51 protein-coding genes (1 of these 51 only partly in view) are annotated in these 48,914 nt (G+C 72.9%); 30 read left to right on the forward strand and 21 right to left on the reverse strand.

Annotated features, from left to right (window positions below; translation table 11 throughout):
* On the forward strand, positions 1-383 hold the final stretch of the coding sequence (locus tag ASG88_RS03330; protein WP_157559526.1) for a GNAT family N-acetyltransferase. 586 nt of this gene lie to the left of the window's left edge; 383 of the gene's 969 nt are visible here — the last part of the coding sequence; its start codon lies beyond the left edge, outside the window; it ends in the stop codon at positions 381-383.
* Here the strand turns inward: ASG88_RS03330 and ASG88_RS03335 are convergent.
* Positions 380-1,345, reverse strand: a complete 966-nt coding sequence (locus ASG88_RS03335) for a DUF389 domain-containing protein (protein WP_056885932.1) — start codon at positions 1,343-1,345, stop codon at positions 380-382. The genes ASG88_RS03330 and ASG88_RS03335 overlap by 4 nt on opposite strands.
* A gap of 241 nt (positions 1,346-1,586) precedes the next feature.
* On the opposite strand from ASG88_RS03335, the gene aspS reads away from it, so the two are divergent.
* Both aspS and ASG88_RS03345 read left to right on the forward strand, forming a co-directional pair.
* The gene (gene aspS, locus ASG88_RS03340) at positions 1,587-2,858 is read left to right on the forward strand and encodes an aspartate--tRNA(Asn) ligase (RefSeq protein ID WP_056885933.1); all 1,272 of its coding nucleotides are present in this window, start codon (positions 1,587-1,589) and stop codon (positions 2,856-2,858) included.
* Positions 2,859-2,889: 31 nt separating this feature from the next.
* Positions 2,890-3,672, forward strand: coding sequence for a hypothetical protein (locus tag ASG88_RS03345; protein ID WP_056885934.1), 783 nt, complete (start codon positions 2,890-2,892; stop codon positions 3,670-3,672).
* A 22-nt stretch (positions 3,673-3,694) separates the two neighbouring features.
* Here ASG88_RS03345 and ASG88_RS03350 read toward each other — a convergent pair whose 3' ends face one another.
* Genes ASG88_RS03350 through ASG88_RS03375 form a run of 6 tightly spaced genes read right to left on the reverse strand, consistent with a single transcriptional unit; the run spans position 3,695 to position 8,391 of the window.
* Positions 3,695-5,455 (reverse strand): VanW family protein, encoded by a 1,761-nt coding sequence (locus tag ASG88_RS03350; protein WP_157559527.1) that lies wholly within the window; start codon positions 5,453-5,455, stop codon positions 3,695-3,697.
* Between the two features lie 10 nt (positions 5,456-5,465).
* Positions 5,466-5,831: a hypothetical protein gene (locus tag ASG88_RS03355; RefSeq protein WP_056885936.1), complete on the reverse strand. Its 366-nt coding sequence runs from the start codon at positions 5,829-5,831 to the stop codon at positions 5,466-5,468.
* A gap of 4 nt (positions 5,832-5,835) precedes the next feature.
* Positions 5,836-6,741: an N-acetyl-1-D-myo-inositol-2-amino-2-deoxy-alpha-D-glucopyranoside deacetylase gene (gene mshB, locus ASG88_RS03360; RefSeq protein WP_056885937.1), complete on the reverse strand. Its 906-nt coding sequence runs from the start codon at positions 6,739-6,741 to the stop codon at positions 5,836-5,838.
* 9 nt (positions 6,742-6,750) lie between these two features.
* The gene (locus tag ASG88_RS03365) at positions 6,751-7,713 is read right to left on the reverse strand and encodes a DMT family transporter (protein ID WP_056885938.1); all 963 of its coding nucleotides are present in this window, start codon (positions 7,711-7,713) and stop codon (positions 6,751-6,753) included.
* Positions 7,706-7,996, reverse strand: a complete 291-nt coding sequence (locus ASG88_RS03370) for a hypothetical protein (RefSeq protein WP_056885939.1) — start codon at positions 7,994-7,996, stop codon at positions 7,706-7,708. Before ASG88_RS03370 ends, ASG88_RS03365 begins: the two co-directional genes overlap by 8 nt.
* Positions 7,993-8,391 carry a (deoxy)nucleoside triphosphate pyrophosphohydrolase gene (locus ASG88_RS03375; RefSeq protein ID WP_056885940.1) on the reverse strand — a complete coding sequence of 133 codons (399 nt, stop codon included), beginning with the start codon at positions 8,389-8,391 and terminating at the stop codon, positions 7,993-7,995. The genes ASG88_RS03370 and ASG88_RS03375 overlap by 4 nt, the downstream gene beginning before the upstream one ends.
* An 89-nt stretch (positions 8,392-8,480) precedes the next feature.
* Between ASG88_RS03375 and ASG88_RS03380 the strand changes: the two genes are divergently transcribed.
* On the forward strand, positions 8,481-9,623 hold the full coding sequence (locus ASG88_RS03380) for a hypothetical protein (RefSeq protein ID WP_056885941.1): 1,143 nt from the start codon (positions 8,481-8,483) through the stop codon (positions 9,621-9,623).
* Positions 9,611-10,057, forward strand: a complete 447-nt coding sequence (locus ASG88_RS03385; RefSeq protein WP_157559528.1) for a CBS domain-containing protein — start codon at positions 9,611-9,613, stop codon at positions 10,055-10,057. The genes ASG88_RS03380 and ASG88_RS03385 overlap by 13 nt, the downstream gene beginning before the upstream one ends.
* 71 nt (positions 10,058-10,128) lie before the next feature.
* Here ASG88_RS03385 and ASG88_RS03390 read toward each other — a convergent pair whose 3' ends face one another.
* The 3 genes from ASG88_RS03390 to ASG88_RS03400 form a co-directional block, all read right to left on the reverse strand.
* A complete protein-coding gene (locus tag ASG88_RS03390) occupies positions 10,129-10,935 on the reverse strand; it encodes a thioesterase family protein (protein WP_056885943.1) in 807 nt (268 codons plus the stop codon).
* Between the two features lie 88 nt (positions 10,936-11,023).
* Positions 11,024-11,293, reverse strand: coding sequence for a hypothetical protein (locus ASG88_RS03395; RefSeq protein ID WP_056885944.1), 270 nt, complete (start codon positions 11,291-11,293; stop codon positions 11,024-11,026).
* Positions 11,294-11,393: 100 nt separating this feature from the next.
* Positions 11,394-12,263: a LysR family transcriptional regulator gene (locus ASG88_RS03400; RefSeq protein ID WP_056886062.1), complete on the reverse strand. Its 870-nt coding sequence runs from the start codon at positions 12,261-12,263 to the stop codon at positions 11,394-11,396.
* Positions 12,264-12,347: 84 nt separating this feature from the next.
* On the opposite strand from ASG88_RS03400, the gene ASG88_RS03405 reads away from it, so the two are divergent.
* Entirely contained in the window at positions 12,348-13,586 is a 1,239-nt protein-coding gene (locus ASG88_RS03405) for an MFS transporter (RefSeq protein ID WP_056885945.1), read from the forward strand.
* 2 nt (positions 13,587-13,588) lie between these two features.
* Here ASG88_RS03405 and ASG88_RS03410 read toward each other — a convergent pair whose 3' ends face one another.
* Positions 13,589-13,879 (reverse strand): glutaredoxin domain-containing protein, encoded by a 291-nt coding sequence (locus ASG88_RS03410; RefSeq protein ID WP_056885946.1) that lies wholly within the window; start codon positions 13,877-13,879, stop codon positions 13,589-13,591.
* A 93-nt stretch (positions 13,880-13,972) separates the two neighbouring features.
* Here ASG88_RS03410 and ASG88_RS03415 point away from each other — a divergent pair, with 93 nt between their 5' ends.
* The gene (locus ASG88_RS03415) at positions 13,973-14,155 is read left to right on the forward strand and encodes a hypothetical protein (RefSeq protein WP_056885947.1); all 183 of its coding nucleotides are present in this window, start codon (positions 13,973-13,975) and stop codon (positions 14,153-14,155) included.
* A gap of 55 nt (positions 14,156-14,210) precedes the next feature.
* Entirely contained in the window at positions 14,211-14,633 is a 423-nt protein-coding gene (locus tag ASG88_RS03420) for an HNH endonuclease (protein ID WP_235534705.1), read from the forward strand.
* Between the two features lie 46 nt (positions 14,634-14,679).
* On the opposite strand, the gene ASG88_RS03425 is transcribed toward ASG88_RS03420, so the two are convergent.
* Positions 14,680-16,047 (reverse strand): wax ester/triacylglycerol synthase family O-acyltransferase, encoded by a 1,368-nt coding sequence (locus ASG88_RS03425; protein WP_056885948.1) that lies wholly within the window; start codon positions 16,045-16,047, stop codon positions 14,680-14,682.
* Positions 16,048-16,108: 61 nt separating this feature from the next.
* Positions 16,109-17,185 (reverse strand): redox-regulated ATPase YchF, encoded by a 1,077-nt coding sequence (gene ychF / locus ASG88_RS03430; protein WP_056885949.1) that lies wholly within the window; start codon positions 17,183-17,185, stop codon positions 16,109-16,111.
* A gap of 117 nt (positions 17,186-17,302) precedes the next feature.
* Here ychF and ASG88_RS03435 point away from each other — a divergent pair, with 117 nt between their 5' ends.
* From ASG88_RS03435 to ASG88_RS03445, 3 genes are all read left to right on the forward strand, one after another.
* Positions 17,303-18,904 (forward strand): FG-GAP-like repeat-containing protein, encoded by a 1,602-nt coding sequence (locus tag ASG88_RS03435; protein WP_056885950.1) that lies wholly within the window; start codon positions 17,303-17,305, stop codon positions 18,902-18,904.
* Positions 18,905-18,977: 73 nt separating this feature from the next.
* Positions 18,978-19,517, forward strand: coding sequence for a PH domain-containing protein (locus tag ASG88_RS03440; RefSeq protein ID WP_056885951.1), 540 nt, complete (start codon positions 18,978-18,980; stop codon positions 19,515-19,517).
* Positions 19,514-21,076 carry a PH domain-containing protein gene (locus ASG88_RS03445; RefSeq protein ID WP_056885952.1) on the forward strand — a complete coding sequence of 521 codons (1,563 nt, stop codon included), beginning with the start codon at positions 19,514-19,516 and terminating at the stop codon, positions 21,074-21,076. The genes ASG88_RS03440 and ASG88_RS03445 overlap by 4 nt, the downstream gene beginning before the upstream one ends.
* Before the next feature lie 70 nt (positions 21,077-21,146).
* Here the strand turns inward: ASG88_RS03445 and ASG88_RS03450 are convergent, their stop codons facing one another.
* The gene (locus tag ASG88_RS03450) at positions 21,147-21,962 is read right to left on the reverse strand and encodes a M57 family metalloprotease (RefSeq protein ID WP_157559529.1); all 816 of its coding nucleotides are present in this window, start codon (positions 21,960-21,962) and stop codon (positions 21,147-21,149) included.
* Positions 21,963-22,146: 184 nt separating this feature from the next.
* Between ASG88_RS03450 and ASG88_RS03455 the strand changes: the two genes are divergently transcribed.
* Positions 22,147-22,926 (forward strand): exodeoxyribonuclease III, encoded by a 780-nt coding sequence (locus ASG88_RS03455; RefSeq protein WP_056885954.1) that lies wholly within the window; start codon positions 22,147-22,149, stop codon positions 22,924-22,926.
* Between the two features lie 78 nt (positions 22,927-23,004).
* Positions 23,005-24,195, forward strand: a complete 1,191-nt coding sequence (locus ASG88_RS03460) for a DNA recombination protein RmuC (protein WP_082599813.1) — start codon at positions 23,005-23,007, stop codon at positions 24,193-24,195.
* Positions 24,196-24,205: 10 nt separating this feature from the next.
* Here the strand turns inward: ASG88_RS03460 and ASG88_RS03465 are convergent, their stop codons facing one another.
* Positions 24,206-24,883 (reverse strand): hypothetical protein, encoded by a 678-nt coding sequence (locus tag ASG88_RS03465; RefSeq protein WP_056885955.1) that lies wholly within the window; start codon positions 24,881-24,883, stop codon positions 24,206-24,208.
* A 75-nt stretch (positions 24,884-24,958) separates the two neighbouring features.
* Here ASG88_RS03465 and ASG88_RS03470 point away from each other — a divergent pair, with 75 nt between their 5' ends.
* The 3 genes from ASG88_RS03470 (at position 24,959) to ASG88_RS03480 (ending at position 27,630) form a co-directional block, all read left to right on the forward strand.
* Entirely contained in the window at positions 24,959-25,141 is a 183-nt protein-coding gene (locus ASG88_RS03470; RefSeq protein WP_056885956.1) for a hypothetical protein, read from the forward strand.
* 106 nt (positions 25,142-25,247) lie between these two features.
* Complete coding sequence (locus tag ASG88_RS03475) at positions 25,248-25,676, forward strand: DUF6542 domain-containing protein (protein WP_056885957.1); 429 nt, start codon at positions 25,248-25,250, stop codon at positions 25,674-25,676.
* A 37-nt stretch (positions 25,677-25,713) separates the two neighbouring features.
* Positions 25,714-27,630, forward strand: coding sequence for a penicillin-binding transpeptidase domain-containing protein (locus ASG88_RS03480; RefSeq protein WP_056886063.1), 1,917 nt, complete (start codon positions 25,714-25,716; stop codon positions 27,628-27,630).
* Between the two features lie 223 nt (positions 27,631-27,853).
* On the opposite strand, the gene ASG88_RS03485 is transcribed toward ASG88_RS03480, so the two are convergent.
* Both ASG88_RS03485 and ASG88_RS03490 read right to left on the reverse strand, forming a co-directional pair.
* Positions 27,854-28,477, reverse strand: a complete 624-nt coding sequence (locus tag ASG88_RS03485; protein ID WP_056885958.1) for an L-threonylcarbamoyladenylate synthase — start codon at positions 28,475-28,477, stop codon at positions 27,854-27,856.
* A gap of 19 nt (positions 28,478-28,496) precedes the next feature.
* Entirely contained in the window at positions 28,497-29,498 is a 1,002-nt protein-coding gene (locus ASG88_RS03490; protein ID WP_056885959.1) for a 4-hydroxy-3-methylbut-2-enyl diphosphate reductase, read from the reverse strand.
* A 63-nt stretch (positions 29,499-29,561) separates the two neighbouring features.
* Between ASG88_RS03490 and xseA the strand changes: the two genes are divergently transcribed.
* Together xseA and ASG88_RS03500 are read left to right on the forward strand one after the other, a co-directional pair.
* Positions 29,562-30,875, forward strand: a complete 1,314-nt coding sequence (gene xseA, locus ASG88_RS03495; RefSeq protein ID WP_082599814.1) for an exodeoxyribonuclease VII large subunit — start codon at positions 29,562-29,564, stop codon at positions 30,873-30,875.
* Positions 30,872-31,093, forward strand: a complete 222-nt coding sequence (locus tag ASG88_RS03500; protein WP_056885960.1) for an exodeoxyribonuclease VII small subunit — start codon at positions 30,872-30,874, stop codon at positions 31,091-31,093. Before xseA ends, ASG88_RS03500 begins: the two co-directional genes overlap by 4 nt.
* Before the next feature lie 5 nt (positions 31,094-31,098).
* Here the strand turns inward: ASG88_RS03500 and ASG88_RS03505 are convergent, their stop codons facing one another.
* On the reverse strand, positions 31,099-31,734 hold the full coding sequence (locus tag ASG88_RS03505; protein ID WP_157559530.1) for a DUF4245 domain-containing protein: 636 nt from the start codon (positions 31,732-31,734) through the stop codon (positions 31,099-31,101).
* Between the two features lie 87 nt (positions 31,735-31,821).
* Between ASG88_RS03505 and ASG88_RS03510 the strand changes: the two genes are divergently transcribed.
* From ASG88_RS03510 to glpX, 6 genes are read left to right on the forward strand one after another with little or no spacing between them, the layout of a single operon-like run.
* Positions 31,822-32,223, forward strand: coding sequence for a TOBE domain-containing protein (locus ASG88_RS03510; protein ID WP_056885962.1), 402 nt, complete (start codon positions 31,822-31,824; stop codon positions 32,221-32,223).
* Positions 32,220-33,032: a molybdate ABC transporter substrate-binding protein gene (locus ASG88_RS03515; protein WP_082599815.1), complete on the forward strand. Its 813-nt coding sequence runs from the start codon at positions 32,220-32,222 to the stop codon at positions 33,030-33,032. The genes ASG88_RS03510 and ASG88_RS03515 overlap by 4 nt, the downstream gene beginning before the upstream one ends.
* A gap of 32 nt (positions 33,033-33,064) precedes the next feature.
* Positions 33,065-33,832 (forward strand): molybdate ABC transporter substrate-binding protein, encoded by a 768-nt coding sequence (modA, locus tag ASG88_RS03520; RefSeq protein ID WP_056885964.1) that lies wholly within the window; start codon positions 33,065-33,067, stop codon positions 33,830-33,832.
* The gene (locus tag ASG88_RS03525; RefSeq protein WP_056885965.1) at positions 33,829-34,650 is read left to right on the forward strand and encodes an ABC transporter permease; all 822 of its coding nucleotides are present in this window, start codon (positions 33,829-33,831) and stop codon (positions 34,648-34,650) included. Before modA ends, ASG88_RS03525 begins: the two co-directional genes overlap by 4 nt.
* 32 nt (positions 34,651-34,682) lie before the next feature.
* The gene (locus tag ASG88_RS03530) at positions 34,683-35,666 is read left to right on the forward strand and encodes a sulfate/molybdate ABC transporter ATP-binding protein (protein WP_056886064.1); all 984 of its coding nucleotides are present in this window, start codon (positions 34,683-34,685) and stop codon (positions 35,664-35,666) included.
* A 9-nt stretch (positions 35,667-35,675) separates the two neighbouring features.
* On the forward strand, positions 35,676-36,689 hold the full coding sequence (gene glpX / locus ASG88_RS03535) for a class II fructose-bisphosphatase (RefSeq protein WP_056885966.1): 1,014 nt from the start codon (positions 35,676-35,678) through the stop codon (positions 36,687-36,689).
* Here glpX and ASG88_RS03540 read toward each other — a convergent pair.
* Positions 36,654-37,481 (reverse strand): alpha/beta fold hydrolase, encoded by an 828-nt coding sequence (locus tag ASG88_RS03540; RefSeq protein WP_056885967.1) that lies wholly within the window; start codon positions 37,479-37,481, stop codon positions 36,654-36,656. The two genes, glpX and ASG88_RS03540, sit on opposite strands and share 36 nt — an antisense overlap.
* 112 nt (positions 37,482-37,593) lie before the next feature.
* On the opposite strand from ASG88_RS03540, the gene ASG88_RS03545 reads away from it, so the two are divergent.
* The 5 genes from ASG88_RS03545 to ASG88_RS03565 all read left to right on the forward strand — a co-directional run bounded on the left by ASG88_RS03545 (position 37,594) and on the right by ASG88_RS03565 (position 43,033).
* Positions 37,594-38,562 (forward strand): alpha/beta fold hydrolase, encoded by a 969-nt coding sequence (locus ASG88_RS03545; RefSeq protein WP_082599816.1) that lies wholly within the window; start codon positions 37,594-37,596, stop codon positions 38,560-38,562.
* A 156-nt stretch (positions 38,563-38,718) separates the two neighbouring features.
* Entirely contained in the window at positions 38,719-39,957 is a 1,239-nt protein-coding gene (locus ASG88_RS03550; RefSeq protein ID WP_056885968.1) for an extracellular solute-binding protein, read from the forward strand.
* On the forward strand, positions 39,954-40,901 hold the full coding sequence (locus tag ASG88_RS03555; protein WP_056885969.1) for a carbohydrate ABC transporter permease: 948 nt from the start codon (positions 39,954-39,956) through the stop codon (positions 40,899-40,901). Before ASG88_RS03550 ends, ASG88_RS03555 begins: the two co-directional genes overlap by 4 nt.
* Positions 40,901-41,767 carry a carbohydrate ABC transporter permease gene (locus ASG88_RS03560; RefSeq protein ID WP_056885970.1) on the forward strand — a complete coding sequence of 289 codons (867 nt, stop codon included), beginning with the start codon at positions 40,901-40,903 and terminating at the stop codon, positions 41,765-41,767. The genes ASG88_RS03555 and ASG88_RS03560 overlap by 1 nt, the downstream gene beginning before the upstream one ends.
* Positions 41,768-41,773: 6 nt before the next feature.
* The gene (locus tag ASG88_RS03565) at positions 41,774-43,033 is read left to right on the forward strand and encodes an ABC transporter ATP-binding protein (protein ID WP_056885971.1); all 1,260 of its coding nucleotides are present in this window, start codon (positions 41,774-41,776) and stop codon (positions 43,031-43,033) included.
* 69 nt (positions 43,034-43,102) lie between these two features.
* Here the strand turns inward: ASG88_RS03565 and ASG88_RS03570 are convergent, their stop codons facing one another.
* Both ASG88_RS03570 and ASG88_RS03575 read right to left on the reverse strand, forming a co-directional pair.
* On the reverse strand, positions 43,103-43,750 hold the full coding sequence (locus ASG88_RS03570; protein WP_056885972.1) for a DUF1707 domain-containing protein: 648 nt from the start codon (positions 43,748-43,750) through the stop codon (positions 43,103-43,105).
* 9 nt (positions 43,751-43,759) lie between these two features.
* Positions 43,760-45,460: a CapA family protein gene (locus ASG88_RS03575; RefSeq protein ID WP_056885973.1), complete on the reverse strand. Its 1,701-nt coding sequence runs from the start codon at positions 45,458-45,460 to the stop codon at positions 43,760-43,762.
* 692 nt (positions 45,461-46,152) lie between these two features.
* Here ASG88_RS03575 and ASG88_RS24170 point away from each other — a divergent pair.
* A complete protein-coding gene (locus tag ASG88_RS24170) occupies positions 46,153-48,780 on the forward strand; it encodes an ATP-binding protein (RefSeq protein WP_414858626.1) in 2,628 nt (875 codons plus the stop codon).
* Positions 48,781-48,914 lie beyond the last annotated feature (134 nt).

Genomic DNA, 48,914 nt, shown 5'->3' on the forward strand with positions numbered 1-48,914 from the left:
AGGCGCTGCGGACGAGTAACGCGGTGTTGGTCGGACGGGACACGGCGTCGATGCCTCGTTCCGACCGTTCAACACCGCGTTACTTGTCCGGTGTCGGTTCGGCGGCGGGGCATTTCGTGGTCGAGCTCGGGGACGGCACGGCGACCGGTCGCGCCACCCTCGACGACGACTGGGTGGTCCTCGACGCGATCTCGGTGGCACCCGACCACCGTCGGCAGGGGCTGGCCACCCGGGTGGTGGCGGAGCTCCTCGACTGGGCCGCCTCGCAGGGCGCGCGGACCGCGATGCTGCAGGTGGAGACCGACAACCCGGGGGCCGGCCGGCTCTACGAACGGCTGGGCTTCGTCACCCACCACACCTACCGCTACCTGGTGACGCGCTAGAGACTCGGGTCGCGCCGGGCGAAGAGCCGCTGCGAGGCCGTCACGACGCGGTTCCACAGCGCGCGTTGCAGCACCAGGACCAGCACGCCGGCCACCACCATCCCCACGAGGTTGACCCCCAGCTGGGCGATCGACCCCCGCATCTCCGAAGGGGTCCACGTGCCGATGGCGAGTGCCAGGTTGCCCGCCGCCGGGACGGTGGTGACCGAGATGAAGACGCCGACCATGGCGTTGGCCTTGGCCGTCGAGAGGGCCAGCACGCCGGCCGCGCCCGCGATCAGGGCCACGATGAACGACCACCGGTCGGGGTGCCAGATGAAGCCGGTCTGGGGGCGTGGCCGGCTGACCATCTCGGAGGTGACCAGCCCGGTCAGGGACGCCAGCACCGCGAGCACCGTCACCACCGCGATCGCGAACGTGAAGCTCAGCACCAACAGGCGCAGCGCCCGCAGCGTGAGCCCCCTGCGGGCGAAGACCATCCCGGTCGCGATCGCCGCGACCGTGCCGAACTCCGGGCCCACCACCATCGCGCCGATCACCAGGACCGACGAGTCGGTGATCACCGCGATGGCGGCGAGCAGCGTGGCGAGCACGAGGAAGACGTGGTACGAGACGGTCGGCCTGCTCGCGGCGTAGGCCTGCTCGATGACCGCCTCCCAGATGACCGCGTCGTCGGGGTCGCCGGGTGCCGCTCGCTCCAGGCGGCGGGCGCCGGCGAACGGCGTGGCGGTCGGCGTGGTCACCACGATGCCGCCGTCCTCGTCGAGCCCGAGCGCCGTGAGCCGGGTGAGGATCTCGCCGACCAGCTCGCGCGCCACGTCGCACTCGACGAGGTCACCGACGGGCGAGCGGGAGGCGCCGGCCAGCACCGTGAGGTTGGCCGAGCGCTCATGGCTCTCGAGCAGCTCGACGACCTCGTCGCTCAGCTCGGTGGGGACGGTGAGACGCAGGTGCATGAGCATGGGGGTGAGTGTGCCGCAGCGGGCGCGCGATCAACCGATGTGCGCCGGGGGCCGCCTCGCGCCTAGCATTCGGCTCGACGACCACGGGACCTGACACCTCCCCTGCACCCCGGCAGCGCAGTGGCCGTCCGCGCGTCCGGCGTCACCGACGAGAGGCCGGGGTCGACCCGGCAAAGGTGTGGTGGCACCGCGACCTAGCCCCCGCCCACACCTCCAGGGCCCAGTCCACCTGGAGGTCGTCATGAGATCGCTCTGCACATCACTGCCCACCCTCGCGCCCGGTTCCCCGGTGACGCTCGAGGGGTGGGTCCACCGCCGTCGCGAGCTGGCCAGGGTCACGTTCCTGGTCGTCCGCGACCGCAGCGGCCTGGCCCAGGTCGTGCTGCCCGCCGGGACCGTCGTACCGCCCGAGGAGACGACCGTCCGGGTGACCGGCACGGCGACCGCCAACGCCCAGGCGCCCGGCGGCGTCGAGGTGACCGACGCGGTCGTCGAGGCCCTCACAGAGCCGGCCGAGACTCCCCCGGCCGAGCTGTGGCGCCCGCAGCTCGACGTCCAGCTCCCCACGCTGCTCGACCACGCGCCGGTGCTGTGGCGCCACCCCGCCCAGCGCGCGCGCTGGGAGCTGGCGGCGGCGTCGCTGCGCGGCTTCCGGGCCAGCCTGGACGGGCTCGGCTTCACCGAGGTGACCACGCCGAAGTTCGTGGAGTCCGCGACCGAGTCGGGGGCCAACGTCTTCGCGGTGGACTACTTCGGCCGCCCGGCCTACCTCGCCCAGAGCCCGCAGTTCTACAAGCAGCAGCTGGTGGGCGTCTTCGAGCGCGTCTACGAGGTCGGCCCGGTCTTCCGCGCCGAGCCGCACGACACGGTGCGCCACCTCGCGGAGTACCGCTCGCTCGACGTCGAGCTCGGCTTCGTCCGCGACCACCGCGACGTGCTCGCGATGCTCCGCGAGGTGCTGGCCGGCATGGTGTCGGGGATCGAGTCGTACGCCGCCACGGCGGTCGGGCGCACCGGGGCCCGGGTGCCCGAGGTGCCGGCCGAGATCCCGGTGATCCACTTCGCCGAGGCGCTCGCGCTCGTCGGTGCACCCGAGGACGAGCCGGACCTCGCGCCCGAGCACGAACGCGCGCTCGGCCAGTGGGCGCTGGAGGAGCACGGGTCCGACTTCCTCGCGGTCGAGGGCTACCCGATGGCCAAGCGGCCGTTCTACACGCACCCGCAGCCGGGCGACCCACGCTGGTCCAACAGCTTCGACCTGCTCTTCCGCGGGCTCGAGCTGGTGACCGGTGGTCAGCGGCTGCACCGGCCGAGCGACTACGACGCGGCCATCCGGGCGCGCGGCGAGGACCCGGCCGACTACGCGGCGTACCTCCAGGCCTTCCGGCACGGGATGCCGCCGCACGGCGGGTTCGCGATCGGCCTGGAGCGCTGGGTGAGCCGGCTGGTGGAGGCGACCAACGTCCGCGAGGTCACGCTCTTCCCGCGCGACCTGCACCGCCTCACGCCCTGACGGCTGGCGCTTCCCCTGTTGAATGGGGCGCATGAGCACAGCCACCACCACCGACCGGGCCCGCCAGGTCGTCGTCACGCTCGCAGAGGTCTTCTGCATCGTGGGGACCCTGGTGGGCACCGGCGTCATCGGCACCCGCGTCGCCGAGTCGTCGGGCGGCGCGCTCGCGGCCGACGCCACCCTGCTGGCGCCGCTCGGGCCGGCGTTCTCGATCTGGTCGGTCGTGTACGCCGGCCTCGCGGCGTACACGATCTGGCAGTGGCTGCCCTCGGTCGCCGCCTCCCCCCGCGCCCGCGCGACGGGGTGGCTGGCGGCGGCCTCGATGGCCCTCAACGCCGCCTGGCTACTGGTCACCCAGCAGGGCTGGCTGTGGGCGAGCGTGGCCGTGATCGTCGCCCTGGTGCTCGTGCTCGGGGTGCTGGTGCAGCGCCTCACCGACCTCGGCGCCCCCTCGACGCTCGCGGACCGGGTGGTCGTGGACGGGACCTTCGGGCTCTACCTCGGCTGGGTGGCCGTGGCGGTCTGCGCCAACGTCACCGCGACCCTCGTCGAGCAGGGCGTCACCCCGTCCTCGCCGGTGGCCGACGCCATCGCCGTCGCGGTGCTCGTGGTCGTGGTCGGGGTCGCCGCCGTGGTGCTCGCCCGCACCGGTCGCCGGTGGACCTTCGCCGCCGCGGCGGCGTGGGGACTCTCCTGGATCGCCGTCGGCCGGCTCACCGACAGCCCGGAGTCGGTCGTCGTCGGGGCGGTCGCGGTCGTCGCGGCCCTCGCCGTGCTGGCGCTGGCCGCGCGGGCGCACCCGGTGCGCGCCTGACCGCGGTCCCGCCCGTGGGTGCCTACTCGTCGACGGCGTCGGGGTTGGTGCAGATGACCGTGTCGCTGGGCGTGTAGGTCGTCGAGAAGACCTCGGGCTCCCGCGTCTCGGTGTTGGCCCCGACCGGCTCGAAGAAGCGGGTCACGTCGATGTCGAAGCCGCCGTAGCCCTCGTTGGGGTGGCAGCGCAGCGTGTTGATGCGGCGCACCTCGGCCTGCGTGATGTTGTGCCGCTCGCCGGTCGAGCTGGTGATGTCCCAGTGCTTCGTGGACCACATCGACACCGTCACGACACCCGAGGTCGACGGGGTCGACGGGGTCACGTTGGTGTCGATGAGGACGCCGTACGGCGTGTCGTTGCGGAAGCGCAGGTCCACCGCGCCCCACGCGACGGTGGCCTCGCGGCCGACCGGGTAGCGGTCGATGTAGAAGGAGTGCGGCTTGTGCTCGACGTCCTCGAGGCCCGCGAAGAACATCCCGTTGAAGAGCGTCGTGGCCATCTGCGAGACGCCGCCGCCGAGGTCCTGGACGAGGATGCCGTCGGAGATCACGTAACCCTCGGTGAAGCCGTTGGCCACGGTGCGCTCGCCGACGGTGTCGTTGAGCGAGAACGTCTCGCCGGGCTCGAGGACGTAGCCGTCGATGATCTCGGCGGCCCGGCCGATGTTGACGTTGCGGTACTCGGCGTACGGGTAGTAGGTCGTGAAGGTCGACACCTGCTCGCGGATCTGCAGGGCCCGGGCGTCCTGGGTGGTGAAGTCCGGTCGCGCGACCTTGGCGTCGACGGCCAGGGTGCGCTGGTCGCCGGACGCGGCCACCAGCTCGAGGAAGCCGTCGGTGATCTGCTGCTCGTCGTAGGTCACGCCGGGCTTGGCGGGCACGACCTGCGGACGGCCGCCGACCAGCGCGACGGTCGCGTCGACGGGGGCACCGTCGATGGCCACCTTGCCCTCGAGCATCGCGGCCAGCGCCTTGTCGTCGAGCCGGGGCTCGAGCGCGCCGTCGACCGGCTCCATGCTGAGCGCCGGGGTGTAGTCGGCGGGCTGGAGGCGGACGCTGGACTGCTCGAAGGACAGCGTGACGGGTCCGGAGACCGCGGCGTTGGCGAAGGACTGGCGGGCCCGGGCCAGGTCGCCCGCGTCGATCTCGGGCTGGTCCTCGACGAGGTCGAGCTCGGCGGTGGCGCCCTCCAGCCAGGCGGCGGCGAGGGCGTCGCCCGTGGCGGTCGGGTCCAGCGAGCGCCCCGTGCGCGGCTTGGTCTCGGTGATGCGGGCGCCCTCGAAGGCCAGCGCCCCCTCGCGCGGGGTGCGGCCGTGCTCGGCGTCGAGGCGGGTGACGAGCTGACCGAGGGCGGCCTCGTCGACGACCACCTCGGCCTCGAGCTCGTCACCGCCGGTGAAGTAGTTCCAGAGCCGGACGGGGTCCCAGCTCTCCTCGCCGCCGGCCTCGGCGACGGACGCCTCGTAGTCGACCTCGAGCCCCGCCTCGACCGCCTCGACGGTGACGGGGGTGCCGTCGACGGAGGCCTCGACCGGGGCGCTGACCTGCTCGGCCAGCCCGGCCCGGAGGCGGTCGGCCGCCTCGGCCTGCGGGTGGCCGCCGATGCTCACGCCGCTGACGGTCGTGCCCCGCGGGACCTTGTCGCCGGCGGCGTAGTGCGCCGCGACGTAGAGCCCCCCGAAGACGAGGAGGAGGCCGAGCAGCAGCCAGAGCACGACTCGGCCGCCGGCCTTGTCCTGAGTCTCAGGGCCGGCGTCGACATCGGAGGCGGGGAGAAGCGACACGCCCCGCATCCTAGGTCGGGGTCGGTGAATCCCCGGGATCGTCGCGCGACCCGCGAGCAGGTCCGCTGGTGGCCAGCGCGACCAGCAGGACGACGAACGACCCGACCAGCACGGCGTACCCCGACGCGTTGGCGGGGATCAGGTAGTCCCCCTCGGACCTGGGCATCATCGCCCACACGACAGCGCCCATCCAGCCGAGCATGAAGGCCACCCGCGACCACCAGCCCCGAGGCAGGGCGAGGGTCGTGGCGGCCGCGGCGGCCAGCCCCAGGGCCAGCCCCCAGCCGCGCTGGTGGAGCAGGACGGTGGCCAGTCCCGCGGCGGCACCGACCGCCAGGAGCACGACGGCGCACCCGCCCCGGAGGACGAGGCCCACCGGCTCAGAGCCCGGCGAAGAGGTCGGCCTCGAAGCCGTCCTCGCCCACCGGACCGCGCTCGCCCTTGGCGAGCACGTAGTACTCGTCGCCCCAGAACGCGTGACCGGACTCGGCGCCGGCGAAGAACGGGCCGTCGGGATCGACCTGGGTGCGGTGCAGCTTGAGCGCGTCCATCTTCTGCGCGGCGTACGCCTGGCCGTCGACGCGGGCCGAGATCAGGTCGTCGGCCGTCACGAACGGGCCGAGGTCGCCGTCGGGGTCCATCCCCTCGAAGCTGGTGGTGTCGCCCGACTCCCGCATCTGGCGCAGGCTGTCGCGCATGCGGTTCTCGCTCATCGCGCACCAGTAGACCTTGGCGACGTCGTGGGGCTCGCCGAGGTCGCGCTTGTACGCCGCGACGGCGGCCAGGGCGGTGGCGTACGTCGCGACGCGGTGCGCCTGGATGTGGTCGGGGTGGCCGTAGCCGCCGAACTCGTCGTAGGTCACGAGCACCTGCGGCCGGACGTCGCGGATGACCCGCACCAGCTCGTCGGCCGCCTCCAGGAGGTCGGCGTGCCAGAAGCCGTTGTCGGGCACGAAGTCGCCGGCGACGGCGTGGCCGTCGGCGTGCCAGGCCATCCCGGAGTCGTGGAAGCGACCGAAGCCGCCGAGCCAGCGGTGGTCCGTGACGCCGAGGGCGGCCATTGCCTCGGCGATCTCGCCCTTGCGTCGCTCACCGAGGCCGCCGTCGCGGTCGTAGGCCAGGTGCTCGAGGTCGGGGACGAGCACCTCGCCCATCTCGCCGGCGGTGCAGGTCACCACGGTGACCCCGCGCCCCTCGGCGACGTAGCGGGCCATGGTGGCGCCGTTGTTGATGGTCTCGTCGTCGGGGTGGGCGTGCACCAGGAGCAGGCGCTGGTCGGACGTCATGGATCCAGCCTAGGGCCGGGACCCGCGCCACCTCGTCGGGAGGCTGCCCGTCCCGAGGGCCACACCGACCACGGCGACGACGAGACCGACCAGCTCCAGCGGCCCGAGGGTCTCTCCCAGCACCAGCCACGCCATCACCGCGGTCACCGGCGGGGCCATGAAGAACAGGCTCGCTCCGGCCCCCGCTCCTCCGGCACGCACGAGCTTGCCCAGCAGCAGCAGGCCGATGATCGAGTTGACGATGGCGAGGAAGACCACGGTCAGGCCGCCGCGCAGCGGGTCGCTCACCGCGTCGGTGCCCTCCAGGGCCAGGGCGAGCACGGCCAGGGGCGGCACCGAGACGCTGAACTGGATGGCGGCCGACCACCACGGGTCGGGGGCGTGACCGATCCAGCGCTGCCCGAGGGTGCCCAGGCTCAGGGTGATCGCACCGAAGACGCCGAGCGCCACGGCCACCGGCCCGCCGGCCTTCTCGATGTCGGGACCGAGCACGATCACCACGCCGACCACGCCGATGACGAGCCCGGCGACCTGCCGCGCGGAGAGCCGCTCGCCGAGCAGGGCCGCGGCCAGCACGGCGGTGAGCACCGGGGTCAGCGCGTGGAGGAGGGAGGCGAGGGTCGCGCCGAGCCCGGCGTCGAAGGCGAGGTACATCGCGCCGAACTGGACGGCGTTCATCGCCAGCCCGGTCAGCGCGATCCGCCCCAGGTCGGCGCGGTCGACGTGCAGCGGGCCGCGGAAGACGCGCGCCACCGCGAGGGCGATCACGGCAGCAAGGGCGAAGCGGAGGGCCAGCAGCGTGAACGGCTCGACGTGCTGCACCCCGTAGGGGCCCGAGATGTAGCCCGACGACCACACCAGCACGAACGCCACCGCGGGCACGAGGGGCAAGGTCCCCACCGGGCTGCGCACGGCACCGGTGCGCTCCGCGGCCGCCGGGCCGGCCACGGGACCGGTCGCCGGGTCAGTCACCGCTCGGTCGCTTGATCCGCTTCGGGGCGGCGGGCAGGTCCAGGGGCGGCAGCGGGGACGGGGGCTGCGACGCGTCGTCCGCGGCGTCCAGCCACCCGTCGTACTCGTCGACGAGCAGCTCGACCATGAAGTCCGGCGCGTCCGACAGCACGGCCCAGGGATGGCCCTCGTCGTCGTCCTCGCCGGCCAGCCGCTCGCGGGCCACGCTCGCCTCGAAGCCGTCGGCGAGCAGTCGCGCCGCCACGGCGCGCGCGTCGTCCTCCTCGAAGAAGATGGCCCTCACCGCGGCATCATCCCAGCCAGCGGTGCGAGGAACGGCCGGTCGGGCTCGAGCCAGTCGACGTCGTCGAGGGTGTCCGCGCCGAGCCAGCGCAGCAGGTCGTGCTCGGTCGGCTCGGGCTCCCCCGCGACCAGCACGGCGGTGGCGACCCGGAGCTCGTGGGTGTCGCCGATGGCCGCCGCACCCGGCAGCCAGGCGGTCACCGCGATGGTGCAGCCCAGCTCCTCGGCGACCTCGCGGACCAACGCGGCGTCGGGGGTCTCGCCGGGCTCGACCTTGCCGCCCGGGAACTCCCAGCGGCCCGCGGCCGAGGCGGGCGTCGTACGACGGGCCGCCAGGACGAGTCCGTCACGGACGATCGCTGCCCCCACGACGGGGACGCGTGGCTGGTCGGTCACGCCGTCGACCCTAGCCAGCGCACGGGTGCTCTCCGGTCGTGGGGACCGGTCGACGACCGGCGCCGGAGGCTCGCGATTACGGTGGGGGCATGCGCGAAGCCGGTGAGTCCTCTCCCCCGCCCGGACACGAGGAGACCCGCCCCCACGTCGAGGGCGTGCACCTGCAGCGCACCGACGACAACGTCCGCGAGATCGCGGCCCTGGCCGCCGTGCTCGGTGAGCCGGCGGGACTGGACGGCCTGCTGTCCGACCTGAAGTACCGCCTCCGGCCCGCGCGGGTGCTGCCGCGGCTCCTCGGCCGCGCGGTCCGCCGGGCCTGGGCGTGGGACGCGTACGACGAGCGCGACGAGAACTGGTACCCGCAGGGCATCTCCACGAGCGCGGACTCCTCCGACACCGAGGTCGTCGGACCCGACGGTCGACGGGTGCTCGTCACCACCTGGTACTCCACGGGCAAGGACGGCATCAAGCGCGGCTCGCGGGTCACGTTCATCGACCTCGACACACTCGAGTACCGCCACGTCCTGCTGGTGGTCCCCGTCTTCGACAAGGCCGGGGTCCTGCAGCTGCGCCCGATGAACATCCACGCCGGCGGGATCGTGTGGGCGGGGCCGTGGCTGCACATCGCGGCCACCAGCCGTGGGTTCGTCACGGCGCGGGTCGACGACATCATGCGGGTCGCCGGGGACGACGACCACCCGGACGAGATCGGCGTCTCGGGCACCCGGGTGGCGTCCTTCGGGCACCGCTACGTGCTGCCGGTGCGGGCGACGTACCAGGCCTTCACCGACGAGGGCCACGACAAGCTGCGCTACTCCTTCCTGTCGCTCGACCGGCGCTCCGACCCGCCCGCGCTGGTGGCGGGCGAGTACGCGCTCGACCCCGACGCGAGCACCCGGCTGGCGCGCTACCCGCTCGACCCGGCCACCTGGCAGCTCGAGACCGGCGAGGACGGCATCTCCCGCCCGCTCGCCATCGACGAGGGCGGCGTGCGGCAGATGCAGGGCGCGGTCCTGGCGGGCGGTCGCTACCACGTGACTGTCTCGCGCGGGCGCTGGATGCCGGGGACGGTGGCGGCCGGGCAGCCCGGCTCGATGCGGGTCCGGCGCTGGGCAGTGCCGATGGGACCCGAGGACCTGTCCTACTGGCCCTCCACCGACCGCATCTGGACGGTCACCGAGCACCCGCGCCGGCGCTGGATCATCTCGATGGACCGCCGGTGGTTCGATTGACGCGCGACCCGCGGACCGTCGCGGCCGCGATGGTGACCGCGCCGTGGACGCACGGCTGCGACCTGACCGTCGCAGGCGCGCGCGAGGCGTTCACCGACGCGCACGTCCACATGCTCCTGCTCACCGACGGCGGCGTGCTGCGGGGGACGCTGCTGCGCGACGACCTGGCGGGGGCGACGGACCCGGGGGGTCCGGCCCTCGACCTGGCGCCGCTCGCCGGCCGGACGGTCTCCCCCGACAGCCCGGTCGAGGAGGCCCTCGCGCTCATGCGTGAGCAGGGGACGCGACGGCTGGCCGTCGTCGACGCCGGCGGCCACCTGCGCGGTCTGCTGTGCCTCAAGCGGACCCTCGACGGGTTCTGCAGCGACGCCGACGTCCGGGCCCGGGCCCTCGAGCACGGCGGGCTGCACCAGATCGGGCAGACCGGCGGCTGAAGTCCGTCCGGCGGACCGTCCGTCCGGCGGGCCGACCGTCCGGCGGGACGGCCGTCCGCGGGCCGGCCCGGTCAGGCCGGACGCGGGAAGCGTGCGAGCTGGCGGCTCTGGGCGACGAGGCGGCCCGCGGAGTCCCAGACCTCGCAGTCCTCCTCGAACATCCCGCCGGCGACGTTGCGGGTGCGGTGCGACACCTTCAGCCAGCCCGGCGCGGGGACGGCGCGCACGTGGGCCGTCAGCTCGACGGTGGGCGCCCACCCCATGTGGCCGAGGTCGAAGGTCACCGGGGGCAGCGCGTCGAGGACCATCAGCAGCTGGAGCGGATCGGGGTCGCGGCCGTCGGCCAGCCGGAACCACGCCTGCAGCAGGCCGCGTCCGCTCGGCCGGCCGAGCGCCCAGCCGACGCACGCCGGGTCGAAGCGCATGTCGAAGCGCTCCATCAGCGGCGGGGTCCGCGACGATCCCGCCGGGGCGTCGGAGGTCGCGAAGCACTCCTCGAGGGGCGGCAGGTCGGGCTCGACCGCCGTGGTGCGCACGTCGTCCGGCAGCCGGGACAGGTCGCCGTACGTCGCGAGCGCGGTGATGCGGGTGTCCTCGCCCTGGCTGAGCTCGGCGGCCACCGTCGCGGTGCTGCCGCCGTCACGGACGACGCGGGTGCGGACCGTGGCCGACCCGGGCCGCGAGGCGGAGACGTAGTAGGCGCTCACCGCGAACGGGTCCGGCTTGTCGGGGACGGTCTCGGCGATCGCGCGACCGATCACGCCCAGCAGGTAGCCACCGTTGACCGCCCCGCCGACCACCCAGCCCGGGTCGAGCCCGGCCGACCAGCCGTCGGGCGTGGCCTCGACGGCGGTGTGTGCGTCCCACTCGTGTCCCATGGGCGGCAGTCTTCCAGCCGCCCGGTGGTCGCCCGGGGCGCCGTCCCGAGGAGGCGCGCCCGAGCCGTCCCGCCGGGTCGGGACCCGGTCAGGCGGCGCGCAGCGTGGTGACGCGCCGGACGAGGCGGCGCAGCGGGGTGTCGCGCTCGACGGACACGCGTCCGCCGGTGGCGTCGAGGCCGAAGAGCGGCAGCAGGTCCTGGCGGCCCTCGCGCTCGGCCATGATCATGATGGCGTCGCGGTCGTAGTCACCGGCCAGCTCGGCGGCGGTGGTCAGGTCGTCGTTCGAGACGGCGGTGTTGACGGCGTCGACGTACGACGCGTGCAGGGCGTTGAGCTCGTCGATCAGGCGGGTCATCGGGATCCTCTTCTCGTGGTCGTACCTCCAGTGTGCGGACTGGATTGGAACGATCCAAGTCCCGGGCCGTGTGACCTTGGACGCCTCCCGCGAGGTCGGCTCAGGCCGCTCCGCCCGTGATGGAGGAGCGCAGCCGCTCGGCGGCCGGGGGCAGCCGGCGGTCCAGGCGCCAGGTCAGCCCGATGGTCCGGTGGGCGCCGGGCGCCCCGGTGATCTGGACGCCCGCCGTCCCCGACACCCCGGCCAGCGCCTCCGGCACGATCGCCACCCCCAGGCCGGCCGCGACCAGCCCCTCGATGGTGCCGAGGTCCTGGCTCTCGAAGGACACCGGCATCGTCACCGACGCCTCGCGCAGCAGGTCGTCCACGAGCGAGCGGGACCCGAAGCCGGGAGGCGTCGTCACCAGCTCCTCGCCGTCGAGCTCGTCGAGGGTCAGCCGGGACCGCCCCGCGAGCCGGTGGGTCGGCGGGACCACGACGACCATGCGCTCCTGCTGCAGCACGTGCCAGCCGCCGCCGGGTGCCGGGTGCGAGGTGACGGCCAGGTCGACGGCCCCGCGAGCCAGGTCGACCTCCATCTCGTGGGCGGGCTCCTGGCTGAGCAGCACCCGGACGGCCGGGGCGGCGGCATGGAAGTCGCGCAGCAGACGCGGCACGAGGGACGTGGCCATCGAGTCGAGGAAGGCGAGCCGGGCCACCCCCGACTCCGGGTCGAGCTCGCCGGCCACGTCGGCGAGCAGCTGGTCGTAGCGCGCGAGCACCTCGCGCGCCCCGTCCACGACCGTGGCCCCGACCGGCGTGGCTCGCACGCCGTCAGACGTCCGGGCGAAGAGCTGGGCGCCGAGCTCGCGCTCCATCCGGGCCAGAGCGCGCGACAGGGTCGGCTGGCTGACGCCGAGGGCCGCGGCAGTGCCGGTGACGTGCTCGTGGTCGGCCACGGCGAGGAGCCACTCGAGGTCCCGGATCTGCATGACGGCATCATACGGCTCGCGCATGAAGTCTCGTCGGAAGCGACATTGGACGTATCACTCCCGTTCGCGCAGACTCGCGGGGTCATGTCCTCCCCCACCACTCCCTCGCCGCCGCCCCTCGTGGACGACGGCCACCTCCCGGGCTCGGCCGGCTACTGGCGGGTGGTGGTGGCGCTCTTCGCGGCGGGGGTGCTGACCTTCGAGCTGCTCTACAGCACCCAGGCGATCCTGCCGGCGCTCGCGACCCGCTTCGAGGTGTCCACGACCGAGGCGACGCTCACCGTCTCGCTGACCACGCTGTCGCTCGGCCTCGCGATGCTGGTCGTGGGCCCACTCTCCGACGTGGTCGGGCGGACCCGTCTCATCCACCTGTCGATGCTGCTCTCCACGCTGTGCGCGATCGGGTGCGCACTGGCGCCGTCGTGGACGGCGTTGCTCGTGCTGCGGTGCCTGATGGGGGTGGCGCTGGCCGGCCTGCCGGCGGCCGCGACGGCGTACCTCCGCGAGGAGCTGCACTCCTCCACCCAGGCCCGCGCCGCCGGGCTCTACATCGGCGGCACTGCCCTGGGTGGGATGACGGGCCGCCTGCTGACGGGGTACGCCGCGGAGCTCGGCGACTGGCGCTGGGCGCTGGCGGCGGCCGCGACGCTCGCGGCCGCCTGCGCCCTCGTCGTACGACGCCTGCTGCCCGACTCGCGGCACTTCGTCGCTGCCCCGACCGGCGTGCGCCCGATGCTGTCCATGGCCCGCCGGGCGGTGAGCGACCCGGCCCTGCTCGGCCTCTACGTCATCGGCGGCTGCGCCTTCGGAGCCATGGTGGCGATGCTCAACGTCATCACCTTCCGCCTCGAGGGGCCGCCCTTCGACCTCGGGCTCGGCGCCGCGAGCCTCGTCTTCCTCGTCTATCCCCTCGGCGCGATCAGCGCGGCCGGGTTCGGTCGGCTGGCTGACCGCTTCGGCCGGCGCGGCGTGCTCCCGGTCGGAGCCGGCGTGGCGGTGTCCGGCGCGCTGCTCACGCTCTCGCCGTCGCTCGTCGTGCTGGTCGCCGGGCTCTCGCTGCTGGCGATCGGCTTCTTCGGCCTGCACGGGGTGGCCAGCGGCTGGGTCCCGGCGCGGGCGCACGCGGGCGGGGTGAGCGCCGGGCAGGCGGCGTCGCTCTACACGTTCACCTACTACCTCGGCGCCGCCGTCTTCGGGAGCCTCGGCGCCCAGGCGTGGACCGGCTTCGGCTGGACCGGGGTGGTCGCCGTGACCGTCACCCTGCTCGTGGTCACCGGCGCGCTCGCGATGCTGCTGCGCACCACCCGCTCACTGGTCGCCTGACGCTAGGGCAGCGCCGCGACCACCGTGCGCGGTGAGGGGTTGGTGTGCGCGATCCCGTCGATGACCACCGTCGGCACGGTCTCGTTGCCGTCGTTGACGCTCCGGACGTACGCCGCCCCGGCCGGGTCGGCCCAGATGTCGACCCACACGGCGTCCGAGCCGCGCCGGCCGAGCACCAGGCGGAGTCGTCGGGTGAAGGGGCAGCCCTTGCGCCAGTAGATGACGACCTTGCCCTCGGCCGCGGCACGAGCGCCCTCGGCGGCCGGGACGGAGACGGGCTTGTGACCGATCATGGCCTCGAGTATCGCGCCTCGCACGCCCCACCCGGCAGGGCCATGGACCGGGCCCCGCGACGGTCCTACCGTGGAGACGAAGGGAGGTCTCCCATGAAGCGCACCTTCGCGTGCCGGATCGGTCTCCACACGTGGCGCGTACGACGCGACCCCGGCGTCGCGCCGTACGTGGCCTGCCGTCGCTGCCACAAGGCCAAGATGGTGGACACGCGGCCCGAGAACATCGCCGGCGCCGGCGCCGACATGCTGTCGCCGTACAAGAAGAAGGACTTCTGACCCGCCGCCGGGTCGTGCGCCGTCGCGGACCGCGCCCGGACGTACGCTCGGTGCCGTGCCGTCCAGGACCAGAGCCGCGACCCATGCGCGCCGCCGCAAGCGCCGGATGGCCCGGGTCGAGCACGACCTGACGGCCGCCCAGTGGGCCGCGCTGCGCGCCGAGTGGGGCGGCTGCGCCTACTGCGGCGCCGACGTCGCGGCCCTCCAGAAGGACACGATGCTCCCGATCTCGCGTGGCGGGCGCTACACCCTGGTCAACGTGGTCCCGGCCTGCGGCTCGTGCAACGCGAGCAAGTGCAACCTCGAGGTCACGACCTGGATGCGCCGCAAGAAGCTGGACGAGCGCGCGTTCCTCGTCCGGCAGGTCGAGGTCGCCCGCGCGGTCCTCGCCGCGGAGACCGTGGCGCCACCCGCGACGGACACCCAGGACTGGACTTCCACGCAGGAGCGCGGAAGCTCGGCCGACACCCACGACTGAGGCTGCACTTCCACGCAGGGGCGTGGACGTGCAGACCGGCGGCCGGTCAGCGGCGGGCGGCCGCCAGCTCGCCGGCGAGGTCGTCGATCTCCGCGTGGAAGGCGTCGAGGATGTGCTCCGGGTCCGGGACGACCGCGGTGTCGGTCTTGAAGCCGACGCGGACCGTCCCGGCGTAGGTGAAGATGCAGGTGCCGAGCGTCTGGTCCCCGGATCCGGGGACCCAGCCCAGCAGGCTGGTGATCCGGGTCCCGGCCAGGTAGCGGGGCTCGCGCGGCCCGGGGACGTTGGTGGTGACCCCGCTGGCCTTCCCGGCGAAGAACGTCACGAGGGCACTGCTCAGCCGCCGGCCGAGGCGGCCGATCCCCTGGATCATCGCGAAGGTGATCACCGGCTCCGGGGAGCGCTTGATGCGGTCCATCCGGCGCTTGGTCTCGGCGAGCCGGTCGCTCGCGGTGACCAGACCGGAGGGCAGCAGCAGGACCACGAGCGCGAAGCGGTTGCCGAGCTCGCGCGGCAGCGGCAGGTGCATCGGGCGCAGGTTGACCGGGACCATGGTCGGGATGTCTACCGGGCGGGCGCCGTGCTCCACCTGGTAGCGCTCGATCGCGCCGGCGAGCGCCGAGACCAGGACGTCGTTGACCGTGGCGTCCGAGCCCTTGGCGATGTCCTTGATCAGCTGCAGGTCGATCGGGTCGGACCAGACGGCCCGCTTGTGGGTCCCGGCGGCACCGGCGAGGGCCGACTCCGGGTTGCGGGTCAGCAGCAGCTTGGAGAGCACACCGGCCCCGCTGACCCCGGTCCGGATCGCAGCGGCGATCCCGGCTCGGACCCGCGCCGGGCGCAGCGCCTCCGTCACCTCGGGGGCGGCACGCCGGGCGGCCTCGATGAGGTCGCCGACCCCGTGGTGCCGCGCCCCGCCACCGTCCGAGCCGTGCTCGTCGGCGTCGGCGGTCGCATCGGTCAGCGACAGCAGCACCTGGGTGAGCGCGATGCCGTCGGCCAGCGCGTGGTGCAGCCGGACGTAGATCGCGGACCCCTCGTCGAGCCCCTCCACCAGGTGGATGTCCCAGAGCGGACGGTCACGCGGCAACGGCGTGGCGAGGAACCCGCCGACGTACTCCTGCAGGGCGGCGGCGTCCCCGGGTGCCGGCAGCCGCACCTCCCGGACATGCTCGCGGAAGTCGAAGTCCGGTACGTCGCGCCAGCGCGCCTTCGTCCAACGCCGCCGCGGCACGGTGGGGCGCCGCGAGAAGACGGGGTAGGCATCGATCAGCCGGTGCTGCACCACCCGGTCGAACCGCTCGCGGTCGACCGGTCCGTCGAGGAACATGACGCACTCGATCACCATCAGGTTCTGGACGCGGTCCATGTTCAGCCAGATGGCGTCGACCGGGTTGACGCGATGCTCTCTCACCCGCCGAGCCTGTCACGAGGGGCAAGACCGGAGGCGATGCGGGTACGGCGCTCGGTCGGGCTCACACGTTGAAGCGGAACTCCACCACGTCACCGTCGACCATGACGTAGTCCTTGCCCTCCATGCGCACCTTGCCGGCCTCCTTGGCCTTCTGCATGGTGCCGAGGGCCATCAGGTCGTCGAAGGACACGATCTCGGCCTTGATGAAGCCCTTCTGGAAGTCGGTGTGGATGACACCGGCCGCCTCGGGAGCCGTCGCGCCCTTGCGGATCGTCCAGGCCCGCGTCTCCTTGGGCCCGGCGGTCAGGTAGGTCTGCAGGCCGAGGGTGTCGAAGCCGACCCGGGCGAGCACGTCGAGGCCGGGCTCGTCGACGCCCATCTCGGCCAGCATCTCGCGGGCCTCCTCGTCGGAGCCGAGCTCGACGAGCTCGGACTCGAACTTGGCGTCGAGGAAGATCGCCTCGGACGGCGCGACGATCTCCTGCATGCGAGCCTTGAGGTCGTCGTCGGCGAGCTCGTCGGCGTCGCAGTTGAAGACGTAGATGAAGGGCTTGGCGGTCAGCAGCGAGAGCTCGCGCAGCAGGTCGCGGTCGAGCTTCGTGTCGATGACCGGGGTGCCGCCCTCGAGCGCGGTCAGCGCCTCGCGCGCGGCGTCGAGGACCGGGGCCTTCGACTTGTCGCCGCGGGCCTCCTTCTCCAGCCGCGGGATCGCCTTCTCCACCGTCTGGACGTCGGCGAGGATCAGCTCGGTCTGGATGGTGCCGATGTCGGAGGCCGGGTTGACCTCGCCGTCGACGTGGGTGACGTCCTCGTCGCGGAAGACCCGGGTCACCTGGCAGATCGCGGCGGACTCGCGGATGTGGGAGAGGAACTTGTTGCCCAGGCCCTCACCCTCCGAGGCGCCGCGGACGATGCCGGCGATGTCGACGAACTCGACCGTCGCGGGCAGGATCTTGGCCGAGCCGAAGACCTCCGCCAGCTTGGGCAGGCGGTCGTCGGGGACCCCGACGACGCCGACGTTGGGCTCGATCGTGGCGAACGGGTAGTTCGCCGCGAGCACGTCGTTCTTGGTCAGGGCGTTGAAGAGCGTCGACTTGCCTGCGTTCGGGAGTCCGACGATGCCGATGGTGAGAGCCACGGGCGGGGAGTCTACGTCCGGGCGGCCCGATCCCCCTGATCCGGGCGGTCGGTTTGGCCGCACCACCACTGCCCTTGTTCACTTGATGTCGTCCCCTCCCCGGCCCTCGAAGGACACATGCCCTCCTGGCTCCGTGAGCTGCTCGTCATGCTGCAATTCCTCAGCCCGACGATGCCCCCCGTACCGGACCTCGTGGTGCCGGCGACGCCGCTCGTGTCGGCGGCGGCCACGACGGGACCGGTCGAGGTCTTCAACGACGGCTTCGACCTGCCGTACGCCGAGCGGTGGCGTCACATGTCGAGCTCCAACGCCGACCGGATCAGCCAGACGACGTACGACGGACGCTCGGCGCTGAGGATGCGCCCCGAGGCCGACCTCGAGGCCCTGTGGTCGGTGCCCTACGAGGTCGGCACGACCTACCGCGTCTCGGCGACGCTGAAGATGCCGAAGCAGACCGGGGTGCACCCGGCCTTCTGGCTGCGCACCGAGGACCCGCAGCGCGTCGGGGAGATCGACGTCGTCGAGAGCTGGGGAGGCAGGCCGCGTTGCGAGCGGGTCCTGGCGGCGTACTACTGGCGCTACTCCCCGCCGGTCGGCGACCAGGCGTGCCTCGGGGACAAGTATCCCGAGGACATGTCGCAGTGGCACGAGTACGCCGCGGAGTTCACCTACATGGGCCCGGGCCAGGACCCGGCCGCCGCGTCGCCCTTCCCCACCCGGTACTTCGTCGACGGCGTCGAGACGTGGTCCACCGACCACGCGCCCGTCTCGCTCGAGAAGATCCGTCTCCAGGTCAAGCGCAACTGTCCGGACGAGGAGCAGCCGAGCTGCGGCCAGACGTCCACCTCGCCGTCCATGTACGTCGACCAGGTGCGCGTGGAGCGGATCGGGCGCCAGTCGGCAGGCACCCCCGCCGACGTGGTCGCCATCCAGGAGGCGGCCACCGGCGGCATCGAGGCCCACGTGCTCGACCCGGCGACGGGTTACGCGACGTTCGCCAACCAGACCGGGCTCCCGCTCGAGGGACAGGGCTGGCGCTACGCCACCGGCGACTTCGACGGCGACCGGGAGACCGACGTGTACGCCGCGCAGCCCACTGGCGGTGGGACCGCCCAGGTCAAGGTCCTGGACGGGTCCGGCTTCCTCCGGCTGTTCCTCAGCCACGCCACGATCGTGCAGCGCGACACCCCGCTCGGGAAGGCACGCTTCGTGGCAGGCGACTACGACGGCGACGGTCGCGACGACTTGTGGGTGGTCTCCGAGGGACGCGACGGCATGCTCACCGTGAGCGTCCTCGACGCCACCACCGGCTTCCAGACGGAGCTGTCGAAGGCAGCCACCGCCGCCCCCGCCCTCGATCCCCGACGGTGGTCGATCACGACGGGTGACTACGACTTCGACGGCCGCGACGACCTCTACCTCGTCGACCTGCAGGCCGACGGGCACACGGCGGTGCACGTGCTCGACGCCGAGACGGGCTTCACGACCTTCCTCGCCCAGACGCTCTCCGCGGCGCCCGCGGTGGACCCCGCCACCTGGTCGGTCGGCACGGCCGACCACAACGGTGACGGCCGCGACGACCTGACCATGGTCAACCGCGCCGGGGCGACCACCGAGGTCCATGCCCTCGACGCGGCCACCGGCTTCGCGTCGTACCTGCTCCAGACGCAGACGGCGCTCCCGCCGTCCACGGACCCCTCGTGGACCATCGCGGACTGATCGTCGTCCAGCAGGAGGCCTTCGCGGCTGCGTCGCACCGACCCGCGGTTCCGGGCCGTGGAAAACTCGGGGCATGACCCAGGCACCGGCCCCGGCCACCCCTCCCGTGCGCGGCGCGGGGACCCTGCGCGAGCCCGCCCACCAGGTGTCCCCGCGCGCGGTGGGCTACTGGCGGGTGGCGGCGCTGATCACCTCGGCGTTCGTCGGGCTGCTGCTCGTGGGTGGGTACGCCGTGTGGTGGCTGACGGTCGGCACGCCGCCGTGGTGGGCGCTCCTGCTCGGCGCCCTCGCCCTCGTCGGCATCGCGACGTACCCCGTCGTGATGCCACCCGTGCGCTACCGCGTGCACCGGTGGGAGGTCACCGACACCGCCATCCACACGCGGGCCGGGTGGATCACCATCAGCTCGCGGATCGCCCCGCTCAGCCGGGTGCAGACGGTCGACTCCCGCCAGGGAGCGTTGATGCGCGTCTTCGGGCTGGCCTCGCTGACCGTCACCACGGCCTCGGCGGCCGGACCGATCACCATCGACTGCCTCGACGCCGCGCAGGCGCGCGAGCTGGTGGCGACCCTCACCGAGATCACCGGCGCCAGCGAGGGCGACGCCACGTGATCCCCGAGGTGGGTCCGGCGGCCGATCCGGGCCTGGACCCCGACCCCACCGAGTGGCAGCGCCTCGACCCCCGCAACCTCCTCCTCGACCCGGTGAAGGCGGTCGGCCAGTTCCTGGTGCCGGCCGTCATCGCCTTCGTCGGTCTCAGCAGCCGCGACGGCGGCATGCCGTGGTGGTCGGTGCCGCTGGTGGTGATCGGTGCCGTCGCCCTCGGCGTGCTCCCCTGGCTGACCACGTCGTGGCGGGTGACCGCGACCCAGTTCCAGAAGCGCACCGGCCTGCTCAACAAGACGACCTCCACCGCCCCGCTCGACCGGGTCCGCAGCGTCGACCTCGAGGCCTCGCTGCTGCACCGGGTCCTGGGGCTGTCCAAGGTGCAGATCGGCACCGGGGTCGACGACGACCGGATCACCCTCGATGCGATCTCCCGCGAGCGAGCGGCCGACCTCCGCGCCCTCCTGCTGGCCCGGCGCGCTGCTCCGGCCGGGCAGGACGCGCCGGACGCGCCGGACGCGGTCGACGGGGAGCCGGCACCGACTCCTCCTCCCCCGGCCCCCGACACCGAGCTGGCGTCGATCGACTGGTCGTGGCTGCGCTTCGCACCCTTCAGCCTGACGCGGCTGGTGCTGCTGGCGGGCCTGGTCGGCGTGCTCGCGCAGTTCGGCGAGGACCTGCCGTTCCTCGATCCGGAGCACCTCAGCGACGGCTGGCAATGGGTGAGGTCCGTCGCACTGTGGCTGCTGCTGCCCTTCGTGCTCCTCGGCGGCCTCCTCACCTGGGTGCTGGTCTCCGTCACCGGCTACGTCGTGCAGTGGTGGAACTTGCGGCTCACCCGGGGCCAGGGGTCGCTGCACCTGACCGCCGGGCTCTTCACGACCCGCTCCATCAGCGTCGAGGAGACCCGGGTGCGAGGTGTCGAGATGCGCGAGCCGCTGCTGCTGCGCGCCGTCGGTGGCGGCGAGCTGTCCACCCTGGCGACCGGGGTCGGCAGCGAGGGCGTCACCCGGATCCTGCCCCCGTGCCCCCGCCAGGTCTGCGTCGACGTCGGTGACGACGTGCTGGCCGAGCCCGGCCGGCTGACGGTCCCGCTCACCGCACACGGCCCGTCGGCCCGCCGCCGGGCGCACGTGGGCCAGGCGCTGGGCGTGGTCGACCTCGCCGTCCTGGCGGTGCTCCCGGTGCTGCTGACCGACGTCTCCTGGCTCGGGTGGTGGCTGCCGGCGGCTGTGCTGGTCGTGGGCCTGCCGTGGGGTGCCGCGGTCGCCGAGGCGTCGTACCGGCACCTCGGCCATGCCCTCGCCCCGGACCCCGCCGCGCCCACCCACCTGGTCGTCGGCCACGCCCAGGCGGCCCGCGTGCGCACGGTGCTGGAGACGGACGGGATCATCGGGTGGGTCGTGACGGAGTCGTGGTTCCAGCGCCGGCTCGGCCTGGTGGACCTCGTCGCGACCACGGCCGCAGGCGCCGAGAAGGTCGTCGTGCACGACGTCCCCCGCGAGCGGGCCGTCCGCCTCGCCGACTCCGCGACGCCGGGCGTGCTGACCGCCTGGACCGCCTGAGCACACGACCGCAGACGCACGAGCGCCCCTCCTGCTCGGGACAGGAGGGGCGCTCGCGGGTCGTGGAGGATCAGGCTCCGTAGAGCGCCACGATCCCCTGACGGTCGGTCGCCGTCATGCTCAGGTTGCTGCTCGTGCCGTTGCACTGGGGGTAGTGCATGATCGACGACGAGTCGTACGGCGTCAGCGGACGCCAGTTGTTGTCCTCGAAGCAGGTGCCGGCCTCGGGGCGGGTGTGCTCGTGACGGAAGCCGAGGGCGTGGCCGAGCTCGTGGGCCATGATGTTGGACGGGGTCCAGGAGCCGGAGTTCATCAGCGACGGGGCGTTGACGAGCACGTTGCGCGAGCGGTCGGCCGTGCTCGGGAAGAACGCCCGGGCGATGTACGACGTGGTGTTGGTCGGCTCCACCGAGAAGAGCACCGCGTTGTTGCGGACCGTGCAGTTGGAGTCGTTGGCCGAGAGGTGCGTGAAGTTGACCTTCGACGAGGCCGCCTCCCACTGGCCGGCGCCGGCCGCCATCGCGTTGACCACGTTGGTGTACTGGCTGCCGAACTTGGTGCTCACGCAGTAGGTGAGGTTCATCGCCTGCGTGGCGGTCCACTTGTCGTCGCGGCCGCTGACGGTGTTGACGACGAGACCGTCCTCGGTGCCCTTCTTGGCACTGCCGACCATCGAGTCGTAGAAGGCCCGGAGGTCACCGGTCGAGGAGACCGGCTCGTCACCGTTGACGATGTACTGCCGGTCAGTGTCCTGGAAGGTCTGCGACTGGAACTCGTTGAAGGTGGGGATGTCGCTGTCGGTGGCCGCGATGGCCGGGGTGGCCAGGGTGGCGGCCAGGACGGCGGCTGAAGCGAGGGCAAGCTGCCCGAGACGGCTGCGCTGCATGGAGGATCTCCTCAGAGGGGGGTGGTGGGCACGCTCCGCCTCGGGGTCCAGCATGTGCACCTGTTTCCCGAGAACAGTGCGTGGAGTGAACCTGCCCCACCACGATCGCCTGTGTAAAGGGCTGCCGACGCAAAATCTTCAGGCGCCCTCCGGAGGGGTGGGACGCCCTCCCTAAGGTGGGGCGGTGCGCATCGCCACCTGGAACGTCAACTCCCTCCGCTCCCGCATCGACCGCGTCGAGGCCTTCCTCCAACGCCACGAGATCGACGTCCTGGCCCTCCAGGAGACCAAGGCACGGGAGGACCAGCTCCCGCTCATGGGCCTGCAGGCGCTCGGGTACGACGTCGCCGTCGCCGGCACCAACCAGTGGAACGGCGTCGCGCTCATCTCGCGCGTGGGCCTGGACGACGTACGCGTCGGTTTCGACGACATGCCCGGGTACGGCGACCCGCTGGCGGCGGAGTCACGGGCGATCGGGGCCCGCTGCGGCGGCGTCGACATCTGGTCGCTCTACGTCCCCAACGGCCGCAAGCCCGACGACCCGCACTACGTCTACAAGCTCGACTGGCTGGCCCGCCTGCGCGACGCGGCCGGCTCGTGGCTGGACGGCGACACGGCGCTGGTCGGCGACTGGAACATCTGCCCGACCGACGACGACGTCTTCGACCCCGCGCAGTTCGCGAAGTCGACGCACGTGACCCCTCCGGAGCGGGCCGCCTTCCAGGGGTTCCTCGACGACGGGTACGTCGAGGTCACCCGCGAGCACGCTCCGGGCTACACCTACTGGGACTACTACCGCCAGCGCTTCGAGCGCGACCGTGGGCTCAAGATCGACTTCGTCGTCGCCTCGCCCTCGCTGGCCGGGCGGGTGACCGGCGCCTTCATCGACCGCGACGAGCGCGACCCCGCCCAGGGCAGCGGGTCGCCGTCGGACCACGCGCCCGTCGTCGTCGACCTGGACTGATCCCCCTCCGACGCCTCGCGGCGGGGTCGGGACCGTCGGGTCCCCGGCGTTGTCGGTGGCGTGGTCCATGCTCCCCCCATGGACCTCCTGACCACTTCCCTGACCCTGCTCGTGGGCCTGGTGCTCGGCGGCGTGATCGGCCTGCTGTGGGCGCGGTCGCGACCGCAGGACACCGGCCTCGTCGAGGCCCTGGCCGAGCGCGACCGCCGCGAGTCGACCGACCAGGCGCTGGTCCGCGAGGGCCTCATGCGGCTCCACGACCAGCTGCGCGACATCGACCAGTCGCGCGCGTCGTGGCAGGGACAGTTCAGCCAGCAGGTCGCCGACATGCGGCTCACCACCGAGTCACTGCGACGCGAGACCTCCTCGCTGTCCACCGCCCTGCGCAAGCCCCAGGTGCGGGGGCGTTGGGGTGAGATGCACCTGCGCCGGGCGGTGGAGCTCGCCGGGCTCGTCGACCGCTGCGACTTCACCGAGCAGGTCCAGCTCGCCGACGGGGTGCTGCGCCCCGACCTCGTGGTGCACCTGGCCGGCGGCAAGTCGGTCGTGGTCGACGCCAAGGTCCCCCTCGACGCCTTCCTCGACGCGACCGCCTGCGACGACGACGAGCAGCGTGAGGCGCACCTGCGCCGACACGTGCGGCAGCTGCGCACCCACGTCGACCTGCTGGGCGCCAAGGCCTACTGGCGCTCGCTGGGCGAGACCCCCGAGTTCGTGGTGATGTTCGTGCCGGCCGAGGCCTTCCTCGCCGCCGCGCTCGAGACCCAGGGCGACCTCCTGGAGTACGCCGCCACCCGCCAGGTGGTCCTGGCCACCCCCACGACCCTGATCGCGCTGCTGCGCACCGTCGCCCACGGCTGGTCGCACGAGACGCTCGCCACCCAGGCCGCGGAGGTGCAGCGACTCGGCCGCGAGCTGCACGAGCGGCTCGGCACGCTCGGCGGGCACCTCGACAAGGTCGGCCGGTCGCTGGGTGCGGCAGTCGCGTCCTACAACAGTGCCGTCGGCTCGCTGGAGGGACGCGTGCTCGTCACGGCCCGTCGCTTCGGCGAGATGGGCGTGACCAACGACGACCTGCCGTCACCGCGGCAGGTGGAGGACGGTCCGCGGTCGCTGTCGGCTCCCGAGCTCGAGGTGCGCGACTTCGAGGCCCTGGGGGACGTCGCCCGACCGCGCGGTGTGGAGACCCTCTTCGACGGGTCGTTCGGACCCGTCGAGGCAGGCGATGCGACCGACGACGGGCGCGAGGACCGCGCGCGGGGCGCCTGACCCGGCTGTCTCAGCGCCAGCGGTGCCGGCTGCTCGGCGTCGGGTGGTCGTCGGGCACGTCGCCGACCTTGACCTCGACGCCGTACGACCACGGCTCGAGGAGCGGCAGGAAGCTCCCGCTCCAGAACGTGCCGGGGTCGAACCACTGCGCCCGCCGGTCGTCGGCGACGATCCCCATCTCCTGCATGGTCAGCGCGACCACCTCCGCGCAGAAGGCCGCCTCCGGGCGCACCTTCTCGCCCCGCTTGCGACGCGCGACGTAGGCGTCGCGGCCCCGCAGCCAGCGCTTCGCCAGCTGGGTCGTCCTGGGGAAGGACACCCCGTCGAGGCGGGCGATGGCACGCAGCAGCGCGTCCTCCTCGGCAGCGCCGACCTCCGGGCTGACCTGCCGCAACCATGCCTGCTGGCCGTACTTCTCCTGCCACTGCCCGACGGCCGCTCGCAGGTCGTGCAGCTGGACGCCGCGGTGGTGGCCACCGGACCAGACGTCCGGGAGCGACTTGCCCAGCTCGGCGTGCCACATCAAGGGCGGCAGGTCGTCGATGACCACGGCCATGCCGACGTGGTTGACCGGTGCGTTGGTGAGGGTCTGGATGGCCCGGTCGGCGGCCGTCCGCCCGCGGAAGAGCCACAGGTCCCCGGTCCGGGTCAGGTCGGCCGCCGCGTCGAGGGTGAGGTGCTCGGGCATGGGCGACAGTCTGGACCACGGCACGGGTCCGGCGTCGGACCTCCACGACGTACGCCGGATCGCTAGCCTGCTCCCATGGCACACGCGTGGTGGAAGTGGCTGGGGCTGGCCGGCGTCGTGGGGGTCGCCGTCAGCGGAGCGGCAGTGGCCCGGCAGGAGCGCGAGCGTCGCGCCTACACACCGGACGAGGTGCGCGACCGGCTGCACGCGCGCCATGCGGCCTCCGAGGCCGAGCAGTCCGACGAGGACGGGACGTAGTCCCGGCGCCGGCAGCACACGAGCCCCGCCGCCGCTTGCGGCAAGGGGGACCCTGCTCCCGGCGCGGCTCCACCGCGGGGCGACACGCCCGGCCTACGGTGACCGCGTGAGCCAGACGAGGGCCCAGCCGGGCTCGTGGTGGACCGAGGGCATCGAGCCGGGCCGGCAGGCCGTGGCGCTCGGCGTGGCCGTCGCGCTCACCGTGGTGGTCATCAACCTGCTGCTGGTGGGCGAGCTGAGCCTGTTCTTCGACCTGTGCTTCGTGGTGATCTGTCTCGGGCTGGCCGTGGTCGTGCAGCCCCGCGACTTCTTCGCCGTCGGCGTGCTGCCCCCGCTGATCATGGTCGCGATCTTCACCCTGCTCGGGTCGGTCGCCCCGGCCACCGTGGCCGACGCCGGCGACGGTGTCCCCCAGGCGGTGCTCTCCGGCCTGGCCCACCACAGCACCGCCCTCGTCACCGGCTACGTCCTGTGCCTCGGCACCCTGGCCCTGCGTCGACGCACCCTCGCCCGCGACGCGCGGGTCGAGCACTGACCGGCTCGACGCCCGCCCCTTTGGCACGATCATGACCATGCGCCGACCACGCCTGCGTCGACCGACCGCTGCCGCCACCGCAGGACGACCGCCAGCACGGCGGCCCGTGCGCCGCGCCGCGCTCGCGACAGCTCTGCTCCTGCTGCCGCTCGCCGCGTGCCAGGGAGGCGAGCCCCCCGACGGGTCCTTCGACGCACTCGCCACCGGACTCGCGGCCCGGGACCTGAGCGGCGTACCCCTCGACGACCCGACCGCGACCGACCAGCTCGCCGCCATCTGGGCCGCCGTCCCGGAGGACCAGTCCGTCACGGTGGAAGCCGGCGAGGTGACCACCGAGGACGACACGGCGTCCGCGACCCTCGCCTGGTCGTGGCAGCTCGACGGGGCGGAGTGGAGCTACGAGACCCCCGTCGAGGCGAGCCGGGTCGAGGACGCCTGGCAGGTCTCCTGGACCCCCGCCCTGGTCGCCCCGGACCTCGCCGAGGGCGAGGCGCTCGCGATCGACAGCCTCACGCCCGAGCGCGGCCAGGTGCTCGGGGCGGGCGACGTCACGATCGTCGGCCCGCGACCCGTCGTCCGGCTCGGGCTCGACAAGACGCAGGCCGAGCCGGGCGAGTGGGCGGCGTCGGCGCGCTCCATCGCCCGCGCGCTCGACCTCGGCGTCGCCGACTACGTCGCCCGGGTCGAGGCCGCCGGTGAGAAGGCGTTCGTGGAGGCCCTCGTCCTGCGGGCGGAGGACGCAGCCACGACCCTGTCCCCCGCGTACGGCGACATCCCGGGCGCCGCCCGCCTCGAGGACACGGTGCCGCTGGCCCCGACGCGCGAGTTCGCCGCGCCGATCCTCGGCACGGTGGGCGAGGCCACCCAGGAGGCCGTCGAGGGCTCGGACGGGGAGATCGTCCCCGGCGACATCGTCGGCCTGTCCGGGCTCCAGGCCAGGTACGACGACCAGCTGCGCGGCACCTCCGGCGTCCGGGTCAGCGCCACCGGGGGCGAGGCCGACCGCACGCTCTTCGAGCAGGCACCCACCGCTGGTCAGCCGCTGCGCCTCACCCTCGACCCGGCTCTCCAGCAGAAGGCCGAGCAGGCCCTGGCCGGCACCGGGCCGGTGAGCGCCCTCGTCGCGATCCGTCCCTCCAGCGGCGACATCCTCGCGGCGGCCAACGGGCCCGGCAACGACGGCCTCAACGCCGCGACGTTCGGGCAGTACGCCCCCGGCTCGACCTTCAAGGTGGTGAGCTCCCTGGCGCTCCTGAGGGCCGGGCTCACTCCCGAGTCGCCGGTCGCGTGCGACGCGACCACGGTGGTCGACGGCAAGACCTTCAAGAACTACGACGACTACCCCGCCTCGGGTATCGGCCGGATCACCCTGCGGCAGGCCGTCGCCAACTCGTGCAACACCGCCTTCATCTCCGAGCGCGAGCGGCTCGACGACGGCGACCTCGCCGAGGCGGCCGGCTCGCTGGGCCTGGGGATCGACCGCGACCTCGGCTTCCCGGCGTACTTCGGCCAGGTGCCCCCGCCCGAGAGCGAGACCGGCAAGGCCGCCGACCTGATCGGGCAGGGCACGGTGCTGGCCTCCCCGATGGCGATGGCCGCCGTCGCCGCGTCGGTGAGCGCCGGCACGACCGTCACCCCGCGCCTCGTGCTCGACCACCAGGTCCCGGACGCCGCCGAGCCGACCCCGCTCGCTCCCCGGGAGGCCGAGCAGCTCCGGGGACTGATGCGGGCCGTGGTGACCGACGGCTCGGGGAGCTTCCTGGCGGGACTGCCCGGCGAGGTCGGCGCCAAGACCGGCACCGCCGAGTACGGCAGTCCGGACGCGTCGGGCTCGCTGCCGACGCACACCTGGATGATCGCGACCCAGGGCGACCTCGCCGTCGCGGTCTTCGTGGAGACCGGGGTCTCGGGCTCGCAGACGGCCGGGCCGTTGCTGGAGCAGTTCTTGCGCTGACGCCACCAGCTTTCCTGCGCACCTGCGCAGCTCCCAGCACCGCCGTCACCGGCTTGCCTGCGCACCTGCGCAGCTCCCAGCACCGCCATCACCTGCGCACCTGCGCAAGCAACGACCGCTTGCCCGTCGTCGGAGCTGCGCACCTGCGCAGGCAACTACCTCGGACCGACCGCCAGGGCTGCGCAGATGCGCAACCTCCGGCGGCGGCGACCCAACGGCCGGCTCAGACCTCGAAGCGCGAGGCGTCCCCTGCGCCGTGCCGGACCACCTCGGGCGCGCCCTCGGACCAGTCGATCACGGTCGTGGGCTGCGCGGACGTCTCGCCGGCCTCGATCACGATGTCGACGACGTGGTCGAGGTCCTCCTTGATCTCCCAGCCCATGGTGCGCGCCTCCTCCTCACCGGGGAGGATCAGGGTGCTGGTCAGGATCGGCTCGCCGAGCTCCTCGAGGATCGCGCAGACCAGCACGTGGTCGGGGATCCGCACGCCGACGGTGCGCTTCTTGGGGTGCATCAACCGCTTGGGCACCTCGCCGGTCGCCGGCAGGATGAAGGTGTAGGGACCGGGCGTGGCCGCCTTGATCGCCCGGAACGCCGCGTTGTCGACGTGCACGAACTGACCGAGCTGGGCGAAGTCCTTGCACATCAGCGTGAAGTGGTGACGCTCGTCGAGGTCGCGGATCCGCAGGATCCGGTCACGGCCCTCCCGGTTGCCGAGCCGTGCGCCGAGTGCGTAGCCGGAGTCGGTCGGGTAGGCGATCAGCTGGTCGTCGCGCAGCGCCTCGACCACCTGCGTGACCAGGCGCGGCTGCGGGTTGTCGGGGTGGATGTCCAGATAGCGCGCCACGTTCCCCAGCCCTTCCGGGTCAGCCCTGGGCCTGTGCCGCACGCATGTCGCGGCGCAGCTCGGGCGGGAGGGCGAAGATGAGCGACTCCTCGGCCGTGTGGACGGCCCGGGCCGCGGGATAGCCACGCTCGGACAGGTAGGCCAGCACGCCGTCCACGAGCGCCTCGGGCACCGAGGCACCCGAGGTCACCGAGACGGTGTCCACGCCCTCGAGCCAGGCCTCGTCGATCTCCGAGGCGTCGTCCACGCGGTAGGACGCCCTGGCACCGGCCTCGAGCGCGACCTCGACGAGTCGCACCGAGTTGGAGGAGTTGCCGGAGCCGACCACGATCACCAGGTCCGCGTCCTGGGCGATCTCCTTGACCGCGAGCTGGCGGTTCTGGGTCGCGTAGCAGATGTCGTCGCTGGGCGGGTCGAGCAGCAGCGGGAACTTCTCCCGGATCGCCGCGACGGTCTCGAGGGTCTCGTCGACCGACAGCGTCGTCTGGGACAGCCAGGCGACCTTGGCCGGGTCGCGCACCTCGATGTGGGCCACGTCCGCGGGCGACTGGACGAGCTGGATGTGCTCCGGCGCCTCGCCGGCCGTGCCCTCGACCTCCTCGTGGCCCTCGTGGCCGATGAGGAGGATGTCGTAGTCGTCACCGGCGAATCGCTTGGCCTCGTGGTGGACCTTGGTCACCAGCGGGCAGGTCGCGTCGATGGTCTTGAGCCCTCGCTCCTGCGCCTCGGCGTGCACCGCTGGGGAGACGCCGTGGGCGGAGAACACCACGGTCCGGCCCTCGGGGACCTCGGTGAGCTCCTCGACGAAGATCGCCCCGCGTGACTCCAGGTCGGCGACCACGTGCTTGTTGTGCACGATCTGCTTGCGGACGTAGACCGGGGCGCCGTACAGGTCCAGTGCCTTCTCCACGGTGATGACCGCGCGGTCGACGCCGGCGCAGTAGCCGCGCGGCGCAGCCAGCAGGACGTTCTTGGCGGCCTCGGGGTCGAGGACCGGGGGCAGGCCGAGGTCGGTGCTCATGTCGCGAGTCTAGGAGCCGAGCGTGCAGGTCGCACTGTCGGCGCCGTCGCCTAGGGTCACTGCGTGGCCACCCTCCGCGACGCGACGCTCGAGTCACCGGCACCCGTGCGTGCCGTGGCCAACGCCGTCAGCCAGTGGATCGACCGGCTCGGGGCCGTCTGGGTGGAGGGTCAGATCGCCCAGGTCAACCGCCGCCCCGGCGTCAACACGGTCTTCATGACCCTGCGCGACCCCATCGCCGACATCTCGGTGACGCTCACCTGCCAGCGCACCCTCTTCGACTCCCTCAACCCGCCGCTCGTCGAGGGCGCCGGCGTGGTCGTGCACGCGAGGCCGTCCTTCTACGCCAACCGCGGCAGCTTCTCGCTCTACGCGCGCGACATCCGGATGGTCGGCCTGGGCGAGCTGCTCGCCCGCATCGAGCGACGGCGCCAGCTGCTGGCCGCCGAGGGACTCTTCGCCCCCGAGCTCAAGCGGGACCTCCCCTTCCTGCCCGGGCGCGTCGGGCTGGTCACCGCCCCCGGCAGCGCCGCCGAGCGCGACGTCGTCGACAACGCCCGGCGGCGTTGGGCGGCGGTCGACATCGTCACGGCGTACGCCGCGATGCAGGGTCCGCGGTCGGCGAGCGAGGTGATCGAGGCGCTGGAGCGTCTTGATGCCGACCCCAGCGTCGACGTGATCGTCATCGCCCGGGGCGGCGGCTCGGTCGAGGACCTGTTGCCGTTCTCCGACGAGGCCCTCCTGCGGGCGGTCCACCGCGCCCGCACTCCCGTCGTGTCGGCGATCGGCCACGAGCAGGACGCCCCCCTCCTCGACCTCGCCGCCGACGTGCGCGCCTCGACCCCCACCGACGCGGCCAAGCTGCTCGTCCCCGACATGGCCGAGGAGCTGGCCGGGGTCACCTGGGCCCGCGACCGCGTCCGAGCCGTCACGTCACGGATCATCGACCGGGAGCAGGAGCGTCTCGACCAGCTCCGCTCACGGCCGGTGATGGCAGACCCGCGCACGTTGCTCGGCGCCCGCGCCGACGAGCTCGACCAGCTCCTCGAGCGGGCCCGGCGCACCCTCGGGCACCGCCTCGACCGGGCGGCCGACGACATCGGGCACCAGCGCGCCCGGGCTCGGGCGCTCTCTCCGCTGGCCACCCTCCAGCGCGGCTACGCCGTGCTCCAGGACGCCGACGGCCACGTCGTCACCTCGGTCGCCGCGACCACCACCGGCGCGTCCGTGACCATCCGGGTGGCCGACGGCCGGGTGCTGGCCACCACGACCGGCACCGAGCGCGACCCGGCCACGGCCGGCACCAGCACGGACACCAGCAGCGAGACCAGCGACGACACGAGCACCGACACGAGCAGCGAAGGAACCCCCCGATGACTGACTCCCCCGCCGAGCAGGACACCCCGACCTACGAGGCCGCCCGCGAGGAGCTCATCGAGGTCGTGCGCACCCTCGAGGCCGGTGGCACCACGCTCGAGGAGTCCCTGGCGCTGTGGGAGCGCGGCGAGCGGCTCGCTCAGGTGTGCCAGGCGTGGCTCGACGGCGCCCGCCAGCGCCTCGACGCGGTCATCGAGGGCAGCGACGCGACCGCATAGGCGCGTCAGCGCTGCAGGAGCGCGATGAGCTCTTCGAGGTCCTCGGCCGGGGCCGAGCCGTAGACGAGCACCGTCTCGTCGCCGAGCTCCGCGGCGTACCCCGTGTCCCCGCCCTCGTCGCTCCACGTGGTCCAGGTGTCGGCCAGGTCGCTGGCGACGGTCACCTCGTCGCCCTCGACCGCGTCCTCGTCGAGCGCCACCGCCGCCATGTCGTCGGCCGACTCCTCCTCCTGCCGGATGCCCACGAAGCGGCCGTCGTCGGTCAGCATCCCCATGGTCCACGCGGGCGACTCGTCCCGGGTCAGGTCGACGCTGGTGGCGCGCCAGCCCTCGGGGAGCTCGCGCGGGTGCGCGAGGGCCATCCCCGCGTCGGCCGCGGCGCCGACCGCGTCCAGGTAGTCGACCGGCGGCACCTCGGTCTCGACCTGGTCGCGCGTGAAGCCGCGCAGGGCGACGAAGCCCAGGATCACGAGCAGCGTGATGAGCATCGCCCCGATCATCCCGGCCATCGAGCGCTGGTGGCGCGAGGGCGCACCCCCGGGCGGCGGTCCGCCCGGTGCGGAGTCACTGGCTCCGGGGGCACTGGCTCCGGGGGCACCGGGTCCGGGGGCGCTGGGTGGGTTGACGCCGGCTTCGCTCACGCCCCGATCCTCCCGCACGACCCCAGCGGCACCGCATCCACCCGGTGGCGGTCGGTCCGCCCGGACCCATGGGAGACAATCCCCCTCATGACGACCTACCGCCTCGCCGAGGCCGCCGAGGTGCTCGGCGTCAGCGACGACACCCTGCGTCGATGGGTCGACGCCGGCCGCCTGCCGGCGGTGCGCGGGGACGGTCGTACGCCGACCACGATCCGGGGCACGGACCTCGCCGCCCTGGCCGAGTCCCTGGTCGACGAGCCCGACCGCGAGCAGACCCGGGCCAGCTCCGTGAGCGCCCGCAACCGGCTCGGCGGCATCGTCACCCGGGTCAAGAAGGACCGGGTCATGGCGCAGGTGGAGATGGTCTGCGGGTCGCACCGGATGGTCTCCCTCATGAGCGCCGACGCCGCCGACGAGCTCGGCCTCGAGGCCGGCGTGCGCGCGGTCGCGTCCGTCAAGTCGACCAACGTCGTGGTGGAGGTCCCGTGAGGCGACCCTCCAGGGCCGTGCTCGTCGCCGGCCTGGCCGTCGCCCTCGTCGTCGTCGTGGTGGCCGTCGTGGCCGTGGTGCGCTCGGTCTCCGGGCCGGAGAAGACGATCGAGGTGTCTGCGGACTCCTCGCTCCGCCACGCGTTCGCCGCTCTCGGGGAGGCCTTCGAGGAGGAGAACGATGTCGCCGTGGACCTCACGGTCGGCTCCACCGTCAGCCTGACGGCGCCACTGGCGAACAGGTACGCCGCGGACGGCGCCGACCTCGGAGCGACTCCCGACGTCTTCGTTGCTGCGGACCCGATCACCCTGTACTCGATCGACTACCTCCTCACGGGAGAGCCGGCGGTCATCGCGGAGGACCGTCTCGTCATCGCTGTGCCCGCCGGCAACCCGGGTGAGGTCTCCGGGGTCGAGGACCTCACGGAGGTCGACGTGGCCGCCTGTGTCGTGGACGAGCCCTGCGGTCGGGCAGCAGACGCGGCGCTCGCCTCGGCCGGGATCGAGCTCGACGGTCCGCGGAGCGCCGACTCCGCCTCGACCCTGGAGGCCGTCACCGACGGGTCCGCGGAGGCCGGCCTCGTGCTCGCCTCCGAGGCGAGCGGTGCCGGCAGCAAGGTCGAGACCATCGAGCTGCCCTGGGCGGAGGACCGCGTCACCTTCCCCAGCATCTCCCTCCTGACGGGGGCTCCCGACCCCGAGGAGGGTCAGGCGTTCATCGACTTCGTGCTCAGCGAGGACGGGCAGGACATCCTGGAGGAGCACGGCTTCCGCAGCGCGGAGAATCCGCACCTGCAGCCCGAGGGCTGACATCTCGACCGCACGTGCGGCACACTCTGCGCATGACGCCTCTCCGAGCTGCGCCCCTGGCGGCGCTCGCCCTCACCCTGGTGCTCACCGCCTGCGGAGGCGACGGCACGGGCGGGCGTGACGACGAGCCGCAGCTCACCGTCCTCGCCGCGGCCTCGCTCACCGACGTCTTCACCGAGCTGGGCGAGACGTTCGAGGGGGACCAGCAGGTCGAGGTGACCTTCAGCCTCGGCAGCAGCACCGACCTCGCGCAGCAGGCTGCCGACGGGGCCCCGGGCGACGTGCTGGCCACGGCCGACACCACCTCGATGGCGATCGCCGACGATGCGGGTGTCGCCGGCGACGTGGTCGACTTCGCCGGCAACGTCCTGGTCCTCGTGACCCGGCCCGGCAACCCGCAGGGCATCGAGTCGCTCGACGACCTCGCGGGCGTCTCCTGGGTGCGCTGCGCCGACGAGGTGCCGTGCGGCCGGGTCGCGGTCGACCTCCTCGACGCGGAGGGCGTGACCGCCGATCCCGTGAGCCTCGAGGACGACGTCCGCGCGACCCTCGACAAGGTCACCTCCGGCGAGGTCGACGCCGGCCTGGTCTACGCCACCGATGCGGTGGCCGCGGGTGATGCGGTCACGACCGTGGAGGTCCCCGAGGCCGCGGACGTGCCCACGACGTACGCCGTCGCGGCACTGGAGCAGAGCGCCGACGGCGAGCTGGCACAGGCCTGGATCGACCTCCTGGTCTCCGACGACGGACGACGGGTGCTCGAGGACGCCGGGTTCACCGTCCCCGCGCAGCCGCAGTGAGGGGCCGTGGGAGGGGCGACCCGCTGGGGCGCCCGCCGCTGGTGCTGGTGCTGCCGGCCGCGCTCGCGGTCCTCCTGCTCGTCGTGCCGCTCGTCGCCATGGTCGCGGAGACCGACTGGGCCACGCTGCCGTCCGAGCTGGCGTCCGAGCCCCTGCGCGACGCCCTGTGGCTCAGCATCGTCACGTCGACCGCGGCGATGGTCGTCTGCCTGGTCCTCGGCCTGCCCGTGGCGTGGATCCTCGCCCGCGTCGCGTTCCGCGGCCGCGGCGTGCTCCGCGCCCTGGTCACCGTCCCGCTGGTGCTGCCACCGGTCGTGGCGGGCATCGCCCTGCGCAACGCCTTCGGTCGCACCGGAGTCATCGGCGAGCCGCTCCTGGAGTGGACGGGCTTCGCCTTCCCCTTCACCACGTGGGGGGTCGTGCTGGCCCACGTCTTCGTGTCGTTGCCCTTCGTGGTGATCGCGATCGAGGGCGCGCTGCGCTCCGCCGATCCGGTGTACGACGCCGCCGCGGCCACCCTGGGCGCCACCCGGTGGACAGCCTTCCGGCGGGTGACCGTGCCCCTGGCGATGCCGGGCATCCTGGCCGGGATGGTGCTCGGCTGGTCCCGCTCGCTGGGCGAGTTCGGTGCCACGATCACCTTCAACGGCAACTACCCCGGCACCACCCAGACGATGCCCACCCTCATCTACGTCACCCGGCAGTCCGACCAGGACGCCGCACAGGCGCTCAGCCTGGTCATGCTCGTGATGTCCATCGCCGTGCTGCTCCTGCTTCGCGACCGCTGGCTCGGCGAACGATCGCTGGTGACGCCGTGAGTGCGGATGACACCGTGGGCGCAGGTGACGACGTGAGCGCACCCACCGGTCTCGACGTCGACCTGGAGGTCCCGGGTCGGGTGCGGGCGGCTCTCACCGGTCGTCCCGGCCAGGTCATCGCGCTGATCGGCCCCAACGGCGCCGGCAAGAGCAGCCTGGTCCACGCCCTCGCCGGCCTGGCACGCGCCGAGGGGCGCGCCGACCTCGACGGGGTCGACCTGCTGCCGCGGTCCGCGCGCGAGCGCGAGGTGGGCCTGGTGTTCCAGGACCGGGCCCTCTTCCCCCACCTGAGCGCCCGCGACAACGTCGCCTTCGGCCCCCGGGCCCGCGGCGTGTCCCGCCGGGAGGCCCGGGAGCGCGCCGACCACTGGCTGGCGCGGATGGGACTCGCGGAGCTCGCCGACCGGCGGCCCGGCCGGCTGTCCGGCGGCCAGGCGCAGCGGGTGGCCATCGCCCGGGCCCTGGCCACCGAGCCCCGCCTGCTGCTGCTGGACGAGCCGATGGCCGGGCTCGACGTCACCGTCGCGATGGCGCTGCGGGTGGAGCTGGCCCGGCACCTGCGTGACTACGACGGCGTGACGCTGCTGGTCACCCACGACGCCATCGACGCCCTCACGCTCGCCGACCACGTGGTCGTGCTCGACGAGGGGCGGGTCGCCCAGCAGGGCCGGCCCGAGGACGTGGCCGCGCACCCGCGCACCGCACACGTGGCCCGCCTCGTCGGGCTCAACGTGCTCCGCGAGGGCGACGAGTTCAGGTCGTTCCGTCCCCGTGACGTCACGGTCAGCCTGCGACGACCCGAGGGCTCGGCCCGCCTGGCCTGGTCCGGGCCCGTGTCCAGCGCGCAGCAGCACGGCGACGCCGTACGCCTGCTCGTCGACACCACGCCCCCGCTCCTCGCGGACGTCACCCCCCATGCGGCGACCGAGCTGGGCCTGGCGCCGGGCCGCGAGGTGTGGCTGTCGGTCAAGGCGACGGCCGTGAGCCGGTACGGCGACGTCGTCGCAGGCCGCTAGCATGCGCCCATGACCCCGAGCGAGACCGCCGTGCCGAAGCCCGACCGCAACCTCGCCCTCGAGCTGGTGCGGGTCACCGAGGCCGCCGCGATGGCGGCCGGCCGCTGGGTGGGACGCGGGGACAAGAACGACGCCGACGGTGTCGCCGTCAACGCGATGCGGGTGATGATCTCGACCATCGGCATGCGCGGGACCGTGGTGATCGGCGAGGGCGAGAAGGACAACGCCCCCATGCTCTACAACGGCGAGCAGGTCGGTGACGGCACCGGCCCCGAGTGCGACGTCGCGGTCGACCCGATCGACGGCACCACCCTGACGGCCAAGGGCATGAACAACGCGATCGCGGTGCTCGCGGTCGCGCCCCGCGGCACGATGTACGACCCCTCCGCCGTGTTCTACATGGAGAAGCTCGTCACCGGCCCCGAGGCCGCCGACGTGGTCGACATCCGCCTGCCCGTCGCCGAGAACATCAGCCGGGTGGCCAAGGCCAAGAACAGCTCCGTCCACGACGTCACGGTCGTGCTGCTCGACCGCCCCCGGCACGCCGGGCTCGTCGACGAGATCCGCCAGACCGGGGCCCGCATCAAGTTCATCGAGGACGGTGACGTCGCCGGCGCGATCATGGCCGCGCGTCCCGACACCGGCATCGACCTGCTGCTCGGCATCGGCGGCACCCCCGAGGGGATCATCGCGGCCTGCGCGATGAAGAGCCTCGGTGGCGTCATCCAGGGCCGACTGTGGCCCCAGGACGACGACGAGCGCCAGAAGGCCCTCGACGCCGGCCACGACCTCGACCCCGACTTCGTGCTGAGCACCGACCAGCTGGTCACGGGCGACGACTGCTTCTTCGTCGCGACGGGCATCACCGACGGCGAGCTGATGCGCGGCGTCCGCTACCGGGCCGACGGCGCCACGACCGACTCGCTGGTCATGCGCTCGCGCAGCGGCACGATCCGTCGCATCACCTCGGAGCACCAGCTCTCGAAGCTACGCGATTTCTCCGCGATCGACTTCGACAACTGACGCTCCGGGCCGCAGGCCCCGCACGACCTCCGCGAGGACACGCGGGTCGATGGCCATGCCCACGTGCGAGGCCCTCACCTCGACGGGCAGGGCACCGGGGTCGAGGCACGCCCGCCAGTCCACGATGCCGTCGCGCCGGCTGTAGATCGCGGTGAAGTCCACGCCCGCCGGCATCGGTGCCCGGCCCTCGTCGAAGCTCCGCCGTGCGCACGCGCCCGCCACGCAGTCCTCGGACATCAGGCCCGGGACGCCCGCGCGGCTGAGCCGCACGAGCACGGCGACGCTGGCCGAGAGGCTCACGTGGTGGGCCCCGGGCGCCAGCACCGGGCTGCCGAGCGTGACCAGGCCGGACACCAGGTCGGGGCGCCGGGCCGCGACCCCGCGGGCGAGCATCCCCCCGAGGCTGTGCCCGACGATGCGCACCCGCGACCCGCGCCGCTGGGCGATCGACTCGAGACGGGTCTCGAGCTGCGCGGCGGCGTCGAGCGTGCAGCCGACGTTGGCGTGGATCTGGGAGCGGTAGGCGCGGAACCCCTGCTGCACCAGCGCGCGGCGCATCAGGCCGAGGGTGCCGTCGCCGGCCATGAAGCCCGGCACCAGCAGCACCGGGTCGTCGGTGCGCGGGACCGCGCGGGCGGAGTACGGCGGCGTACGACGACCGCGCTGGCCCACCGCGGCGAGCGCGTAGCGACCGGCCTCGCCGACGACCCTGCCCTCGCCGAGCACCGCCCGGGCCAGGGGGCGGTCGAAGCCCTCCGGCCGCAGGAAGTCGGCGAGTGTGGTCGTGGTCACAATCAACAAACGTAGCGGTGGGTCGGCCCGAACCCGCGGATCTGGCACGCAATTCGCCCACCTGGGGGTGGACGCCCTCGTCCCGCGTCGCCCCCTCCTGTTGACTGGGGGCATGTCCAGCGCACGCCCCTCCTCCTCGGGCCAGCCCTCCGGATCGCCCGACCAGCCCGCCGAGGTCGTCGTGTCCGAGGAGCTCTTCGCGCCGGTGAGCCCGGGCATCGAGCTCTGCTACCAGACCTTCGGCTCGCCCGACGACGACCCGCTGCTGCTGGTGATGGGACTCGGCGGCCCGATGACGTGGTGGGACGCGGACCTGTGCGAGCGGCTCGCGCGGGCAGGCTTCTTCGTGGTCCGCTACGACAACCGCGACACCGGTCGCTCGACGAAGGTCCGGGCCCGGGTGCGCCGCACCCAGCTCGTCCGCGCCTTCACCACCGGGCGGGCGCGGGCGCCGTACTCCCTCGACGACATGGCCCGCGACGGCCTCGCCCTGCTCGACCACCTGGGCATCGGGGCGGCGCACGTGGCCGGGGTGTCGATGGGCGGCATGATCGTCCAGACGATGGCCGTGCTGGCGCCGACGCGGGTGCTGTCGATGACGAGCATCATGTCCACGACCGGACGCCGCACGGTCGGCTGGCAGAGCCCGTCGCTGCTGCCGATGCTCGTCGCACCCCGCAAGCCGGGCCGCGAGGCCTACGTGCAGTCGAGCGCCGCGATGTGGAAGGTGATCGGCTCCCCCGGCTTCCCCTCCGACGCGGAGACCCGGCGACGTCGTGCGGAGGAGACCTTCGACCGCGGCTTCTCGGCGAGCGGCGTGATGCGCCAGATGCTCGCCATCGTCACGCAGCCCAACCGCACCGTGCCGCTGCGTTCACTGGGCATCCCCGCGATGGTCATCCACGGACTAGCCGACAAGATGGTGCACGTGTCCGGTGGACGCGCGACCGCCTCGGCCGTGCCCGGCACCGAGCTGCTGCTCATCGACGGCATGGGCCACGACATGCCGGCCCAGCTCTTCGACACGTTCGTCGAGGCGATCCGGCGCACGGCGGACCGCTCCGCGGACCACGCGGGCTGAATCCCCTACCACGTGGGGCCTCCCGTCCCACACAGGTGGTTCCGCCTTGCCAAACGTCGCCACAGGGACTAGACGTGACCTACACCACAGACAGGGGAGGAACGCATGCACCGTCCCTCACGGCGCCGTATGAGGCGTCGGGCACCACGAAAGGCCGTGGCGGTCGCTGCCGCGATCGTCTGCACCGCCTCGCTAGCCGCCTGCTCGGGCGACGACGGCGGGACGCCCGAGCTCATCTGGTACATCAACCCCGACGCAGGCGGCCAGGAGGCAGTGGCCGAGGCCTGCAGCAACGACGACTACACGATCTCCGTGCAGGTCCTGCCGCAGGACTCCAGCCAGCAACGCATCCAGCTGGCCCGTCGGCTCGCCGCCGGTGACCCGGCCATCGACCTGATGAGCCTCGACCCGCCCTTCACGGCGGAGTTCGCCAACGCCGGCTACCTGGCCGAGATCCCGCAGGAGATGCAGGACGCGTTCCGGGAGCAGGCCTTCGAGAGCGCAGCCACCGCGGCCACGTGGGAGGACGAGCTGGTGGTCGCGCCGTTCTGGTCCAACACGCAGGTGCTGTGGTACCGCAAGTCCTTCGTGGAGAAGGCCGGCATCGACATGGAGCAGCCGGTCAGCTGGGACCAGATCATCCAGGCCGCCAGCGACAACGACGGCACGATCGGGGTCCAGGCCAACAAGTACGAGGGCTACTCGGTGTGGATCAACGCGCTGATCTCGGGCGCCGGCGGCGACATCGCCACCGAGACCGAGAAGGGCGTCGATGCCCAGATCGACATCGCCTCGGACGCCGGTCTGGAGGCCGCCCGGGTGATCGAGGAGCTGGCCGCGTCGGACGCCGCGCCCCCCGACCTCTCCGTGTCCAACGAGGGCACGGCCGGCGCCACGTTCGGCGGGGACCAGGGTTCGTTCCTGGTCAACTGGACCTACATCTGGGGCAACTACGGCGACGACCGGCTCGGTGACGACATCGGCTTCGCCCGTTACCCCCAGACCGTCGAGGGCGAGGAGTCACGCCCGCCGTACGGCGGGATCGGGATCGGCGTGAGCTCGGCGTCGGACAACGAGGAGGAGGCCGTCGCGGCGCTCGAGTGCCTCACCAGCCCCGAGAACCAGGGCCTGAACGCCGAGCTCACGGGCAACATGCCCTCCAGCGAGGCGGGCTACGAGGTGCAGGCCGTCAAGGACCTGTTCCCGCCCGAGCTCATCGCGCTCTTCCAGGAGTCCCTGGAGGCGGCCGCACCGCGCACGGTCTCGCCCTACTGGAGCGACATGTCGGGCGCCATCCAGAGCACCTGGCACCCGCCGTCGGCGGTCGACCAGGAGACCCCGGAGCAGTCCAGGAGCTTCATCGAGGAAATCCTGAAGGGAGAGTCGCTGCTATGAGCACCGCCGTCGCACCCGACTCCAAGAAGGCCACCAACAAGGCCACCAAGGCTCCCACCAGCGATCGCTCGACCGCCGAGAACCGGCTCGGGCTGAGGCTCGTCGCACCGGCGGTCGTCATGATGCTCCTGGTGACCGCATGGCCGATGCTCCAGGCCCTGTACCTCTCGCTCTTCCGGTACCGGCTCACGAACCCGGACGACCGGGAGTTCGTGGGGATCAGCAACTACACGACGGTCCTGACCGACCAGCTCTTCTGGCGCGACACGTGGAACACCGTGCTCATCATGGTGGTCACGGTCGCGGTCGAGCTGGTCATCGGCTTCGCCTTCGCCATGGTGATGCACAAGATCGTGTTCGCCCGGGGTGCGATCCGCACCTCGATCCTCATCCCCTACGGCATCATCACCGTGGTCTCGGCGTACGCCTGGCAGTTCGCCTTCTCGCTCAGCAACGGCTACGTCAACGGGTGGCTGCCGTTCGTCGGCGATGACTTCAACTGGTTCGGCGACCACTGGCCGGCGATGTTCGCGATCATGGTCTCCGAGATCTGGAAGACCACCCCGTTCATGGCGCTCCTGCTGCTCGCCGGCCTCTCCCAGGTCTCCGAGGACATGCTGGAGGCCGCCCAGGTCGACGGTGCCACCTGGTGGCAACGGTTGTGGAAGGTGATCCTGCCCAACATGCGGGCGGCGATCATGGTCGCGGTGCTCTTCCGGGCCCTCGACGCCTACCGCATCTTCGACAACATCTACGTGATGACCCGCGGCGCCCAGGACACCGAGTCGATCTCCTTCCTGACCTACCGTCAGGTGATCGACCAGATGCAGCTCGGGATGGGCTCGGCCCTCTCGGTGCTGCTGTTCCTCTCGGTGCTGCTCCTGGCGTTCGGCATCGTCAAGCTCTTCAAGGTTGATCTGGCACAGGCGAGGGGTGAGGGCTGATGAACGAGACCCGGAACAAGATCGGCACCTGGGTGGGCTTCGTGTTCATCCTCGTGTGGTGCCTCCTGCCGGTCGTGTGGATGATCTCGCTGTCCTTCAAGGGCCCGACCGAGACCGGGGCGGGGAGCCCGCAGTTCCTGCCGGACGACCCCACGTTCGAGAACTACAAGGCGCTCTGGGACTGGCCGTTCATCGGCGCCGATCCCACCGGGGTGGAGAAGGACTTCCAACAGGCACTGATCAACTCGTTCGGCATCTCGATGATCGCCACGGTCCTGTCGGTGATCCTCGCCACCTTGGCGGCGTACGCCATCGCCCGCCTCGAGTTCAAGGGCAAGCGGATCGTGCTCTCGCTCGCGCTCGCGATCGCGATGTTCCCGGTGGTGGCGCTGGTGGGCCCGTTGTTCGACCTGTGGCGCACCATCGGCATCTTCGACACGTGGCTCGGCCTGATCATCCCGTACATGTCGTTCACGCTGCCGCTGGCGATCTGGACCCTGTCGGCCTTCTTCCGCGAGATCCCGTGGGAGATGGAGCAGGCGGCCCAGGTCGACGGCGCCACCTCGTGGCAGGCGTTCCGCAAGGTGATCGTCCCGCTCGCAGCACCCGGTGTCTTCACCGCTGCGATCCTGACGTTCTTCTTCGCGTGGAACGAGTTCGTCCTGGCGATCTCGCTCACGTCCACCACCCAGTCCCGCACGGTCCCGGCGCAGCTGTCGTTCTTCGTGGGGCCCGACCCGTTCAACCCGCCGTACGGGCAACTGGCCACCGCCTCGGTGCTGGTCACGATCCCGATCATCGTCATCGTCCTGCTGTTCCAGCGAAAGATCGTCGCCGGGCTCACCTCCGGCGCAGTGAAGGGTTGATCTCACATGGCTGCCATTGACATCAAGAACATCGTCAAGAAGTACGGCGACGGCTTCCCCGCCGTCAACGACATCAGCATCGACATCGCCGACGGGGAGTTCATGATCCTCGTCGGCCCGTCGGGATGCGGGAAGTCGACCCTGCTGCGGATGATCGTGGGCCTCGAGGACATCACCTCGGGCGACATGATGATCGGCGACAAGCGGGTCAACGACCTCGCTCCCCGCGATCGCAACCTGGCGATGGTCTTCCAGAACTACGCGCTCTACCCGCACCTCACCGTCTACGAGAACATCGCGTTCCCGCTGCGGCTGGCCGGCGCCTCGAACGACGAGGTGGACAAGAAGGTCCGCGACGCGTCCAAGACGCTGGAGCTCGACGAGCACCTCGAGCGCAAGCCCGGCAACCTGTCGGGTGGTCAGCGGCAGCGCGTTGCCATGGGCCGCGCGATCGTGCGCGACGCGGACGCGTTCCTCTTCGACGAGCCGCTCTCCAACCTCGACGCCAAGCTGCGTGGCCAGATGCGCACCGAGATCGCCCGGCTGCAGAAGCGGCTGGGGATCACCACGGTCTACGTCACCCACGACCAGACCGAGGCCATGACGCTGGGCGACCGGGTCGCGGTGCTCAAGCGGGGCGTGCTCCAGCAGCTCGCCACCCCGCGCGAGCTCTACACCAACCCGGGCAACCTGTTCGTGGCCGGCTTCATCGGCTCGCCACCGATGAACTTCGTGCCCGCGGAGGTCGACGGCACCTCGGTCAAGATGCCCTTCGGCACCGTCGAGCTCCCCGCCGAGAAGACCAGGAACGCCCAGGGCAAGGGGCTGCTCATCGCCGGCATCCGGCCCGAGCACTTCGAGGACGCGTCGGTCAAGGAGGACGTGTCCGCGGGCTCGACGTTCCGGGCCAAGGTGGACGTGGTCGAGTGGCTCGGCAACGAGGCCTACGCCTACATCCCGTTCGAGGCGCCTCCGGAGGTGCAGAAGCAGCTCACTGACCTGGAGAGGGAGCTCGACGGCGACCAGATGCGCACCCAGCTCGTGGTGTCGCTCGACGGGGCCAGCCGGATCGCCGAGGGCGACGAGGCCGAGATCTGGGTGGACGCGAGCAAGATCCACCTCTTCGACCCGACCACCGGCGAGAACCTCACCGTCGACGAGTCGCGGGCGGGCCGGATCCCGGAGCGCGAGGACCCGAAGGCGAAGGCGCAGGCCGAGAAGATGGCCGACCGGGGCGAGGAGGTCCACTCCGCCGAGGAGGCCTGACCTCCCGCACGCCGTACGACGACGAGGCCCGCCCCGACACCCCCGGGGCGGGCCTCGTCGCGTGCAGGGTCAGTAGGTGCCCATGATCCGGCGCGGCGTCCCGGGGGGCGGCAGCCGCACCACCTGCACCGACCCCATCAGGGCCAGGCCCCGCACCCGGATGGTCGGCGAGTCGGGACCGAGGTCGGCCGCCACCTTGTCCTTGCCCTGCCCGTAGTCGCCCAGGATCGGCGTACCCTCGACGACGGCGTGCATGTGGGCGGGGATCAGGATCTTGACGTCGCCCATGATGGCGCTGGCGTTGATGATCGTCTCCCGGGCGGACAGCACCGCCTGCCGCAGGTCGAGGGTGATGCTGCCCATCAGCGAGAACGCCGCGTGGTGGGCCGGGACGTGCCACACGCCGCGGCGCTTGCAGTCGCCCATGATCGCCGTCGAGGACGCGTGGCCGACCGCGGGGACGCCACCCGCGCGGGACACCGGCGAGCTCGGTGGCGGGGCCGGGTGCGCGGCGTGCAGGTCGGCGGTGATCGGGACCAGGTCGGCGTACGTCTTGGCGGCGAAGGTCAGCTCGAGGCGCTCGTCGAGCTCGTCGAGGTCGAGGCGTCCCTCCCCCGCGGCCTCGCGCAGCACCTCGGCCACCCGGTGCCGGTCGGCGTCCGAGATGCGCATCCGGCTCGGGTCCCCCGGGACGTTCGTCCCCTCCAGCTCACCCATGACGGCACCCTACCGAGCGTCGGAGGCGGCGAAGTGCTGGTAGTCCTTGGACGACAGCCAGTAGCCACCCCACTGCCAGCCGATGCGGGCGAAGGCAGAGACCACGGGGTCCGACGCGTGGATCACGCCCGCCGTGACGGGGGCGCTGCCCGCGCGGTCGACGCGGGCGAAGCCCCGTCCCGACGGCGGATCGATGGACCCGGGCCGCACGTAGGGGTTCTGGATCGGGTTGATGTCGATCGCGGCGCCGTAGGCGTGGTCGGACCAGGTGGTCTGTCCGGCGACCCGGCGGCAGTTGAAGCCCGACGTGTTGTTGGCCGCCATCGAGCGGTCGTCGTCACCGCCGTAGTCGTCCACGAGGCGCATGCGCCGGATCGGGAACCCCACGTCGTACAGGCGACCGAAGGCGAGCGTCACGTCGCGGGCGTACCGGCGGTGCACGACCATCTCCCCGGTGCGGGCGACGCCGTCGAAGTCGCGGTGGGTCATCCGGAGGTAGCGCAGGTCGCGCAACGGCACCGGGCAGCCCGGGCCGTGGCTGGTGCTCATCCGCTCGGCCAGGGTCGCGCCGATGCGGCGCACCGAGGAGGTGTACGCCGGGTCGTCGGCCTGGTCGCCCCCGCGCTCGGATGCCAGGCCGGTGCAGCGCTGGAGGTCCGCCCACCGGTTGACCGCGGCACCCCGGGCCGGTCCGGCCACCGGTCGCGGCCGCCCGCCGGCGGCGATCCGGGCGGGTGTCCAGGAGTCGTCGACGACCCCGTCACGGTCCACGCTCACGGACAGCACCCCGGTGTCCGGCTGCCGGTTGTGGTACCAGACGAAGTTGCCCAACCCGTAGCCGACGTAGGTGTCCCCCGACCAGCCCGCACCGCCCAGGACGTGGGAGTGGCTCCCCACCACGACGTCGGCCCCGGCCTCGGCGAGCTGGCGGCCGAGGAGGCGCTGCTTCTGCGTGGGGCAGGACTGCCGCTCGCGGCCCCAGTGCAGGTAGACGACCACGACGTCGTCGACCTCGGCGGCCGAGCGGACCGCCTCGAGGAGCGCCGCCGGGCGGGCCCGGCGCGCGGCGGCCACGCCCGGGCTGTCGGGACCGGCCGCCCACACGTCGCTGCTGCCCTCCCGGAACACCGAGTCGGCGGCGAGGAAGGCCACGTCGATCCCGTCCCTCGTGACGCGGTGGGGCGTGAGCGCCTCTGCCTCGTCGCGACCGATGCCGATCACCTCCACGTCCGCGTCCCGGGCCGCGGCCAGGGTGTCGGCGAGGCCCACCGCGCCGTAGTCGCCCACGTGGTTGTTGGCGACGCTGACCACGTCGACCCCGGCAGCGGCGAGGACGTCGAGCGCCCGGGGCGACGTACGGAAGTGGTAGCGGTTGTCCGGGTCCTCGAGCTCCTTGGGGTCGCGCTGGCCCCGCACGGTGACCGGGCTCTCGAGGTTGAGCATGGCCAGGTCCGCCTCGCGGAGGGTCGCGGCGATCGGCCCCAGGGCACCACGGGACCGGTCGAGCAGGCGGGTGAGGTGTGCCTCGAAGTGCACGTCCCCGGCGAAGGCGAGGGTGATCACGCCGGACTCCTCGTCCAGGATCGCCGCCTCCTGCGCGGTCGGCTCCGGTGTGGGTGCCGGCGACGGCTCGGGGGTCGCCTCCGTGCACGAGCTCAGGGCGAGGCCCAGCACCAGCAGCACCGCGGTCCCCGCCGTCCGTCCACCCACGTCCGCTCCCCGTCCGTCTCCCCGTGCCGCCGATTGTTGCTCAGGGGTGGGAACGGCGCGTCGTCGCGAGTTGTTCAACGTGCGGACGCGGTGCACGTCGGTGCGCGCTTCCCCGTGGACAGCGCCGTGGACATCCTGGTGGACAGCACGGGGGTCGCGGTGGAGTCTGGAGCCCGGGTCTCGGGTCCCCGGCGGACGGAGACGACGTGAGCGCACTTGCCCGGCCCGAGCTGGCGCCCGGACCCCACCGCGACCTCGTCGACGCCCTCCACGACCTCCACCACCGCGCCGGCTGGCCCTCCCTGCGCACCCTCGCCCGCGAGACCGGCGTCTCCCACACCACNCACCGCGACCTCGTCGACGCCCTCCACGACCTCCACCACCGCGCCGGCTGGCCCTCCCTGCGCACCCTCGCCCGCGAGACCGGCGTCTCCCACACCACCGTCTCCCATGCCTTCTCCTCACCCAGGATCCCCACCTGGGGCACCCTCGAGCTCCTCGTCGAAGCCATGGACGGCGACACCACCACCTTCCACGACCTCTGGCTCACCGCCACCACTCCCCACGACCACACCCGACCACCCACCCCCCGCATCGCCGGCCGCAAGCCCGAGCTCACCGCCGTACGACGCCACCTCGAGTCCGGCACCGGACTCCTCCTCGTCACCGGNACCCGACCACCCACCCCCCGCATCGCCGGCCGCAAGCCCGAGCTCACCGCCGTACGACGCCACCTCGAGTCCGGCACCGGACTCCTCCTCGTCACCGGCGAGGCCGGCATCGGCAAGACCCGGCTCGTCGGCACCGCTGTCGGGTCGTCGGCCCCCGTCGTGCTGACCGGCCACTGCCTCCCGCTGTCCTCCGAGGTGCCGCTGCTGCCCGTGGTCGACGTGCTGCGCCAGGCTGCCTCGCACGGCGGCGGAAGATGGTGGCGCGACGCCATGGCCTCCGCTCCGGCGTACGTGCCGGGTGTCCTGGGTGCCCTTCTCCCCGAGCTGGATGCCGCCGGCCCGCCGGACGACTCCGTCGGGCGGCACCTGCTCACCCCCGCCGTGGGCGTCGCCCTCACGGTGCTCGCGGCCCAGCGACCGACGGCCGTCCTCCTGGAGGACCTGCACTGGGCCGACGCGGCGACCCTCGACCTGCTCACCCAGCTCCTGTCACGAGGCCTGGACGTCCCGGTGGTCGGCACGTGGCGGACACACGACCCGACGACGGCTCCCCCGGTCGTGCAGTGGTTCGGGAACGTACGGCGCGGAGCGGACGTCACGGTGCTCGACCTGCACCCGCTGAGCGCCGCCGAGACGGCCGAGCAGCTGATGATGCTCGGCCTCGACCCGACGTCCGACCGGGTCGCCGAGATCCACGCGCGCACCGCCGGCCAGCCGCTCTTCACCGAGCAGCTGGCCGCCCACCGGGACGACGGGACCACCCTGCCCCGCTTCCTGACCGATCTCCTGGACCAGCGGTTCGCCGCCATCGAGGACGACGCGTGGCTCGTCGCCCGGGCACTGGGCACGGCGGACCGGTCGCTGCCCCCCGCGCACCTCGAGGTCGTCACCGGCCTCGCCGGCGACCGGCTCGTAGGCGCCCTGCGCGAGCTGCGGCGGCGACACCTGGTGCGCTCCGACCTCGACCGCGCGCAGCTCCGGCACCCCCTCCTGGCCGAGGCCATCCGCCGCAGGCTCGTCCCGGGCGAGGCAGTGGGGGTCCACCGGGCCCTGGCCGTCGCCCTCGGGGCCGAACCCGACGCGGCACCCGCCGAGGTGGCCAACCACTGGCAGGCAGCGGGTGACGATCGCCAGGAGCTCACGTGGCGCATCCGGGCGGCCCGCGCGGCCCGCGAACGCTTCTCGGTGCACGAGAGCGCCCGGCAGTGGGTCCGGGTCGTCGAGGCGTGGCCGCCCGGGACCTCGGAGGCAGGGGATCCGTCCCTGAGCCATGCCGAGGCACTGATCCGGGCCGTCGAGGCCCTGTCCATGGTCGACGTGGTGGCTGCCCACGACCTCTGCCCGCGCGCCCTCGAGGCGGTGCCCGGAGCCGGTCCCCTGGTCGCCGCGGAGATCCTCATCATCGTGGCCAACCTGGAGTCGGACGTCCGGGGTGTCAGTGACGAGAGCCTCGAGATGGCGGCCCGGGCCGTGGAGATCCTGGAGCGCGACGGTCCGAGCCTGGTGCTCGCGGACGCGCTGCTCCGCCGGGCCACGATGCTGTTCAACGCCGGACGGCTCGACGAGGCCGCGCGGACCTCGGCCCGGGTCGTCGACGTCTGCCGGCAGATCGACGAGCCGAGCTTCCTCATGCTCGCGCTGTCCCGGCGCGGGTGGTACCACCTCGCGCTGGGCGACGTGGGGGCGTCGCGACGGTGCTTCGAGGAGGCCCGCTCCATCGATCCGGAGCACTGCGACCCCTACGACCTGGTCGAGCTGGCGACCAACCACACCGACCTGCTGCTGCAGACCGGCGCCGGCGCGGACGAGGTGGTGGCCGCGGCGGCGGAGGCGCTGCAGACCGCCGACGAGTACGGCCTCGACACGTTCATCGTCGGCATGCTCATCGCCAACGTCGGCCAGGCACTGCGCGAGGCCGGACGGGTGGGCGAGGCGGCCCGCCTGGTCCTGCCGGCGTCGGAGGACGCACCCGGGGCCGACCGCTGGCCGATCCACATCGAGCGGGTCAACGTGGAGTCCGCCCTCGGCAACGCGGCCGCCGCGCTCGGGCGCGCGTCCCTGCTGAAGGACCTCCGCGTCACCTCCGGCGCGCACCGCACCTACCTCTCGCGCTGCTACGCCGAGGCGCACCTCTGGGCGGGCCAGCCGGGCGCGGCGCTGGCCGAGCTGCTGCCCACCCTGGAGCGCGCCGTCACCCGCGAGGACTCGATGCTCTTCGCCCTGGCCCTGACGACCGCGGCCCGGGCGGGCGCCGACGAGGCCGCGGCCGGGGGCCGGCCGGTGGAGGCTCCCGAGCGGCACGCGCTCGCCGCCCGGTTGCACCGACTGCACGGCGCCTGCTCCCGCGACCCGTTCGGTCCGCACCCGATGATCGGCCACGGCGCCGCCGCACGCGCCCTGTGGTGTGCCGAGATCCGCAGGCTGGAGGGCCGGGAGTCCCTCGACCTGTGGACCGGTGCCGCCGTCGAGTGGGACCGGCTCACCCGCCCGCACGACGCGGCGTACTGCCGCTGGCGCGGAGCCCGGCTCGCCCTGCGACAGGGGGACGTCACCGCCGCTCGCGGGCTCCTCGACCGCGCTGCCGTCGACGCCCGCGAGCACGTCCCCCTCCACCGTGCCATCGCCAGCACCAGGGCTGGTCACCCATGAGCGCACTCCCCCGCCCCGAGCTGGCGCCCGGACCGCACCGCGACCTCGTCGACGCCCTCCACGACCTCCACCACCGCGCCGGCTGGCCCTCCCTGCGCACCCTCGCCCGCGAGACCGGCGTCTCCCACACCACC

This window comes from Nocardioides sp. Soil777, assembly GCF_001428425.1.
In the GTDB taxonomy this organism is placed as follows: Bacteria; Actinomycetota; Actinomycetes; order Propionibacteriales; family Nocardioidaceae; genus Nocardioides; species Nocardioides terrigena.

Excerpts from the sequence above, each read along its gene's own strand:
- ASG88_RS03565 (WP_056885971.1), top strand. The coding sequence starts at position 41,774 with ATGGCTGCCATTGACATCAAGAACATCGTCAAGAAGTACGGCGACGGC.
- ASG88_RS03510 (WP_056885962.1), top strand. The coding sequence starts at position 31,822 with ATGACGACCTACCGCCTCGCCGAGGCCGCCGAGGTGCTCGGCGTCAGC.
- ASG88_RS03500 (WP_056885960.1), top strand. The coding sequence starts at position 30,872 with ATGACTGACTCCCCCGCCGAGCAGGACACCCCGACCTACGAGGCCGCC.
- glpX (WP_056885966.1), top strand. The coding sequence starts at position 35,676 with ATGACCCCGAGCGAGACCGCCGTGCCGAAGCCCGACCGCAACCTCGCC.
- ASG88_RS03400 (WP_056886062.1), bottom strand. The coding sequence starts at position 12,263 with ATGCAGATCCGGGACCTCGAGTGGCTCCTCGCCGTGGCCGACCACGAG.
- ASG88_RS03490 (WP_056885959.1), bottom strand. The coding sequence starts at position 29,498 with ATGAGCACCGACCTCGGCCTGCCCCCGGTCCTCGACCCCGAGGCCGCC.
- modA (WP_056885964.1), top strand. The coding sequence starts at position 33,065 with ATGACGCCTCTCCGAGCTGCGCCCCTGGCGGCGCTCGCCCTCACCCTG.
- ASG88_RS03380 (WP_056885941.1), top strand. The coding sequence starts at position 8,481 with ATGCGCGAAGCCGGTGAGTCCTCTCCCCCGCCCGGACACGAGGAGACC.
- ASG88_RS03570 (WP_056885972.1), bottom strand. The coding sequence starts at position 43,750 with ATGGGTGAGCTGGAGGGGACGAACGTCCCGGGGGACCCGAGCCGGATG.
- ASG88_RS03545 (WP_082599816.1), top strand. The coding sequence starts at position 37,594 with ATGTCCAGCGCACGCCCCTCCTCCTCGGGCCAGCCCTCCGGATCGCCC.
- ASG88_RS03480 (WP_056886063.1), top strand. The coding sequence starts at position 25,714 with ATGCGCCGACCACGCCTGCGTCGACCGACCGCTGCCGCCACCGCAGGA.
- ASG88_RS03415 (WP_056885947.1), top strand. The coding sequence starts at position 13,973 with ATGAAGCGCACCTTCGCGTGCCGGATCGGTCTCCACACGTGGCGCGTA.
- ASG88_RS03335 (WP_056885932.1), bottom strand. The coding sequence starts at position 1,345 with ATGCTCATGCACCTGCGTCTCACCGTCCCCACCGAGCTGAGCGACGAG.
- ASG88_RS03410 (WP_056885946.1), bottom strand. The coding sequence starts at position 13,879 with ATGATCGGTCACAAGCCCGTCTCCGTCCCGGCCGCCGAGGGCGCTCGT.
- ASG88_RS03345 (WP_056885934.1), top strand. The coding sequence starts at position 2,890 with ATGAGCACAGCCACCACCACCGACCGGGCCCGCCAGGTCGTCGTCACG.
- ASG88_RS03405 (WP_056885945.1), top strand. The coding sequence starts at position 12,348 with ATGTCCTCCCCCACCACTCCCTCGCCGCCGCCCCTCGTGGACGACGGC.
- aspS (WP_056885933.1), top strand. The coding sequence starts at position 1,587 with ATGAGATCGCTCTGCACATCACTGCCCACCCTCGCGCCCGGTTCCCCG.
- ASG88_RS03460 (WP_082599813.1), top strand. The coding sequence starts at position 23,005 with ATGGACCTCCTGACCACTTCCCTGACCCTGCTCGTGGGCCTGGTGCTC.
- ASG88_RS03440 (WP_056885951.1), top strand. The coding sequence starts at position 18,978 with ATGACCCAGGCACCGGCCCCGGCCACCCCTCCCGTGCGCGGCGCGGGG.
- ASG88_RS03390 (WP_056885943.1), bottom strand. The coding sequence starts at position 10,935 with ATGGGACACGAGTGGGACGCACACACCGCCGTCGAGGCCACGCCCGAC.
- ASG88_RS03470 (WP_056885956.1), top strand. The coding sequence starts at position 24,959 with ATGGCACACGCGTGGTGGAAGTGGCTGGGGCTGGCCGGCGTCGTGGGG.
- ASG88_RS03465 (WP_056885955.1), bottom strand. The coding sequence starts at position 24,883 with ATGCCCGAGCACCTCACCCTCGACGCGGCGGCCGACCTGACCCGGACC.
- ASG88_RS03435 (WP_056885950.1), top strand. The coding sequence starts at position 17,303 with ATGCCCTCCTGGCTCCGTGAGCTGCTCGTCATGCTGCAATTCCTCAGC.
- mshB (WP_056885937.1), bottom strand. The coding sequence starts at position 6,741 with ATGACGTCCGACCAGCGCCTGCTCCTGGTGCACGCCCACCCCGACGAC.
- ASG88_RS03450 (WP_157559529.1), bottom strand. The coding sequence starts at position 21,962 with ATGCAGCGCAGCCGTCTCGGGCAGCTTGCCCTCGCTTCAGCCGCCGTC.
- ASG88_RS03555 (WP_056885969.1), top strand. The coding sequence starts at position 39,954 with ATGAGCACCGCCGTCGCACCCGACTCCAAGAAGGCCACCAACAAGGCC.
- ASG88_RS03560 (WP_056885970.1), top strand. The coding sequence starts at position 40,901 with ATGAACGAGACCCGGAACAAGATCGGCACCTGGGTGGGCTTCGTGTTC.
- ASG88_RS03395 (WP_056885944.1), bottom strand. The coding sequence starts at position 11,293 with ATGACCCGCCTGATCGACGAGCTCAACGCCCTGCACGCGTCGTACGTC.